Genomic DNA, 57,671 nt, shown 5'->3' with positions numbered 1-57,671 from the left:
GTGGGTCAGCCAAACGGTCAGGCAGGTTTCCTGCCCCTCTGTCACGGCGATCCGCGTCCGGCCGTCCAGTTCGTGAGAAATATTGGTGCTATAGGGAAAACCAGCATGTGTCGGACGCCTGAATTCGAGGTCGACGGCGGTCACCTCGCCGGGCGGCCCGGGAACCTCGTCCAGCGCGGCGACCGCGGTGAGCACGCCGTGCGCGACCGGCTGCCCGAACGGCGTCCGACGAGCGTATTCGGGGTCGACGTGCAGTGGATTGCGGTCTCCGCTGGCGTCCGCGAACAAGGCGAGATCGGCGGGGGTCAGCAACATTTACGGGCTCCGTTCACGAGGGCTACCGCACGAGGGGAATGAACGCGACCGGTTGACAGCTCGGCCGGGAAATGGCACTGGCGCAAGGATTCGTTAGTTGGTTGTCCTTCCCGTGAATGGTGCGGTAGCCTCCGAAAGTCCGCAATAGTGCGGAAGTCCGCTGTGTGGTCGAGTTTTCTCCCAGCACATGCGCGCCGGAGCGCAATAAACCAGGCAATTACTTCCTTGGGGTGATTTCATGGAGAATTACCGGAATTCCGCACTGGCCGTGGACTCGGCTGGCCGGCCCGATCGGGTCGAGGAGACGGTTTTAACGGCGTTGCGCGAGGTGCTCGGCGCGGCCGAGGCGGCTCCTGAGACCCGGTTCGCCGTGCTGGGCGGCGATTCGCTGCGCGCGGTGCGAGTGCTTTCCCGGCTGTGGCGGGAACTGGGCGTCGAGCTTCCGGTGCACAGCTTGCTGCCCGGTACCACGGTCGCGGAGTTCGTCGGCGTCGTCCGCGAGCACGTCGAGGCGAAGCCCGCATGAGCGCCGTGGAGAAGCCGGGAATCGCGGTGGCCGGCACGTTCACCCTCGACGCTGTGACCGGTCCGATGGCGGCGGTGCTGGCGGAGCGGGAAGGCGGGCGCCCGCTCGCCGTCGCGCCGTACGGTCAGGTGCTGGAGGCGCTGCACGATCCGGGAAGCCCTCTTCGCGGACACAACGGGGTCAACTTTCTCCTGCTGCGGCCCGAAGACTTCTTTCGGGGCAAGGGGTTCGCCGAGTCCCGGGAGCGAGCCGACACGATGCTCGCGGAACTCGTCACGATGCTGGAGCGGCTCCCGGACCTGGCGGTGGCCACCTGGTTTGTCGCGGTGCTTCCCGCTTCGCCCGCGGTGCGCGCCCAGCCGGAAGCCAGCCAGTGGGTCCAGGAAGCCGGTGCCCGGATCACCGCGGTCGCGGAGGCCGTGCCCGCGGTGCACCCGGTCACGGTCGACGACCTGGAAATCCGTTACGGCGTAACGGAAGTGCACGACGAGTACGCGGACCGGATCGGGCACCTGCCTTACACCGACGAGTACTGCGCCGCTCTCGGCACCCAGCTGGTGCGGCTCGCCGCGAGCGTGTGGGCCAAGCCGAAGAAGGTCGTGGTGCTCGACTGCGACAACACGTTGTGGGCAGGCGTCTGCGGCGAGGACGGGGCACGCGGAGTCCAGGTCACCCCCGCGCATCGGCGGCTGCAGGAGTTCATGCTCGAGCAGCGCGCCCAGGGCAAGCTGCTGTGCCTGTGCAGCCGGAACAACGAGGCCGACGTCAAGGAGGTCTTCGACCGCAACCCGGGCATGGTGCTGGCTTGGGAACACGTCTCGGCTCATCGGATCGGGTGGAATCCGAAGGCGCATTCGCTGCGCGAGCTGGCCGAGGACCTGGACCTGTCGCTGAGTTCGTTCGTGTTCGTCGACGACGACGTGGTCGAGTGCGCCTCGGTGCGGGCGCAGCTGCCGGAGGTCACGGTGCTGGAACTCGCGCACGACGCCGAGGGGATCGATCGCCAGCTCGCCGAAACCTGGGCCTTCGACCAGCTGGTGGTGACCGAGGAGGACCGGTTGCGCGCCGACTGGTACTCGACCCGCGGCGAGCGCGTTGCTCTGTGCGATTCCAGCGCCGACTACCAGGATTTCCTCGACCGCTGCGAGATCGAGGTCGGCTTCACCGAGCTGACCGAGGACATGCTCGACCGGGCGGCTCAGCTGACCGCGCGCACGACGCAGTTCAACCTGGCCGGGACGGTCTACGCGGTCGGCGAACTTCGCGGGCTGCTGTCCGCCGGCTCTCGTGGCTGGACGGTGCGGGTTTCGGACCGCTTCGGTGACTACGGCACGGTCGGACTGGTCGTGGCCGAATTCCGGGACGACGCCGTTGAGCTGCCGGTCTTCCTGCTCAGCTGCCGGGTCCTGAACCGCCGGGTCGAGCAGGAGGTGCTGCGGTTCGCCGCGGACAAGGCCGCCGAGGCGGGCGCTTCCGCGCTGCGGCTTCCGGTGCGGCCGACCGCGCGCAACGCGCCTGCCCGGTTGTTCGTCGAGCAGGCGGCGGGCGTCGTCCTCGGCGCGGACGACGAACCGGTGACCGTCACCGTCCCGGTGCGCGAATGGCTGCGACTGCCCGCCTGAGCCCGCCCACATCGAGCCGAGGGAGAAAATCGCATGTCAAGCGACCTGGGGAACGTGCGGGCGGTGGCGCTGCCGGTCACCGACGCACAGCGGGAACTGCTCGCGGTCGACCGGTTCGTCCCGGTGCCCCACCTCTACAACGTGGTGGTGGAGGCGGACCTCGATCCGGCCTGCGAACCGGCGGACCTCGCCGCGGCCTTCGAAGCGGTGCTGGCGGTGCAGCCCGCGTTGCGCTCGGGCCTGCCGGAACGGCCGAACGACGGTGCGCTGCTGGCCGCCCCGGACGCCGGCGGTTCCGGCGTGCTGCGGGCCTGGTCCGCGCCCGCGGCGGAGTTCGACCGCCGCCGGTCCGCCGCGCTCGACGAGGTCGGGACCACGGCCTTCGCGCTGGACCGGCCGCCGCTCGTGCGCGCGGTGCACCTGCGCGCGGACGACCGGTCGCGGGCCGCGCTCGTTCTCGCGGCGCACCATTCGGTATTCGACGGCTACTCCGTCGGGGTGCTGCTGACCGAGCTGAACCTCGCGCTGCGTGGTCGCCTGGACGTTGAAAGCCTGGTGCCGCGGCGGGAAGCGGCGTTCGCCGGGGAACTCGCGGCACAGGTCGCGGCAGCGGGCGCACCGGAAACGGACGTCGCCGCGGCCGAGCTGGCCGAGCGGCTCCGGGGCGCGTCGCGGACCGTGCTGTACCCGTTGCCGGGCCGTCCGGCCGAAACGCTTTTCACCGGTGCTCGCCGGGAAATCCCGCTCACGCCAACGGAATCCGCCGGAATCGACCAGATCTGCCGGGAGCTGGAGATCAGCCCGTTCACGCTGTTCTCCGCGCTGCACTCGGCGACGCTGGCCCGGCACTCCGGTGAGGACACCGTCGTCTTCGGGACGAGCGTGATGACCCGCCGCACCGGTGCGGCCTACGACCTGTGCGGATTTTTCGTGAACACCGTTCCGATGGCGGTGAATGTCCAATGGGGACAGTCGTTCACCGACTTCGTCACCGGTGCCGTCGCCCCCGAGGCAGAACGTGCGCGCGGGAACGCGGTGGTCCCGCTGAGCCAGGTCGCCGCGTACCTGAAGCCGGAGCGGCAAGGCAACCGGAACCCGGTGTTCACCACGCTGCTCACCATGCAGGAACCGGCGGAGGCGGGCGCGGGCGCGCCGGTCCGGTCGATGCGCCAGCACGGGAACGGCACCGCCAAGTTCGATCTGCTGCTCTGGGTGAAACCGACCAGGCAGGGGTGGTTGCTGGAAGTCGAGCACGACCTGCGGCTGCTGCCGGAACCGGTGGTGTCCGGCTACCTCGATTCGTTGCGTTCGGCCATCGCCGCGGTGGGCCGGGAGCACGGGACGGTGCGCGAGCTGTTCGCGGACGGTCCGGAAGTGCCGCCGCTGCCCGGAAACGTGGTGCCACAGTGCGATTTCGCCGGGCGGGTGCTCGAAGTCGCCGACGCCGCACCGGCCGCGATCGCGGTGGAGGAGCGGCGGACCCGGCTCACCTACGGCGAGCTGGCGGCCCGCGTCCGGGAAGTGACCGGCGGCCTCGCCGAGCGGGGCGTGGCGGCGGGCGACGTCGTCGGCGTCACCACCGGGGACCTCGTCGGCAGCGTGGTCGCGTTGCTGGCGATCCTCGCCCGCCGGGCTGTCTACCTGCCGCTGGAATCGGACCTGCCCGCGGAACGGCTGGCGGGCATGGTCGAGCAAGCCGGTTGCCGGACGGTCATCGGCGACGGTGAATTCCCCGGAGCACAGGTGTACCCGCTCGACGAGCTACGCGGCACTCCGGCGGAGCCCGCGGCGGCCGACGGCGGGGGCCAGGGCGTCTACACGATGTTCACCTCCGGCTCGACCGGGCGGCCCAAGGGCGTGCTGATGGCGAACGCACCGCTGGCGAATCTGGCGGCGTGGCAGCACACCGCGCTGGAGATGTCCGAGCGGACCAGGTTCCTGCAGTACGCGCCGCTCGGCTTCGACGTGTCGTTCCAGGAGATCTTCCCGACCCTGCTGGCTGGCGGGACCGTCGTGTCCCGGCGGCCGGTCGACCGGCAGGACCTGCCCGCGCTGGTGCGCCGGGCCGCGCTGACCGAGGTGACCCACCTCTACCTGCCCGCGGCCGCGCTCGGCGCGTTCGCCAGGGCCGCCCGCGCGTCCGGGGAGCGGCTGCCCGCGGCCCGTTTCCTGTGCGTGGCGGGAGAACAGCTGGTCGCGGACGAAACGGTGCAGCTGTTTTTCGCCGAACGGCCGCACCTCGTGCTGGTGAACATGTACGGCCCCACCGAAACCCACGTCACGACGGCGGCGGTCTTCCGGGCGGAGAACCAGCCGTGGCCGGTGCACGCTCCGATCGGCCGTCCGCTGCCCGGCGTGGCCGCCCGGATCGTCGACGCGGCCGGGCGGCTGGCTCCTCCCGGCGTGGCGGGCGAGCTGCGGCTCGGCGGAATCGCGCCGGCGCTGGGCTACGTCCGTGATCCGCGGCGGACGGCCGAACGGTTCGTCGACGGCGAATACCGCACCGGTGACCAGGTGCTCGCCGACGCCGGCGGGGAATTGGTCTACCTCGGCCGCGGCGACGGTCAGGTGAAGATCCGCGGCTACCGGGTCGAACTGGGCGAGGTGGAGGCTGCCGCGAGCGCCGTGGCCGGGGTGCGGCGCGCGGTCGCGGCGGTGGCGCCGGGACAGCGGCTGGAGCTGTTCTTCGTGCCGGAAGGCGACCCGGAACCGGAGGCGGTGCGCGCGGCTCTCGCCCGGCGGCTGCCCGGTTACATGGTGCCTGTCCGGGTACATCCGGTCAGCTCGATCCCCACCGGTTTCACCGGGAAGATCGACCGGGAAGCGTTGGTGCGCAAAGCCTCCGAGGCGACCGCCGCGCCGCCGCCCGAAGCAGGCGCGCCGGCGAATCCGCTGGAGACGCAGCTGCGGCAGTGGTGGGAGGAGGCGCTCGGCGCGCCGGTTTCCCTCGACGGTTCGCTGGTCGAGCACGGTGCGCACTCGCTCAACGTGGTGGTCGTGCTCAGCCGGATCGAGGCCGAGCACGGCGTGGAAGTGCCGGTGCTCGATTTCTTCCGGGAGCCGACCGTGCGCGCGCTGGCCGGGTTGGTCGAGGACAGCCTGCGAGGTGCCGCGTGACCGGCGCGGTCCTCGCCCCGAAGCTGCAGAAGCTCGCTTCCGGGCGCTCCGGCCGCCAAGTCATCGTGCTTCCGCCTGCCGGCGGCGGTTTCCTGCCTTACCTCGGGATGGCCGCCGCGCTTGCCGAGCACGGTGACGTGCACGCGGTGCTGGCGGCCGGTCTCGCCGCGGGCGAGGAGCCGGACACCGACGTGCCGGCGATGGTCGCGCGGTGCCTGTCCGCGATCCGCGGCCTGCCCGCCGCGCCCGCGGTGCTGGCGGGCTGGTCGCTCGGCGGGGTGCTGGCCTGGGAGGTCGCGGCGCACCTCGACGCGCACGAAGGACACCGGCCCGCCGTGGTGCTGCTCGACAGCTACGTCCGGCTTCGGCCGGACGCGAACCTCGCCGCGTTTACCGAATCCATTGTGGACGGATGGCCCGCCTCGCTTCCGGGGCCGGACCGGGACCGTCTTCTCCGTACCGCGTCCGCGCACGTGCGGGCCGCGGCCGACCACGAAGTCAGCGTGTCTTACGCCGGACCGGGGCTGCTGCTGGCTTGCGCGGACGGTCCGGTGGCCCAGCAAAGCGCTGCCTGGCAACGGCTTTCGGACCAGCTGCGGATCGAGGTGGTCGACGGCGGTCATTTCGGATTGCTGCGGCCGGAGCGCTTGCCCGCCGTCACCGGACCTGTCGGCGGTTTCCTGCACGACGTACTGGGGAAGGAGGGGAGCCCGTGAGCGACCAGGAGCTGCTCCTGCGGGAACTCGCGGCCGACGGGAAACCGTTCGCCTTGCTGCACCGGCCGGGCGCCACCGGGGCCGGGACACTCGAGCTGTTCCGGGGACCGGTGACCGAGGCGGAGAACCTCGCGGAGCTGGCGGCGGAACCGCCGGAACCAGCCGGGGCCGGTCCGGAGACGCTGGTGCTGGTGCCGTTCCGGCAGGTCGCCGAGCGGGGCTACGCCTGCCAAGACGACCACGCGCCGCTGCTGGTCATGCGGATCCGCGCCGCGGAGCGACTGAGCCGGACGGCGTTCCTCGCCGCGGTGCCCGACCGCGAGGTGAGCTTCGCCGAGGCTGGTTTCGACCTGGCCGACGACGAGTACGCCCGCATCGTGGCGAAGGTGCTCGACGAGGAGATCGGCTCTGGGGCCGGGGCCAACTTCGTGATCAAGCGCTCCTTTTCGGCGCGGGTCCGGAACTGCTCCGTGTCCACCGAGTTGACGCTGTTCCGGAGGTTGCTGCTCGGCGAGGACGGCGCGCACTGGACCTTCCTCGTGCACACCGGCGCGCGCACGTTCATCGGGGCGAGTCCGGAGCGGCACGTCGGCCTGTCGGCGGGCGTCGCCACGATGAATCCGATCAGCGGCACTCTCCGCTTCGGCCCGGACGGCCCCTCGGTCGAGCAAACGCTCGGCTTCCTCGGCGACCGCAAGGAGGTCGAGGAGTTGTACATGGTCGTCGACGAGGAACTCAAGATGATGGCCGGGATCTGCGACGAGGGTGTCGAAATCGACGGCCCGTACCTCCGCCAGATGCGGCACCTGGCACACACCGAGTACTTCGTCCGCGGCCGGACCGGCAGGCCGCCGCACGAGATCCTGCGGCAGACCTTGCTGGCCCCGACCGTCACCGGCAGCCCGGTGGAAAGCGCGTGCCAGGTGCTGAAACGGCACGAGCCGGCCGGCCGGGGCTACTACAGCGGGGTGGCCGCGCTGATCGGCCGCGACGGCGAGGGCAGGCCGGAGATGGACTCCGCGATCCTCATCCGCACGGCCGAACTGGCTACGGACGGTTCCCTCTCCTTCGGCGTCGGGGCGACGCTGGTCCGCCACTCCGATCCGGACAGCGAGGTGGCCGAGACCCACGCCAAGGCGGCCGGTCTCCTCGGCGCCCTGCGCGGCGATCGGCGCAAGACGGAGAGCGCACCGGCGCCAAACCTCAGCGACGATCCCGAAATCCGGCGCGGCCTTGCCGCCCGCAACACCGGCCTCGCCCAGTTCTGGCTGCGCGACCGGGCGGACATCGACTGGCAGGCACCCGAACTGACCGGGCTGCGGGCGCTGGTCGTGGACAACGAGGACACCTTCACCGCGATGCTCGCCCACCAGCTGCGGGCGCTCGGCCTCGTCGTTTCCGTTGCCCCTTGGCGGGATCTGCCGTCGCACCGGGACTTCGACGTGGTGGTGCCGGGCCCCGGTCCCGGCGACCCGAACGACACCGGCCAGGCGAAGATCGCCGAGCTGGGCAGGCTGATCGGGCAGTTGCTGGCGGACCGCCGCGCGTTCGTCGCGGTGTGCCTGTCCCACCAGGTGCTCAGCAGGCTGCTGGGGCTCGACGTGGTCCGCCGTCCCGAACCGAATCAGGGCGTGCGGCACCGGATCGACCTGTTCGGCGAGAACGTCGAGGTGGGCTTTTACAACACGTTCGCCGCGCGGTCGGACAGCGAGAGCCTGCTCAGCCCGTACGGCTCCGAGCCGGTGCGGTTGAGCCGGGACGAGACCACCGGAGAGGTGCACGCGTTGAGCGGCCCCGGTTTCACCTCAGTCCAGTTCCACCCGGAATCGCTGCTCACCGAACACGGCCCGCATCTGCTGCGAAACCTCGTTACCACGGCGCTGTGGCCGGGGGTGCGCACTGCCGGCCGCGTTCCTTCCGTTCCGACCGCAAAGGATTGATCGATGTCCGTCGTCTCTCCCAGCTTCGCCGTCACCCGGCCCGCGACGCCGGTGCCGGAAGTCGAACTCAGCGCACTGCGAGCGTTTCCGGCCGGCCAGCAGCCCAGCTGGCCGGACCCGGCGGCGCTGGCCGGGTCGACCGAATGGCTCCGGGCCGCGCCGGGACTGGTCACCGCGGCCGAAATCGACGAGTTCCGCGGTCTTCTCGCCGGGGTCGCCGAGGGCCGGTTGCGAGTGCTCCAAGCCGGGGACTGCGCGGAGGACCCGCGGCATTCGACGCACGAGCACGTCGTCCGCAAGGCGGAACTGCTCATGCGGCTCAGCGACGTGATGAGCGAACAGTCTCGCCGTCCGGTCGTGACGGTCGGCCGGATCGGCGGCCAGTTCGCCAAACCGCGGTCGTCGCCGGTCGAGGTCAAGGACGGTGTCGAGCTGCCGGTGTTCCGCGGCCACCTGGTCAACGACCCGGCCTTCGACGCGGAATCCCGGACCCCGGACCCGCGGCGGCTGCTGGCCGGCTACGAGGCCGCGGCGCGGGTGGCGGAAGCGCTGCGGCAGACCCGTCCGTCCGGGCTGAACCGGTCTCGGGTGTGGACGAGCCACGAAGCGCTGGTGCTGGATTACGAGCTGCCGCTGCTGCGCCGGGAAGACGGCCAGCTGGTGCTCGCGTCGGCGCACTGGCCGTGGATCGGCGATCGCACCCGCCGGCTCGACGGCGCCCACGTGCAGCTGCTCGCCAGGGTCGCCAACCCGGTCGCCTGCAAAGTCGGCCCCGGGCTGGGCCCCGAGGAGCTGGTCGAACTCTGCGAACGCCTTGACCCGCGCCGGGAGCCGGGACGGCTGACGCTGATCGCCCGGCTGGGCGCGAGCCAGGTCTCCGATCGGCTGCCGGACCTCGTGGCGGCGGTGCGGCGGGAAGGACATCCGGCGATCTGGTTGTGCGATCCCATGCACGGCAACACTTTCCGGGCCGCCGAAGGACGCAAGACCCGGCTGGTCGGCTCCCTGATCCGGGAGATGCTCGGCTTCCACAGCGCGGTCACGGCCGAGCACGGGGTCGCGGGCGGCCTGCACCTGGAGGCCACCCCGGACGACGTCGTCGAATGCGTCCTCCAGGAGGAGGAACTCGCCGGCCTTCCCGCCGGGACCGAACCGCTGTGCGATCCCCGGCTCAACCCCGACCAGGCGCGGCTGGTGGCCAGCGCCTGGCCGGGCTGAGCCGCCCCGAATCCGCCCGCCCGACGCGAAAGGAAGCGACATGCCCACTCTCTTCGTGGCCAACAACCGCACCGAGCAGATGGTCGGCGACCTCGCCGTGCTCACCGCCGAGCAGCGCCGGCTCGCCGGATACACCGCCCAGCGCATGCTTTTCTACGTCGGCGAGGGCGACACCGTCGTGGTGCCGCATCCGCCGAGCGAGTCCTTCGCGCGGTACCTCACCGAATTGATGGACATCGACCTCGGCAAGGTGCGGATCCTGACGCCCCCGCCGGGCCGGTTCGGACTCGACGTCCTTTCCGCGGATCGTTTCGAGGACAGCGGTTTCGCCCGGGTGCTGGCCGAGACGATCGAGGAAACCGGAGCCACCCGGCTGTTCCCGATCATCTTCGACGCGGTGATGGTCCGGCTGGCCCGGCGGCACGGGCTGGCCGCGGACACTCCCGGATTCGGCTTTGTCGGGCAGGGTGGAAGCGACCTGCTCAACAGCAAGTCGGTCTTCCGGGCGCTGGCGGGCGGCACCGGCTGCCCGATCCCCGAAGGCCGGGTGACCGCGGACGCCGCGGCCACCGAGGATTGGCTGTGGGAGCTGCTTTCCAGCGGACGGTGCGCGATCGTCAAACAGGATCAGCACGTCGGCGGCTACGGGAACGAAATCCTGAGCCCGTACGACGGGGTCGCGCCGATCGGAGCCGCCGAGGTGCTCACCGTCCCGGACCGGGCGGCGCTGCACGAGCTGGTCTCCCGGCGCTGGCCGTGGTACTCCGGCGAGGGCAGGCGCCGGGTCGTGGTGGAGCACTACGTGCCGGACTGCACCCCGGTGTACGTCGAAATGAGCATCACCGACGACGGGGTCTCGCTGTTCGGCCACGGCGAAATGCTGACCAAGCCGATCTTCAACGGCCTGGTGATCCCGGCGCAGTCCGCGGCGCACCCTGGCTGGCCGGGATACCTCGAGGCGGCGGAAAACCTGTGCCAGGCCATCCGCGGCATCGGCTACCGCGGGCTGATCAGCATCGACGGGATCGTCACGCCGGCGGGCGAGGTGCTGCTCAACGAGGTCAACGGCCGGGTCGGCGGATCGACCCACGTCACCCGGATCGCGCAGCACCTGATCGGCCCAGCGTTCCTGGACGAGCGGGTGGTGATGCAACGACACTTCTGGCCGGTGCCCTCGTTCGATCAAGCACTCGCCGCGCTGCGGCGCGCTGGCCTCGCGTTCGACCGCGGCCGCCGCACCGGCGTGGTGCTCACGTCGGACGACGTCACCGGCGGGACCGTCGAGTACTGCCTGATCGCGGCGAGCGTGGAACACGCCACCGAGCTGGAAAACCGGATCGGGGAACTCCGGTTCGGCTGAGGACTGCTCCGTACAGATCGGATCGAGGAACGGAGGCGCGGTTCATGGGCTATCGGGGCCTGGCCAAGAAGTCGGTGATCCTGTGGGCGCTGGTCGCGATCGTGGCCAGGCTGCCCATCGCGATGGCGCCGCTGGGGCTGGTTTTCCTTGCCAGAGACCGGCCGGGCGGCTATTCGCTTGGCGCGACCCTCGCCGCGGCCTACGTCGTCGGCGAGGTGCTCGGCGCCCTGTTCATCGGCACGCTGCCGGTCAGCAGGGGCAAGCCGGGGCTGGCGCTCGGATTGGGTGCGGGCGCGTTCGCCTTCGGGGTGCTCGCGTTCGTTTCCTCGGCCCCGGACCCGGTACTGGTGGTGCTGGCCGCGCTCGCCGGCGCCGGTCCGGCCGCGAGCCCGGGCGGGATGCGCGCGATGCTCACCCGGTTGGTCGACGAGGACGTCGTCGCGTCGGCGTTGAGCGCCGAGTCCACGTTGACCCAGGCGATCTGGGCCATCGCACCAGGGCTGGCGGTTTCGCTGGCGCTGTGGGCCGGTGCCGCGGTGCCGCTCGTGCTGGCCGCCGTGGCGATGGCGGTAGCGGCGGTGACCTTGCCGCTGTTGCCGGGGCCAGCCGGTGCCGCGACACCGGCGAAGGCGACGGCGAAGACTCGTGGGCACGGCCGTCAGCTGTTGTCGGCTTGGCCGATTTACCTGACCAGCGCCGCGTCGATGGCTCTGCTGTCGGCCGCGGAGCTGATTCTCACGCCCCTGCTGGAATTCCGGCATCTGCAGACCGGCTGGGCCGGCGTGCTGCTGACGGTGTTCTCCGGATCGAGCGCGCTGGGCGCGTTCCTTTACGGACTGCGGAAGTGGCCCGGTGCGGTGCGGACGCAGAGCCTGGTGCTGCTGGTCGGCATGTCGGCCTGCGTGGCGCTGATCGCGGTGGTGCCCGGCTTGGTCGGGATCGGCGTCGTCCTGGTCATCGGCGGCCTGTGCCAGGCTGCCGTGGCGGTGACCCGGAACCTCTCGCTCCGCGACGCGCTTCCCGAGGAGGCGCACACGGGTGGTTATTCGGTGATGTACGCGGTGCAGGGCGTCGGCTACACACTCACCGCGACGCTGACGGCGCTGGCGCTCGCTTCGTTCACCCCGGTCACCGCGTTGATCGGCGCGGCGGCGCTGACGCTGCTGTTCACGATCGGCAGCGCCCTCGCCGAACTGCGCCGGGCCCCTGCGCGGCCGGTGCCTGCCGTGCCGGGCGTCGAAGAATGCTGAGCTAACCCACAGTGGTGCCGAAAAGCACCCCGACGAAGTAAGTGACGAGCATGGTGAGGGCGCCGACGCCGACGTTGCGCGCGATCGCGCGCCCCACCTGCGCGTTGCCGAGCCTCGCGCTCACGAAACCGGTGAGCGTGAGGCCGACGACCACCGCCAGCGCGCACGCCCAGACTCGGACGCTGACCGACGTCCAGGCGATCGCCAGCAACGGAAGCAGCGCGCCGACGGAGAACGCCAGCAGCGACGCCCACGCCGCCTGCCACGGGCTGGTCAGGTTGTCCGGGTCGATGCCGAGCTCGGCCTCCGCGTGCGCCTGCAGCGGGTCCTTGTCGGTCAGCTCGCGCGCGACCTGCTTCGCCAGCTCCGGCGAGAGGCCTTTGTCCTCGTAGATCTGCGCGAGTTCGCGCTCCTCGGCCTCCGGCATCGTTTTCAGTTCGTGCTTCTCGAGCCGCAGCAGCGCGCGTTCGGTGTCGCGCTGGGTGCTCACGCTCACGTATTCCCCGCCCGCCATGGAAAAGGCGCCGGCGACGAGACCGGCAATTCCGGCGGTGAGGATCGTGGTGCTGTCCGCGGTGGCTCCCGCGACGCCCACGACGATGCCCGCGACGGACACGATCCCGTCGTTCGCGCCGAGAACCCCGGCGCGCAGCCAGTTCAGCTTGCCGCCGAGGTCCTCGTGCGGCTCGTGCGCGTGCACCGCGTCGCCCATCGTTTCGGTCACCGCTTCAGTGAATCACGGAAATTGTTTCCGCGCGACATTTTCCCATACTGCTGGAATGCGGTTAAGAAAGGCAATCCTCAATGAATTGTGCCTTGCCTGACCAGCTCCGGTGACTTTCGTGGACTTGAAACGACGAACGCCCGGGTCCGGCGCCACAGTGGACACCGGACCCGGGCGAACCGGGTCTAGCTCAGTTGTCGAGTTCGGCCAGCGCCGCCTTCGCGGCTTCGAGCTCGGCCTCCAGCTGCGCGACCTTCGCGGCCTGCGCCTCGCGGGCGGCGTTGATGACCTCGTCGATCGGACCGGACAGCTCTTCGTGCAGCTCCTTGGCCGCACGCGAAACCGCCGCGGCCGGGACGGCCAGGCCCTTCGCGACCCACTTGGCGCCGTTCTTCAGCTCGGCCTGCCACTCGCCGTCCGCCGTGCCGGTGACGGTGAGCGTCAGCTCCACGGTGCGGGTCTTCTTCGCCGTCGACGCCGCGGCCTTCGGACGGCCGCGCTTCGGCTTCGGCGAGTCGACGGCCGAGGTCTCCTCAGCGGACTCCGGCTTCGCGGCATCCGCCGGGGCGGAGTCCGAAGCCGCCGGGGCGGCAGCGGGTTCGGCGACTTCCGGGGCCTCCGGGGTGGCGGCGGCCTGCGGCGATGACGCCGCCGCCGTCTCGGCCGCAGTGTCCTCGTCGTGCGTCAAGGCTTCCACGGACATTCGTGTCGTCTCCTTGCCCGGATCTGGGTTGGGTACGCGGGCATCTTAGAACATGCGTTCGATGCCCGCACTTCTGGGGGATCAATGCAGGAAGGGACCCTCCCAGCCGGGAGAGTCCCTTCCTGACGGTGAAGAACTTACTCCTCCTTGCCGGAGTTCAGTCCGGAGGAGATGAGGTCCATGACCGACGAGTCGGCGAGCGTGGTGACGTCGCCGATCTGGCGGTTCTCCGCGACGTCGCGCAGCAGCCGGCGCATGATCTTGCCGGAGCGGGTCTTCGGCAGCTCGGCCACGACCATGATCTGCCGCGGCTTCGCGATCGGCCCGATTTCCTTCGCGACGTGGTTGCGCAGCTCCTGCACCGCGCCGTCTCCTCCGTCCACGGCGTTGCCGCGCAGGATCACGAACGCGACGATGCCCTGCCCGGTGGTCGGGTCGGTCGCGCCGACGACGGCGGCCTCGGCGACCGTCGGGTGCGACACGAGCGCGGACTCGACCTCGGTGGTGGAGATCCGGTGCCCGGACACGTTCATCACGTCGTCCACGCGGCCGAGCAGCCAGATGTCGCCGTCTCCGTCGTACTTCGCGCCGTCGCCGGCGAAGTAGTAGCCCTGCTCGGAGAAGCGGGACCAGTAGGTGTCGCGGAAGCGCTCGGCGTCGCCCCACACGCCGCGCAGCATCGACGGCCACGGCTTGTCCAGCACCAGGTATCCGCCGCCGCCGTGCGGGACCTCCGTGCCGGTGTCGTCCACGACCTTCGCCGAGATGCCCGGCAGCGCGCGCTGCGCGGAACCCGGCTTGGCGGCGGTGACGCCGGGCAGCGGCGAGATCATGATCGCGCCGGTTTCGGTCTGCCACCAGGTGTCCACGACCGGCGTCTTGTTCGCGCCGATCTTTTCGCGGTACCAGATCCAGGCCTCGGGGTTGATCGGCTCGCCGACGCTTCCCAGCACCCGCAGCGAAGACAGGTCGTACTTCGCCGGGATGTCCTCGCCCCACTTCATGAAGGTGCGGATCAGCGTCGGCGCGGTGTAGTAGATCGAGACCTTGTACTTCTGGATGATTTCCCAGTGCCGGCCCTCGTGCGGAGTGTTCGGCGTGCCTTCGTAGACGACCTGGGTCACGCGGTTCGCCAGCGGCCCGTACACGATGTAGGAGTGCCCGGTGATCCAGCCGATGTCGGCGGTGCACCAATAGACGTCTTCGCCCGGCTTGTGGTCGAACACGACGTTGTGCGTGTACGCGGTCTGGGTCAGGTAGCCGCCGGAGGTGTGCAGAATGCCCTTCGGCTTACCCGTGGTGCCTGAGGTGTACAGGATGAACAGCGGGTGCTCGGAATCGAACGCTTCCGGCTTGTGCTCAGCGGACTGTCCGTCGACCAGTTCGTGCCACCAGAGGTCGCGGCCCTCGGTCCACGGCGTCTCGCCTTCGAGGTCGCTGCCGGTGCGCTTGACGACGATGACCTTCTGCACGGTTTCCGCGCCCTGCAAGGCTTCGTCGACGTTCGCCTTCATCGGTGCGGCCTTGCCCCGGCGGTACTGACCGTCCGAAGTGATCACGACCTTCGCGGCCGCGTCGTCCACCCGCGCACGCAGCGCCGTCGGCGAGAAACCGCCGAACACCACGCTGTGCAGAGCGCCGATCCGCGCGCACGCGAGCATCGCGAAAATCGCCTCGGGCACCATCTGCAGCTGGATCGCCACGACGTCGCCGGCGACAACGCCCAGCGACGACAGCGCGTTCGCGGCCTTCGAGACCTCGTCCTTCAGCTGCGCGTAGGTGATGTCGCGCGTGTCGCCCGGCTCGCCGACCCAGTGGATCGCGACCTGGTCCCCGTGCCCGGACTCGACGTGCCGGTCCACGCAGTTGTACGCGACGTTCAGTTTCCCGCCCACGAACCACTTCGCGAACGGCGCATTGGTCCAGTCCAATACCTGGGACCACTGCGTGTCCCACGACAGCCGCTCCGCCTGCCCGGCCCAGAACTGCTCCCGGTCAGCGTCCGCCGTCGCATACAACTCGGCCTTCGCGTTCGCCTGACCAGCGAACTCTTCGCTGGGAGGAAACGTGCGGCTCTCCGTGAGCAGGTTGTCCAACGCTGGGGACTGCTCGGTCATGGTGCAAAGCCTCCTGTAGTGCGAACCCGCGGCTCAGGGAACGCTAGCGACGTTAGTCCGCCTACGACAAGGTTGCAGCCACGTTGCGCGCACAGCTCCAAGCGACGTGCGGCGAGGCTCAGCCGAGTCGGGCGAGCAGCCGGGCACGGGCGCCCGGCCACTCGGCGTCCGTCATCGAGTAGAGCACCGTGTCGCGGGTCGTGCCGTCCGGACGGATCCGGTGCGCCCGCAGCACCCCTTCGCGCAGCGCGCCGAGCCGTTCGATGGCGCGTTGCGAACGGAGGTTGCGGTTGTCGGTTTCCCACGCGACGCGCTGGGCTCCCCAGTCCTCGAAGGCGTTGCGCAGCAGGAGGAATTTGGACTCGGTGTTGAGCGCGGTGCGCTGGAAATCCGCGCCGATCCAGGTGTGCCCGATCGAGAGGATCCGGTGTTTCGCTACTACCTGGTAATAAGAAGTGGTGCCCGCGACGCGGCCGGACGCGACGTCGATCTGCGCCCACGGGCGGCGGTCCGGGTCGGCGAGCGCGTTCTTCACCATCGTCTCGGCTTCGCCGAGGTCGGCGGGCTGGCGGACGCTCAGCCAGGCCCAGATGCCCGGGTCGGCTCCGGCCTCGAGTAGGCCGGGCGCATGCTCGGGCGTGAGAGGTTCGAGCCGTACGTGGCGGCCGGACAGGACGGGGTGCTCGCTCCAGGTCACGCGATCACGCTACGTCGGCAAGTGGCAGTGCCGAAGTGCCATTTACCGGTCATTTCAGCAGTCCACTATTCGGCCGCTTATGCTCCCTGGAGCACCCGGAGAAAGAGAGCGCGCATGGCCGAGGAACGAGAAAACCTCACCTGGGAGTTGTTCGGTTCGGCGAGCCGGGAGTTGGCTCAGGAGGTCGCCGCGGACGGTTTCGTCCCCGACCTCATTCTCTCCATCGCGCGCGGCGGGCTGTTCGTCGCCGGCGCGCTCGGGTACGCGCTCGACGTGAAGAACCTGCACGTGATGAACGTCGAGTTCTACACCGGCGTCGACCAGCGGCTGGACCTGCCGGTCATGCTGCCGCCGGTGCCCAACGTGGTGGATCTCACACACAAGAAGGTGCTGGTCGCCGACGACGTCGCGGACACCGGGGCGACGCTCAAGCTGGTCCGCGACTTCTGCGCCGACCACGTCGCGGACGTGCGGTGCGCGGTGGTTTACGAGAAGCCCGCTTCGACGGTGAAGTGCGAGTACGTGTGGAAGCGGACTGACCGGTGGATCAACTTCCCGTGGTCGGTGCTGCCTCCGGTGGTCGAGCGGGCCGGGCAGGTGCTGGACGCATGAGCGATCCGCTGAAGCCGCTGCTGGAGCTGGACGGCGTCGCCGCGGCGGCCAAGGCGGCGCAGGACGCGATCTTCGCCGTGCACCGGCTGCCCGCGAACCTGCGTGGCGGAGCGGAGACCGCGGCCGAGGCTTCGGTCCGGGCCGCGCGGGCTTCGGCGGGGATCGACGGGGCTAATCCCGAGTTGCCGGAAGACGGTTCGGTGACGGACCCGCTGCTCGCCGGATCGTTGCGGGTGGCGGAAAAACTCGAGTCGCTGCTGCCGACCTGGCGGCGGGCTCCGTTGCAGACGCTGGCTCGGCTGCATCTGCTGGCCGCGTCCGATGTGGTCTCCGATCCGGATCAGCTCGGCCGTCCGCAGCGAGGCGGCGAGCGGCTGGAGTTGCTGGCTCAGCTCGTCACCGGGGCGACCTCCGTGCCCGGGCCGGTGCTGACCGCGGTCGTGCACGGCGAACTGCTGGCGTTGGCCCCGTTCGGTTCGGCGGACGGAGTGGTCGCCCGGGCGGCGGCGCGGCTGTCGATGGTCGCGACCGGGCTTGACCCGAAGGCGTTGACGGTGCCGGAGGTCGCGTTCTTCCGGCGCGTTCCGCGGTATGTCGAACTGGCGCAGGGGTTCGCTGCCGGGACGTCGGACGGCGTGCGCGAGTGGCTGCTCTTCTGTTGCGAGGCCTTTGAAACCGGCGCGAACGAGGCTCGGAGCATCTCCTCGGCCGCTGGCTGACCAGTGTGGCCTGACCACATCGCCGAACGGCGTTCTGTGGTGGATTGACCCATGGTCGCCCTGGTCGGAGCGACCTACTGTTTCCGGCCATGACCAGTGACAGTTCCCTCGCCGGCCGCACCGCGTTGGTGACCGGCGGCGGCAGCGGCATCGGGCTGGCCTGCGTGCGGGCGTTCGGCGCGGCCGGGGCGAAGGTGCACGTGGCGGACGTCGCCGGGGCGGAGGCGGCGGCTGCCGAGGTCGGCGGGCAGGCGCACGTGGTGGACCTGACCGACCCGGCGGCATTGGAGACCCTGCCCGCGGACGTCGACGTGCTCGTCAACAACGCGGGCGTACAGCATGTCGCGCCGTTGCCGGAATTTCCGCCGGAGCGGTTCGCCTTCATTCAGTCGTTGATGGTGACTGCGCCGTTTTTGCTGATCCGCCAGTGCTTGCCCGCGATGTACGCGCGCGGCTGGGGACGGATCGTGAACATGTCCAGCGTGCACGGCGTGCGGGCGAGTCCCTACAAAGCCGCTTACGTCACGGCGAAACACGCCCTTGAGGGACTGTCCAAAGTGGCCGCTCTCGAAGGCGCGGAACACGGTGTGACCAGCAATTGCGTGAATCCGGGTTACGTCCGTACGCCGCTTGTCACCGGACAGATCGAAGCGCAGGCGGCCGAGCACGGGGTGCCGCCGGAAGAAGTGCTCGAAGAGGTTCTGCTGCGCCGGGCCGCGATCAAGCGATTGATCGAGCCCGAGGACGTCGCCGATCTCGTGGTGTGGCTGTGCGGCGAGTCCGCCGGACACCTCACCGGCGCGTCGCTTCCCGTTGACGGCGGCTGGACCGCTGGCTGAATTCCCCTTTCCCCACAACGGAGTGGAGTCCGCTATGGACAAAAAGCTGCTGCGCGTCGTCGGAGCCGGGCTGATCGGAACCACCATCGAGTGGTACGACTTCTTCCTTTACACCTCGGCCGCCGCGCTGGTCTTCAACAAGCTGTTCTTCCCGACCGCCGATCCGCTCACCGGCACCTTGCTGGCGTTGCTCACCTACGCGGTCGGATTCCTCGCGCGGCCGATCGGCGGGCTCGTGTTCGGGCACTTCGGCGACCGGATCGGCCGCAAGAAACTGCTGGTCGTGAGCCTGCTGATGATGGGCGGCTCGACGTTCGCGATGGGGCTGCTGCCCACGTACAGCGCGGTCGGCGTGCTCGCGCCGGTCCTGCTGACGCTGCTGCGGCTGATCCAGGGCTTCGCCCTCGGCGGCGAATGGGGCGGCGCGGTCCTGCTGGTTTCCGAGCACGGCGACGACCGGCGGCGCGGGTTCTGGGCGTCCTGGCCGCAGACCGGCGTTCCGGCGGGGAACCTGCTGGCCACCGCGGTGCTCGCGATCCTGGCGTCCGCTCAGTCGGACGCGACTTTCCAGGCGTGGGGCTGGCGGGTTCCGTTCCTGCTCTCCGGGGTGCTGGTCGTGCTCGGCCTGTGGATCCGGCTGGCGGTTTCGGAATCGCCGGTGTTCATCGCGGCGAAGGCGGCCGCGGACGAGCGTGAGCAGGCACCGATTGTCGACGTCTTCCGCGGGCATTTCCGTGCGCTGGCAGTGACGTTCGGTGCGCGCATCGCGGAAAACGTGTCCTACTACGTGATCACCGCGTTCATTCTCGTATACGTGACGACTGGGCTCGGGCTGCCGAAAGCGACTGGCCTGACCGCGGTGCTCGTCGCCTCGGCGGTGCATTTCGTGACGATTCCCTTGTGGGGACTGCTGTCCGACAAGATCGGGCGCAAGCCGGTGTACCTGTTCGGCGTGATCGGGATGGCGGCCTGGTCGTTCGGGTTCTTCTGGCTGCTCGACCTGCGCACGACCTGGTCGGTGATCGGCGCGGCCGTGGTCGGGCTCGTCGTGCACGGTGCGATGTACGGGCCGCAGGCGGCGTTCTTCGCCGAACAATTCCCGACGCGGGTGCGCTACACCGGGCTTTCGGTCGGCGGCCAGCTGTCGTCCATCGCGGCCGGAGCGGTCGCGCCGTTGATCGCGGTGGCGCTGTTCGAGGCGTACCACTCCACGGTGCCGGTTTCGGTCTACGTGGTCGCGATGTGCCTGTTGTCGCTGGTCGCGCTGCTCGCCGCCCGCGAGACGCGCGGCGCGTCGCTGCACGAGACGGCGGCCGAACGGCAGGCTTCAATGACAGCATGACGGGTGTGGACCCCACTGCCGAGGCGTATCGCCGGCTGCTCGAACTGCTCGCCGCCGGAGCGAGCAGCGAGCAGCTGGCGCACGTCGCCGCCAGGGGGTTGTCCGCGGAGCAGGCCGCGGCGATCGGTTCGGCGACTGAGCTGGCTTTGCGGATCCGCGAGACGCTCAGCGAGCACCGGCGGCGGGAAGCCGAGCTGACGGCGTTGTTCGACACTGCGAGCGACCTCGCCCGGCTGCGCGATCCGGACGCGGTGCTGCGGTCGATCGTCCGGCGCGCGCGGACCCTGTTGGGCGTGGACGTTTCGTATCTCAGCCTTAACGACGAGGCCAACGGCGAGACGTACATCCGCGTTACGGACGGGTCGGTTTCCGCGCTGTTCCAACAGATTGTTCTCGGAATGGGCGAGGGGCTCGGCGGGCTCGTGGCGCAGACCGCGCGTCCCTACGCGACCGCGGACTACTTCGAGGACGAGCGGTTCCGGCACACGAACCCGATCGACGCTGGTGTCCGCGAAGAGGGGTTGAAGGCGATCCTTGGCGTGCCACTGGCGATCGGCGGCAAAGTGCTGGGCGTGCTGTACGCGTCCGACCGATCGTCGCGGGCGTTCTCGACGGCGGAGGTCGCGCTGTTGTCATCTTTGGCCGCGCACGCCGCGATCGCGCTGGACACGGCGCATTTGCTGGACGAAACACGGTCTGCGGCGGCGGAGTTGAACGCGGCCAACGCGACGATGCGGCGGGCTGACGACGCGCACGACCGATTGATGGACCTCGTGCTCGGTGGTGCGGATCTGCCCGCGGTGGCGGCGGAAGTGGCCGGAGTGTTGCGTGGCTCGATCGCCGTGCACGACGAAGAAGGCGGGCTGCTGGCCGGTACCTCGGTCGTTTTTGACGCTGCCGCGGTGGCTTCGTCGCACGCCAACGGCCGTGCGGTGTCTACAAAGGACTTCTGGGTCTGCGCCGTGCGCGCGGGTCGGGAATTGCTCGGGAGCCTGACGCTTTCCGGCCGGCCGGAGCTGGCCGGGGACGACCGTCGTCTCTTTGAACGCGCGGCAATCGTCACGGCGTTGTTGTTGCTGCTGCGCCGTTCTGTTGCGCAGGCCGAGGACCAAGTGCGCGGCGAGCTGCTGACCGACCTGCTCACCGCGCCGACCCGAAACCCGGGTTCGCTGATGGCTCGCGCCCGCCGTCTGGGGGTCGATTTGTCTTCACCGCACACGGTTTTGGTCGCGCACGCTTCTGGCATTTCTCGACGCGGACTCGCTGCGGCGTGCGCACGGTACGGCGATTTGGTCGGCGTCCACGCGGAGCAAGTCGTCGCGCTCGCACCGGATCAGCCTGCCGCAGCACGGATCGCGGCCGATCTGAAGTCTGTTGTGGACTGTCCGGTGACCGTCGGCGCGGCCGGCCCGGCGAGCGGGCCGGAAGCGTTGGCGCAGGCGTACACTGAAGCTGTTCGATGCGTTAATACTCTGCTGGCACTCGGCCGCGAAGGCGACGGCGCGGCGATGGGCGACCTCGGATTCCTCGGCGTCCTGCTCGGCAGGCATTCCGACCTGTCCGGCTACGTCCGGGCAACGCTCGGCCCGGTCCTCGATTACGACGCCCGCCGCGGCACCGACCTCGTCGGCACGCTGCGCGCGTACTACGCGGCAGGAGGGAATTTGGCGCGGGCTAAGGAAACCCTGCACGTCCATGTCAACACGGTCGCGCAACGGATGGAACGCCTGGCCGCGCTGCTGGGCGAGGACTGGCGTGAACCTGAGCGTTCGTTGGAGATCCAGCTAGCGTTGCGCGTGCATCAGCTCGGCGGCTGACGGACCCCGGCGAGGATGAGGTCGAGCATCCGGCCCAGTTGTTCCGGTCCGCCCGGCAGTGTCCGCATGCTGCACGCGCCGACCACAGTCACGACGACGTCCTGCGCACGAACATCCGCCCGAAGCGTGCCGTCCTCAACACCCGCGTCCAGGATCAGCTGCACGGCCTCGGTCAACTCCGCGCGGACCTGCGTCATGTCGACAGTGCCCGCCTCGATGATCGCGCGCAGTGTGTCGGCCATGTCGTGCTTCGTGCTCGCGTACTCGGCGAAGCGGTCCATCCACCGACGCAGCGCGCGAAGCGGCTTCTCGGCTTCAAGCAGCTTCGGCGCACTCGCGACGACCTGTGCCAGCTCGTCCCGGTACAGCGCTTCGACGAGCGCTTCACGGGTAGGGAAGTGGCGGTAGAGCGTACCGATTCCAACACCCGCTTCGCGCGCGACGCGCTCCAGCGTGACGGGCTCGTCGCCTTCGCCGAACGCCTTGCGGGCAGCAGCTAGTAGCCGCAGACGGTTGCGTTCAGCGTCCGCGCGCGGTTTCTTCGGGCTCGACAAAGCGGAGGGTCCTCCGGTTCTGCTACCGTGGTGATACGGAGGCGCCTCCGCATCAACTTCCACTATGCCACGGCAGGAGTCTTTCCTCATGACGGCAACCACCTCTCCAGGCGGCACCGCGAAGCTCGCCGGCCGCGAGGTCGCGCGGATCGGCTACGGCGTGATGCAGCTCGGCCGCCCCGGCACCGACCGCGCTGACCAGGTAAAACTGCTCCGCGAAGCGAACCAAGCGGGCGTGAACCACCTGGACACCGCCCAGTTCTACAGCGACGGCCGCTGCAACGACCTGATCCGCGAAGCGTTCTCGCCCTATCCGGACGACCTCGTGGTGGTGACCAAGGTCGGCGCCGAGGAATCACCGCAAGGGCTCCGGCTCGCGCAACAGCCGGAGCAGCTGCGAGCCCAGGTCGAAGCCAACCTCGCCTCGCTCGGCGTCGAACGGCTCGACGTGGTCAACCTGCGCCGCGCGGACGCCGGACCCGGCTTGATCGCGGAAGGCGACCAGCTCGTCGACATCGACGACCAGCTGGCTGAACTGATTTCCCTGCGCGAAGCCGGAAAGATCGGCTCGCTCGGGCTCAGCAATGTCTCCGCCGACCAGCTCCGGCACGCGCTCGAAGCCGGGATCGTCTGCGTGCAGAACTCCTACAACGTGCTCGCCCGCGCCACCGAGCCGGTGCTGGAGCTGTGCCGGGAACACGAGATCGCCTGGGTGCCGTACTTCCCGCTGGGTTCCGCGTTTGAGCTGGGCCAGGACGTCACCGGCAATCCGGTCGTAACCGGGATCGCGGCCGAACTCGGCGCTACCCCGGCGCAGGTCGCGCTGGCCTGGCTGCTGCAGCGCTACGCGGGCACGTTGCTGATCGCGGGCACGGCGACCCCGGCGCATCTCGCCGAGAACCTCGCCGCCGGCCAGGTGCAGCTGCCCGCCGAAGCGGTAGCTGCCCTGGACCGGCTCGGCTGAGCTCAGAAGTTCAGCGCCGCGACCCGCTCGGCGTCGGCGAGGATGTTGATCTCCGTGATCAACCCGTCGGAAACGGTGAACGACAGCACCGAAACCGGCTTCCCGTCGCGCAGGGCGACGATGCCCGGGCCGCCGTTGACGGTCGCGTACTGCGACACCAAACCGACCGGACGGAACTGCGACGCGCTTCCCGCGACCTCGGCCGCGCCGCGCACGACCTTCGAGCCGAGCCCGCCGGTGTCGACGCGCAGCAGAGCGTCCGGGTGCAGGAGCGCGACCAGCCCCTCGAAGTTGCCGCCACGAGCGGCGGTGAGCCAGGCGTCCGCGATCTTGCGCTGCTGGGCTCGATCCGCCGGACCGGCCGGCGTCACGCCCTGCACGCGCCGCCGCGCCCGGCTCGCCAGCTGTCGTACCGCGGCGGTGTTCTTGTCGAGCATCGTGGCGATCTCGTCGAACGGCACGGCGAACATGTCGTGCAGGACGAAGGCGAGCCGCTCCGCCGGGTCGAGCGCCTCCAGCACCACCAGCAGCGCGAGCCCGACCGAGTCCGCGAGGACTTCCTGCTCCGCCGGATCGACGCCGTCCCCGGTCTCCACGACCGGGTCCGGCACCCGGATGTCCAGCGGGTCCTCGCGACGGGTCGCGCGCGAGCGCAGCATGTTGAGGCACTGCCGCGACACGATCGTCGTCAGCCAGCTGCCGGTGTTGCGGATGTCCTCTCCGGACGACCGCGTGACCCGCAGCCAGGTCTCCTGGATGGCGTCGTCGGCCTCGGCGAACGAACCGAGCATCCGGTACGCCACCGCCCGCAACCTGGGCCGATGCTCCTCGAACTGAGCCGCCCAAAAATTCTCGTCCTGTTTTTCGTCCCGCACTGTCACATCTTCTCCTTGGGCCGGGTCCTACCAGCAAGACCCGCCGAACGCGGCGGACGTGACAGGAGGAGATCACCATGCAGGCTCGGATGACCCACCCGATCCAGGTGCAGCCGGACGCGATGAAGGCGCTGATGGCGCTGAGCAAGGCCACCAACGACAGCACGGTCCCGGCGACCACGCACCACCTGATCCACCTGCGGGTGAGCCAGATCAACGGCTGCAGCATGTGCGTCGACATGCACGCGCGGGAGATGAAGCAGGCAGGCGAGAAGGACGAGCGGATCTGGGGCGTCGGCGCGTGGCGCGAATCGACCTACTTCACCGACGCCGAGCGCGCGGCGCTGGACCTGGCCGAGCACGTGACCCGGCTGGCCGACCGGACGGACCCGGTCCCGGACGAGGTCTGGGACGCCGCCGCGGACATCTACGACGAGAAGGAGCTTTCGTCGCTGCTGCTGTCCATCGCCGGGATCAACGTGTGGAACCGGCTCAACGCCGCGATCCGCCAGCCGGTCGGCTCGTTCTGAACCGCACTGGGGGTGTTGCCGGGCGCGGCGGCGAGGGGATCCGTCGCCGCTTCCGGCAGCTTCACACGTTCGCGGGCAACTGGTCCCGGATCGCCGCGACGGCGGCCCGCGGATCGTCGGCCCAGAGGTCGAGCTGAGTGATTTCGACGGTGCCCTTGCGGCCGAGATCGACCAGCCGCGGTTCGCGCAGGACGACCGAGAGATTGGTCGATTGGTTGATTCCCACCGCCAGCACCCGGTCTTCGGGCACACTGACGCCGCCCCGCGCCTTCAGCGATCGGCTCGCCTGCCGGACGGAATCGATGCTGGCCAACGGGATCCGGTGGTCGAAGAAGGACAGATACCGCACCCGCAGCCCCTCCCGGCTGACGGAGTGCGGGTATTTGTAGAGGGTCGCGACGATCGCCAGAAACGCGAGGGCACCCAGGACTTCCAGCACCAGCAACGCGATCCGCACCGGTACCGACTTCACCATGATCTCGACCAGGACGATGTCGACTGGGTTCACCGCCAGCATGACCCAGAACATCGGCCGGATGGTGCGGCTGTAGTGGATCGCGACGCCGCCGGACGGCACGTCGCTCTGGCGGCGGAGCACGAGTGCCAAGGCCCTCGCCAGTATCAGCACTTGTCTTCTCACGGCGCCCCCTCCAGCGTCAGTCGGCGGTTCCCCAGCCGCGCGGCCCACTTCTCCTCTATTCTCCCGAATTTCCAGATCGCGAACGCGGCCAACCAGGTGACGATGAACAGTCCGACGATCGCGAAGCCCACGTAGTCCAGGTCCACCGAGGCGATCGCGGCGAGCGGTCCGGACGTGATGTCGAGCTTCTCGGCGAGCAGCGTCACCAGTTCGATGGTCCCGATGCCGAGCGCGACCGCCACGGAAAGCGCGGTGACCGTGAGGTTGTAATAAATCTTCCGGATCGGCCGGGAAAACGCCCAGCCGTAGGCGTAGTTCATGAGCACGCCGTCGGCGGCGTCGAAAAGGCTCATCCCGGCGGCGAACAGGATCGGCAGCACGAGAATCGCGTACCAGGGCAAGGCAAAAGCGGCCGCGCCCGCGGCGAGGACCAGCAATCCGATTTCCGTCGCGGTGTCGAAACCGAGTCCGAAAAGGACTCCCACTGGGTAGATGTGCCACGGCTTCCGCACCGCTTTGGTGGCCCCGCGCAACAGCCGGTTCATCAGGCCGCGGTTGTCGAGATGCCGTTCCAGCTCGGCCTCGTCCAGTTCGCCGCGGCGCATCCGGGCGAACACGCGCGCGATCCCGACGAGCACGACGAGGTTCATGATCGCGATCAGGTACAGGAAAATCCCGGACACCGACGTGCCGATCAGGCCGGTCGTCTCGTGCAGCGCGGAGCCGTCGTCCTCCAGCTGCCCGGCGACCGCGCGGACGCCCATCGACAGCAGCAGACACAGCGCGAAGACGATCGTCGAATGTCCGAGGGAGAACCAGAACCCGACCGACAACGGACGCTGCCCGTCGGCCATCAGCTTGCGCGTGGTGTTGTCGATGGCGGCGATGTGGTCGGCGTCGAACGCGTGCCGCATGCCGAGCGTGAACGCGGTGACGCCGAGGCCGATGCCGAACGTGCCGCCCGCGCCGAGCGCGTAATGCCGCGGCGCGACGACCAGCACCAGAAGTCCCCAGCCGACGAGGTTGAGCAGCAGGATCACGGCCGCCATGCCGCCGATCGACCATCTGTCGCCGCGAGTGAGCCGCTGCGTCATCGCCGTCCTCTCGCTCCCCGGAAAGCCGTGAAGGGCTCCTTGAGGGAATCAGATTCCCTCAAGGAGCCCTTCACGGACAATCAGGTAAAGCTCAGCCGGCGCGCAGGTGCAACGTGTCGAGCGCCTTGCGCACGTGCCCGCCCGCGGCGGTCAGCGCCTCGGCGGAGTGGGCGACGTCGCTGCCGGACAGCAGGTGCACGAGCGCCACTTTGAGGTCGCCGCTGGCCTCGGTGAGCGCGTCCGAGCAGTCGGCCATCGTCATGCCGGTGGCTTCCTGCAGGATCCGGATGTTGCGGCCGCGCAGCTTCGCGTTCGTCGCGCGCATGCTCACCATCAGGTTCGAGTACGTCTTGCCCAGCTTGATCATCGTCGCGCTGGAGAACGCGGTGAGGATCAGCTTCTGCGCCGTGCCCGCCTTCATCCGGGTCGAGCCGGCGATGGCCTCGGGACCGGTGGCGACGGCGATCAGCACGTCCACGCCCGCCGGTTGCGCGGCGCGCGGGTTGGCCGAGACGAGCCCGGTGTGCGCGCCGATCCGGCTGGCCTCGGCGAGCGCGCCGAGCACGTACGGAGTGCGCCCGGAGGCGGCGAGACCGAGCACGAAGTCGCCCGGCTGCACCGAGTGGGCGATTTCCGCCGCGCCGGCGTCCGCGTCGTCCTCGGCGTTCTCGACGGCCTGCCGCAAGGCCTTCTCACCGCCCGCGTGGTGCGCGATGAACAGGTCGCCGGGCACGTTGAACGTCGGCACCAGTTCGGCCGCGTCCAGCGTCGCCAGGCGGCCCGAGGTGCCCGCGCCGACGTAATGCACGCGCCCCCCGCCGCGCAGCGCCTCGACGGCGTAGTCGACCGCACGGGCCAGCTGCGGCAGCACCGCGGCCACCGCGTCCGGCACCCGGCGGTCCTCGGCGTTGATCGCGCCGAGGATCCCCATGGTGGACATCAAATCGATGTCCACCGTGCGCGGGTTTCGTTGTTCGGTGGGCGAATCGACGTGCACCGTCTGGCAGGGGACGGACATCAGATCCTCGCTTCTTGGTTCACTTGCCGGTTTCCCGCGGACGACGACGACCGTCGGGTCTGACCCCGAGCCGGTGCGAGCCGACCGCGTCCCTCGTGGCGTCCAACGCGCTGACCGACGCCTCCATGTGGCGCTGTGCGACGCCGATGAAGAGGCAGTCGATCACGGTCAGCTGGGCGATCCGGCTCGCGGTCGCCCCGGACCGGAAGGTGGTTTCGCGGGCCGCCGTGGTGAGCACGTGGTCGGCGACCTCGGTGATCGGCGAGCGCGGGAAGTTCGTGACCGCGACGGTCACCGCGCCGTGCTCGCGCGCGACCCGCAGCGCCTCGACGGTGTCCGTGGTCGCGCCGGTGTGCGAGACGCCGACCGCGACGTCGCCCGGCTTCAGCACGGCGGCCGAGGTCAGCATGATGTGCGTGTCCGACCAGGAGAAGCTCACGCGGCCGATCCGGTGCAGCTTCTGCTGCAGGTCAGCGGCGACGAAAGCGCTTGCGCCCACGCCGTACACGTCGACCCGGCCGGCTTCGGCGACGAGGTCGATCACGCTCTGCAGCGAGGCGACGTCGAGCTGGTCGGCGGTCTCCTCGACGGCGCGCGCGTCGGCGAAGCTGACCTTGCCGATGACGGACGCCAGGTCGTCGCCAGGGCCGATCTCGCCGCCGAGGTTGCGCGAGGTGCGCGCCTCGGTGCGGGCGGTGTCCGCGGCGAGCGCGATGCGCAGCTGCGGGTAGCCGCCGACGCCGACGGCCTTGCAGAAGCGCGTAACGGTGGTCTCGGAGGTGTTCGCGGCCAGCGCGACCTCGGTGATGCTGCGGCGCGCGACAGCGGCCGGGTCTTCCAGGACAACCTTCGCGACGCGCTGCTCGGCGCGGGCGAGTCCGGGCAGCAGGGAGCGGATGCGAACCAAGGGGCTCGCATCCGCGTCGCGCACCGCGGTCTGACCTGCGAAGTGCTCAGAGGGTGCGCTGCTGACTACGGAATCGGTATCATCCGCCGTCGGAAAGTTACTAACCGTTGGCATTTGCGACAAGGCTACCCACATCCTTCGGCAGAACCACAACCCGTCCGTGTCTGCGGACTTCGGTTTGCGATTAATCGTTGTCAAGAAAGTCGCCAACCGAGTCCACGGTGTTAACGACCTCAAGCTAACGACTTGGCAACTAAGTGTGTCTAGCGAAGGAGTCTTGTTCCACTGAGTGGGGACACCAAGGTGGCAATGCGCGGCGGGGTGCCTACCGAGCGCTCAATTTCCAACCGGAAGAGGCCAGCTCCGAGGGGTTTCGCTCACCATCGAGAACGACCTGGCCGCGTTGGGTGACTTTCACACTATCGAGGGAAACTCCCCGACCCGTGTAATTCGGATCGGTGCTGTAACGCCACCGGAGCGAGGTAGCGGCCGACGCAGGCACCTCCGCGGACACCCGCCACCAGGAACGGTGCCCGTGTCCGCCCAGCGCGGGCGTCTCGTCGTCGGGCGCACCCGGGCCACAGGCCTGCATCGGAACAGGTTGCCAATTAACCCCGTCGGTGCTCGATTCGAGCTGCAACGGGTCGCTCGGGCCCTCGGTGTCGACGAAAGCGGCGAAGGACACGCGCAGTGGCGCACCCGCTGGAAGCGGTCGTGTGCTTAGCGTAGCGACGCCGTTGTTTCCCAAGCTCGCGTACCAAGCGTCGGGGCCTTCGACCGGCCGTACGGCCATCGCCTTCGCGAGCGAGGTCGCCCAGACCTGACGGGCGGGGTTGATGGAACCCCAGGTGCGCGTGGGGTGCACGCGGTTGGTGAGCAGCAACGCGAACGACCGCGATTCCGGGTCGATGACCAGCGTCGTGCCGGTGAAACCGGTGTGGCCCGCGCTGATCGGCGACGCCAGCGCGCCCATGTACCAGGGCTGGTCCAGCTCGAAACCGAGCCCGTGCTCGTCGCCGGGGAAGCGCTGGTTGTAGTTCGTGAGCATCTTCTTGACGGTGTCCGGGCGCAGGATCCGGTGCCCGCGGTAACTGCCGCCGTTGAGGATGGTCTGGGAGAGCACAGCCATGTCGCCGGCCGTCGAGAACACGCCCGCGTGCCCGGCGACGCCGCCGAGCGACCAGGCGTTCTCGTCGTGCACCTGTCCGCGCACGAGTCCGCGCGGCGGGGTGGTCTCGTACTCGGTCGCGGCGATCCTCGAGAGCTTCGACGCGGGCGGGTTGTAGCCGGTGTCGACCATCCCCAGCGGCGCGGTGATGCGGTCGTGCACCACCTGGTCCAGCGGCTTGCCGGACAGCTTCTCGATCAGGAAGCCGAGGGTCAGCATGTTGAGGTCGGAGTACAGGTAGGTGCTGCCCGGCGCGTTCTTGAGCGGGCTGTCGAGCACCGCCTTGCGCCGCGACGGGATGTCCGGATAGCCCTGCCAGAGCGACGGCGACGGGTCGGCGTCGAAACCGGAGGTGTGCGTGAGCAGCTGCAGCACGGTGACGTCCTGCTTGCCGTTGACGCCGAACTCCGGCAGATAGCGCACGACCGGCGCGTTGACGTCCAGCTTGCCCTGCTCGGTCAGCTGCAGCGCGGCGATCGAGGTGAACAGCTTCGAGATCGACGCCATGTCGAAAATGGTGTCGTTGCGCATCGGAACCTGCTGCTCCGGCGGCAGTTCGGTGCCCTTGGCGTCGGCGTACCGGAGCGCGCCGCCGACGGCGTAGCGGTCCACGACCACGCCGTCGTGCGCGAGCAGGCCGACCGCGCCGGAGAAGTGCGGATGCCCGCTGGCGTCCGGCTGTGTCCAGCTCTTCAGGAACTGCTCGGCGTCGCGGATCGGCTGCGGATCGAGGTTGACCTCGCCCGGGCTGCCGTCGCGCAGCTTCGTGCTCGCCGGGGCGAACCCGTGCTGCGGACGGTCGAAGCGCCCGGCGAAGCCGCCGTGTCGGTTGTCGATCGTTGCTGCTCCCGCGGTCGTCGTGGCCGCGACCAGTACGGCCAACGTCGCGACGAGCACTTTCCTAGCACGCATGGCCGCTCTCCTCAGCGATAGATCAGGTGGGGGCGGCGTCTGCGGGCGAAGTCGGCGAGCTCGGCGCGCCACGCGCCGGTGATCTCGTCCACTCCGGCGCCGGCGTCGACCATGGTGCGCAGCCGCGCGGATCCGGACAGCTTGTCGATCATGTGGTCCGGCCGCCAGCCGAATTTGTCGGGCGCGACGCGCTTGGCCGTCACGAACATCGAGACGGTGGTGTTGATCGCGTCGAAGGCCCGCGGATCGGTCACGGTGACCTGTACGCCGCCGCAAGGCTGGTTCACGAATTTGCCGAAGGTGGGCACGAAGTAGATCTCGCGGAACGCTGCGCCCGGCAGGCGGAGCTTCTCGAGTTCCTCGCGCCAATGCCAGTCGAGGCCGGGCGCGCCGATGATTTCGAACGGCCGTGTCGTGCCGCGGCCTTCGGAGAACACGGTGCCTTCGAACATGCCGGTGCCCGGGTACACGAGCGCTGTGTCCGGTGTCGGCATGTTCGGGCTTGGCAGGATCCAACGGAGACCGGTGTCGGCGAAGAAGCTGTCGCGTCGCCAGCCGCGTATCTGAACGACTTCGAGCTTCGCCAGCTTCACGCCTTCGCCTGGAAGGAACTCAGCGGCGAAGAAGCGCGCCAGTTCTCCAACCGTCATGCCGTGTTGCTGCGCGATCGGCTTCAGCCCGACGCCGGACGAGAACTTCGGGTCGAGGACTGGGCCGGACAGTCTTCCGCCGATGGGGTTTGGCCGGTCTAGGACTACGAAGGCCGCGTTGACCTTCGCAGCGGCAACCATGGCTGTGTACAGGGACCAGATGTAGGTGTAGAAGCGCGCGCCGACGTCGGCGATGTCGAAGACGACAGTGTCCAGTCCGGCTTTCTGGAACAGCGAAGCGAGCTTCGTCGCGTCAGCGCCGTACGCGTCGTACACGGGGATGCCGGTGCGTGGGTCGGTGTAGTCGCCTTCGGAGCCACCGGCTTGCGCGCTGCCGCGAAAGCCGTGCTCTGGCCCGAAGGCCGCGACGGGACGTACGCCCGCCGCGACCATCGAGTCGACGATGTGGTCCCCGTTGGCGAGCACGCCCGTCGGGTTGGACAGCACGCCGAGCTTGCGTCCGGCGAGCGGACGCCAGCCCTGCGCGGCGAGCTGTTCGGCACCGGTGAGGACCCGGCGTTCCAGCTCGGTTTGCGCCGCTTCGGGTGCCGCTTGTGCCGCCGCTGAGCCGCTCGCCAGTACTGGGACGGCGAGCGCCGGAACGGCGAGGAAATTCCTGCGGTTGAGAGTCACCAGGTCAGCCCGTGTCCGAAGGGGTATTTGACGGTGTGCACGTCCGCCCCGGCCGGGACGTCGACCGGCAGCTTCCCGCTGGGCTTCGTCTCGCCGAGCACGACCTTGGCCAGCGCTTCGAGCGACGGCGTGATGTAGCCGTAGGTGGCGAGCCAGGTCGGCACCGGGTTCGCGTATCCGGCGTCGTACGGAATCTGCGCGGCGACCGCGACCACCGGCTTGCCCGTGTCCATCAGTGCCTGAAGAAGCTTGCTCTGCAAGGGGAATCCGCCGAGGTTGTTGGTCAGCACCACGACAGCGTCGTTCTGCTTCGCGGCTGCGGCGGCCTCGGCGATCTGCGCGTCGGTCGGCGTCTGCCCGGTGGCCAGCGCGGTTGCCTTCGTGCCGTGCGCATTGAAGCGGGCGGCAAGCGTTTGCGTCGTGGTCGCGCCCCAGCCGGTGACCAGCACGGCCGACGGCTTCTGCTTGAGCGGCAGCACTCCGGCGTCGTTGGCGATCGCGGTGACCGACCGGTCGGCGATGCCCTGCGCGGTCGCCAGGTGCTCCGGCGTACCGACCTTCTTCATGACCTGCGAAGGGTTGTTGAACGGCGCGTACAGGATTCCGCGCTTCAGCTTGAGCTTCAGCACCCGCAGCACGCTCTGGTCGATCCGCTGCATCGGCAGGTCGCCGGACTTCACCGCGGCGAGCACGGCGTTGATCGCGACGTCCAAGTGCACCGGCATGAGCAGCTGGTCCACGCCCGCTTTCAGAGCGAGGACGGGGATTTCGGCGTCGCTGTGCATCTCCCGCACGCCCTGCATCTCGAGCGAATCGGTGATCACGACGCCGTTGTAGCCGAGTTCGCCGCGCAGCTTGCCGGTGATGATCGGCTTCGACAGCGTCGCCGGCTCGCCGGACGGGTCGAGGCTCGGGAACTGGATGTGCGCGCTCATGATCGAGTCGATGCCCGCGGCGATCGCGGCCTTGAACGGCGGCACGTCGATCGCCCGCCATTCCGCTTCGGTGCGATTGATCTTCGGCAACCCGGTGTGACTGTCGGTCGCCGCGTCGCCGTGACCGGGGAAGTGCTTCGCGGTGGACGAGACGGTCTGGCTCGCCGGCCCGGATTCCTGATAGCCCTTGACCTCCGCGGTCACGAAACTGCTGGCCAGGTCAGGTCGTCCGGAGAAGGACCGGACGCCGATCACTGGGTTGGCCGGGTTGGAGTTGACGTCCGCGTCCGGTGCGTAGTCCTGGTTGATGCCGACCGCGCGCAGCTCGTGGCCGAGGATCGTGGCGGCCTTGGTCGCGCTGCCGGTGTCGCGGCCGGCGGCGATGGCCATCGAGTTGGGGAACTCGGTGGCCGGCGCGCCCATCCGCGTGACCGTGCCGCCCTCTTGGTCGGTGCCGATCTGCAGCGGGATGTGCGCGCCGCTGGAGATCGCGGCGCGCTGCAGGCCGTTGGACAGCTTCGCGACCTGCGTGGGGCTCTCGAAGTTGTCGCGGCTGGTGTTGTGGAAGTAGATGACGCCGCCGAGGTGGTATTTCTGCACGGCCTGCGCGGCGGTGTCGACGCCGAAGTCGGTCTGGTTCTTGGGGTTGACCTCGTCGGCGGACTTGCCGTTCACCCACGTGACGAACAGCTGCCCCACTTTTTCTTCCAGGCTCATGCCGCGCAACGCCTGTGCGGCCGCGGCGTCGAGCTGCGCCGCCTGCTGCTGGGGTGTCTGCTGCTGTTGTTTCGGCGCCGCGAACGCCGAGGAACTCAACCCCCCGACGGCGAGCACCCCCGCAAGGGGAACGGCGAACACCTGCATCCTCCGCGTGCGCGCGAGTCGGTTCGTCACGAATTGCCTCCCAGTGTCGCGTGCCGCCGCGGGTGCGGACGCGAGTCGTGAAGCGTCCACCGGGCAGCACCGGTATCGGGAAGCTACTCACCGCGATACGGGGTTGTCCATCGGCCGAGCGCAGGAACGGCAGGGTTCACCTGGGAGGACGGCGCCTGGTGCGGGTCTGGCCGCGCGCGGATTTCTTCGAGCCTGGCTCGGTCCGCTGCGCTCGCTCCGGAAGTAACGGCACCTGCCTGGACATAAACACTGGCGGCGCCCGTCAGCCGAAGCCAACGGGCGCCGCCAGTCAGCGCGAACATCTCGGGCGACCAAGCGTGCAACTCTGGTCGTACCTTCATGGACTCGGCGTCCGGCGTCCCGGTACGCAGTCCCTAGACGACGAGCCTCCCGCGGCGTGCTGCGCGTGGGTACCCGGAGTCCGCGCACGGAGGTTGCCCGGGGTGACAGAGGCTTCTCTTCTACCTCTGTCCTGGCCGAATCAACGTCCGCACCTACTTTCTACGCCGTGAGCGCGGTCACTTCAAGTGCGCGTACGGGTGCACCGGTACAGAGGCTCGATCCGGTGACAACACCACCCTCAGCAACGGACCTAGCTGCGGAAACCGGAGTATTGGTACCGCCACGCGGGTGCTCAGTTGTCGGTGCCGCGAGACCGGCGGCGACGGCTGAGGCTGTACCAGGTCGCGCCCGCCGCCACCGCGCCCACGCCGAGCGCGACCATCCCCGCGGACTTGGCCGGGATCCGGGTGCGCAGCGACATCGGCCGCTCGAACGCGAGGACCGGCCACTCGTGCTCGTCCGCGGTGCGGCGCAGCAGCTTGTCCGGATTCACCGCGTGCGGGTGACCCACCACCTCCAGCAGGGGGATATCGGTGCTGGAATCGGTGTAGGCGAAGCAGTCGGCGAGGTCGTAGCCGTAGGTGGCGGCTTGCTGCTTCGCGGCGACGGCTTTGTTCTCGCCGTAGCAATAGAAATCGACCTCGCCGGAGTAGCGGCCGCCGACGATCTCCATGCGGGTGGCGACGCAGCGGGTCGCGCCGAGCATCTCGGCGACCGGAGCGGCGACCTCCTCGCCGGTCGCGGAAAGCACGATCACGTCGTGTCCGTCGGCGAGGTGCCGCGCGATGAGGTCGGTCGCCTCCACGTAGACGAGCGGATCGACTACGTCGTGCAATGTTTCGCGCACGATGGCGGAAACCTGTGCGACATCCCAGCCCGCGCACAGCGCGGAAACCTCGGCGCGCATCCGCTCGGTCTTGTCCGCGTCCGCGCCGGCGAGCGAGAAAACCAGTTGCGCGTAAGCACTTCGCAGCGCCGCGCGACGGTTGATCAGTCCTTCGCGCAGCAACGGCTTGCTGAACGCGAGCGCGCTGGACGACGCGATGATCGTCTTGTCGAGATCGAAGAAGGCGGCGACGCGCCGGGGTGCTTCTTCGCTGCGGGGTTCGGCCACGTGATCAGGATAGGCGTAGCGCGCCGTGTTGTTGGCAGCACACCGGTCGTGGCGGCGGCCGGAAAATCGATGACATCGGCTCGCTTACGGCCTCGGGTGCCGTTATCGAATCGTATGTGTCACTCACACAGCCAACTCATAGCTAACGGAGTTACAGTGAACGGACCCGGTCGTGAACCGGGCTGGTTCAGTCCGACCCCCCGGGGCTGAACCCCTGGCGGCCCTCGTCCCTCCCCCCTGGCGAGGGCCGCCTTCTATTCTCCCCGTTTCCGGATGAGCGAACAATTTTCAGGTCTGCCCCGGAAACCGTTGCGCGGACTGCTTTTTCGCCCCTGACCTGGGCTGTTCCGGTCGTTCCCGGCGCGGCCTACGGGCAAGATCAATTAACCGCACGCTTACCTTTTCTGCGTTTTCTCCTGCGGCTGTGCCGGTTACTTGTCCCGGTGCGGCAAATTTACTTCTTTTCACTTGATTTTCCGGAGGTTCTCCGCAGCAATCGTTTTCTCGTCCGAATGTGCGGGCCCGCGCATTGTCCGGTACGGCCGGACACTCCGGCGGTTCTGGATCGATTTCGCCCCTCCGGTTGTCCACAACCCCCGGGTTATCCACAGGACGGAAAAACAGGCATTGCCGACCGCTCCGGCGGAGGGCGACGGTGGAAGTCCGGCCCACGAGACCCAGGGGAGGGGCACATGGCCACCGCACAACCGCTCGTCGTCTCCGGCGAGGGAACCGTCTTCGAAGAGATCCGCCGCGTCGCCGCCGTAGTCGGCTGCGAGTTCGACCACGCGCCAGACCTAGCCGCCGCACGCGGACGATGGGCGCGCGCCCCGCTCGTGGTATTGGACGAGGACATCGCCGCTGACAGCCCGCCAATGCCAGCACGCGACAGCGTCGTCCTCGTCTGCAAAGGCACACCCAGCATGGAAACCTGGCGCCGCGCGGCCGCACTCGGCGCTCGCCGTGTCTTCAGCCTGCCCGACGACGAAGCGGGTCTGACCGGCGCGTTCGCCGATGTCACCGACGCGCCAGCGGAATCCCCAGGCCCGGTAATAGCTTTCGTAGGCGGCCGAGGCGGTTCCGGCACCTCCGTACTTGCTGCCGCGGTCGCCGTAGAAGCCGCCCGCACCAGCACCGCGCTATTAGTCGATTGCGACCCGTTAGGCGGCGGATTGGACCTCCCGCTAGGCCTGGAACACACGAAAGGCCTGCGGTGGCCGGAAGTCCGACTGTCCGGCCGAGTCTCCGTCCCTTCGCTGATCGCTTCGCTCCCGACTCGCGGCAAGCTCCCCGTGCTGTCCTGCGGCCGCTCCGGCGACGGCCCGACCCCGCGAGCCTTGTCGGCAGTCGTCTCCGCAGGCAGCCGCGCAGGCCGCACCGTGGTCTGCGATTTGCCCCGCCACTTCGACGAAGGCACCGTCGCCGTAGCCTCCGTCGCCGACTTGGTCGTCCTGGTCGTCCCGGTCGAATTCCGTGCCTGCATGGCGGCGAAACAGGTCCTGAACCGCCTCCGCCCGCACACCGAGCGTTTCGCGATCGTCGCAAGTGGACACCCCATCGACGGCGTCTCAGCCGCGCAAACCGCGGGCATGCTGGGCCCGCCCGTGCTCGCTTCCGTACCCCCGGAACGCCGAGTAGCCACCACCTTGGAATCCGGCGAATTCGACCTGCCCCCGAAGGGCGCACTGGCCACCGCCGCCCGTTCCGTGCTGGCGAACCTGCGTCCCCTTCCCCTCGAACAGGCCGCGTAGATGACGACCGACCTAGTAGAACGAGTCCGCCACCGCCTGGCAGGCGAAAGCCGAGGCACCGACCCCATCGCCCTAGCCGAAGCCGTCCGCGCAGAAGCCGGCGGCGCCTTGAGCCACGACGCAGTGCTAGCCGCCGTCCGCCAAGCCCGAGACGAGTTCGTAGGCGCAGGCCCCCTTGCCTCTTTATTGGAAGACGACACCATCACCGATGTCCTAGTAACCGCCCCCGACGAGGTATGGACCGACGGCCCACTTGGCCTCACGCACACCACAATCCGCTTCCCCGACGAGGACGCCGTCCGCCGCCTAGCGCAACGCCTGGCCCTAGCCGCGGGCCGCCGCCTGGACGACGCCCAGCCCTACGTAGACGGCTGGCTCCCCGCCCGCCAGGGCCGAATCCGCGTCCACGCCGTACTTCCGCCCATCGCCGCCAACGGCACCTGCCTGTCGCTGCGCGTCCTACGCCCGGTGACTCACGACCTGGCCGCACTCCAAGAACACGGCTCCATCGACGCCACCGCTTTGAGCATCCTCCAAGCAATCCTCAAGCACCGCCTAGCCTTCCTCATCACCGGCGGCACCGGCGCCGGAAAGACAACTCTCCTGAGCGCCCTGCTCAGCGCAGTAGCCCCGACCGAACGCATCGTCTGCGTAGAAGACGCCGGCGAACTACGCCCGACTCATCCCCAGTTCGTCAGCCTCGTCGCGCGCCCCGCCAACGTGGAAGGCGCAGGCGCAGTGGAACTCCCAGAATTAGTCCGCCAAGCCCTGCGAATGCGCCCAGACCGCCTGATCGTCGGAGAAGTCCGCGGAGCAGAAGTGTGCTCCCTGCTGAACGCCATGAACACCGGCCACGACGGCGGCGCCTGCACCCTGCACGCGAACTCTCCCGCGGAAGCCCCCGCCCGCCTGGAAGCCTTAGCTGCTCTGGGCGGTCTCCCCAGGGATGCCTTGCACAGCCAACTATCCGCAGCAGTCCGCGTAATCCTCCACATGCGCCGCACAACCACTGGCCGCCGCCTGACGGAAGTCGCGGTACTGCAGCGGTACCACGGAGAAGTAAAAACCCACCCCATCTGGCGCGACGGTCACTGGACGAGCCGCCGCCCCCTCTTCACTGCGTTGACTACACCGGAGCCAACTCATGACTAGCTCCCCGCGCGGCCGCTCGCCGCCAGCGCGATGCTTCCGCATTTGTGACTTCTGGGCTGCCAGTTCCCGCGTTCATACCGGGCAACCACTTACCAGCCGACCTTCTCCAACTGATTCCGCGTCTGCCCCAACGCGCCCCGAGCCTGTCTCAATCGACCCCCGCATGTCCTGAGCAACCACTCACCGTTCGACTTTTGCCCCCAGCATCGAGGTGCCCCCGTTGATCTCCGCATGGCCGTTCCTCTGCGCAGGCACCGGAATCCTGTGCTGGCCCACCGTCCCCAACCGCCTCCTCCCGTCACCCCGCCACCCTTTCCGTCTCCCCATCCCGCCCCGCCGCGCGCTCTGGCTAACCCCAGCCGCCGTCGCCCTACCACTGGGCGGAATAGGCGCAGCGATAGCCACCGCCCTGCTCACCCTCGCCGTCCGCCAGGAATGGCGCAGCAGAAAGGAAACCGCCGAAACCCTGACCCGCGCCGAACGCACCTCGACCGTCCTCCGCACGATGGTCTCCGAACTACGAGCCGGTGCCCACCCAGTAACCGCCGCCGAAGCAGCCGCCGACGCAGTCCCCGAACTAGCCTCGGAACTCCACAACCTCTCCACCGCCGCCCGCCTCGACGGAACCCTGGACTCACCCGCGCTCCCCGCGCTCGCCCAATCCTGGAACCTCGCCCGCCGCCACGGCCTGCCCATCGCCGACGCCCTAGACGCCACGCGCCGAGACGTCGACGCCGAAGTCGTCTTCACCCGCCGCCTGCACGCGAGAATGGCCGGACCGCGGATGAGCGCGATAGTCCTGACCGTGCTCCCCGTCGGCTGCCTGGCCATGGGCCAGCTAATCGGTGCCAACCCCCTCGCCGTCCTCGCCGAAACCCTTATCGGACAAGCATTCCTGGTCGCAGGCGCAGCTCTGCTATGGGCGGGCACCGCCTGGTCAAGAACCCTGACCAACCGCAAGGCCACCCCATGACCGCCCTGCCCCTCGCCCTAGTCGCCGCCGCGTTACTGCTTTGGCCAAACACCGCCCCGCCCCGGCACCTAGCCCAACCCAGCCGCCCCCGCCGCGCCCCGAGACCAGCGGTCTGGCATCCCGCAGCCGCAATCGTCATAGCCCTGTCCGCCACCGTCCTAACCGGAATCCCAGTAGGACTAGCCGCCGGAGCGGGCACCTGGTGGCTCCTCCGTCGATCCCGCCATCCCAAAAACCCAGACGACACTTCAGAACGACTCCGCTCAGCGTCAGTCCTGGACATGCTCGCCGCCTGCCTGCGCGCCGGAATGCCAGTCCCCACCGCCCTGGAAGCGGTAGCGCCCGGCGCACCGCCAGACACCGAAAACGCCCTGCACGCAACAGCAAACCTGCTAGCCCTCGGTGCCGACCCGATCCCCTCCTGGGCACCGACCAGAGCGAGACCAGGCTTCGCCGAACTGGCAGTAGCCGCGACCCGTACCGCGCGGTCCGGAGCAGCACTCGCCTCGACCGCGGCCGACCTGGCCCGCCGCATCCGCGACGGACTGGGCGTCGAAGCCGAAGAACGCGCCGAACGAGCCGGGGTCGCACTGGCCCTGCCAGTCGGTTTGTGCTTCCTGCCTGCGTTCTTCGCCCTCGGCGTGCTGCCGGTAGTGCTCGGCCTTGCCGGGCGAATCGGCGGCCTGCTGTGAACCCGTCAACGAGAGAAAGGACAACCGACCATGTGGTTCCTGCCCGGAGACGAGGGCACCACCACCGCCGAATACGCCATCGGCACGGTAGCCGCGGCGGCGTTCGCCGTCGCGCTCTACGTGCTCCTCAGCGGAGACTCGGTCTCCGCGGCGTTGGCCGGATTGGTGCAAAAAGCCCTCACGGTGGCCACCTGATGGCCGGCCGTCGCCGGGACGGCGGATTCGTCACGGTAGAAGCCGCCCTGTCCTTGGGCGCGCTGACCGCCGTGCTGGCGATCTTGCTAGCGGGCACCAGCGCGATCGCCGGACACCTCCGATGCCTGGACGCCGCCCGCGAAGCCGCCCGCCTCACCGCGGCCGGACAGCCAGGAGCCGCCGACGCAGTGGTCCAAACCATTGCCCCGAATGGCGCGCACCTCACTATCCACCGCACCGGCGACGGCCTCACCGCCGAAGTAACCACTGACGCACTGGCAGCTCTTCACCTGAGCGCGACCGCCTACGCCATCGTCGAACCAGGCCCACCCTCATGACCCAAGAACGCCGTGGCGACGCCGGCGTCGCCACCATCTGGACCGCCCTGGCCGCAGCCACCCTGATCACCCTGACAGTCCTGGTCTGGTGGCTGGCGGCGGCCATCATCGCCCGCCACCGCACCGAAGCCGCCGCCGACCTGGGCGCACTGGCCGCAGCCGCCCACGCCGCCGCCGGGCCGACCACCGCCTGCGCCCGAGCCCAGGAAGTCGCCGACCACGAGCGCGCCGTGCTGACAAGCTGCCGCTGGCACAACCGCGACGCTTACATCGAGGTCCGCGCCACGACCGCCCCGATCCCCGGCCTGCCCGCCCCCACCGCAAAAGCCCGCGCCGGCCCAGTAGACGAACCTCCCTGACCGGACAACCACCCCGAGCCGTTGGGGGCAGCTGGCGGTCGCTTCGCGGAGTGGGCCGACACCTGAGACTGGTATCCCCGCGACGCGCGGCGGCCGGTCTCTGGGCTCACGCGAGCGCTGCCGGACTGGCAGCGAAATGCGCGGCCAGTCCGGCACCTGGCCCGCCAACGCCATGGCTGGCCGCGCGACCGGTTGCCAGTCCGCCAACCAGCCGCTCGTTCGCCGACCAGCCGCCAGTCCGCCGCCCAGCCCGCCACCGGTCCGCCGACTGGCAGCGGCCAGTCGCCAGCCCGCCGCCCAGCCAGCCACCAGCCCGCCGGCCGGCCAGCCCACCATCGGCTCGCCGACTGGCAGCCAGCCTGCCGCGAGCTTGCCGACTGGCAGCCAGCCTGGCGACCAGGCAGCCGCCAACTCGCCGACCGGCCGCCAGCTATCAGCTCGCCGCCCAGCCCGCTGCCAGCCTGCCTCCCAGCCACCAGTCCGCTGCCAGCCGACCATCCCGCCGCCGGCCTGCCGCCCAGTCGCGCGAACCACCCCCGTACCGGCCTCGCCCGCCCCAACCGAAGGGAGTTGCAACCTGCCACCCGCCCCCGCACGCCCCGCGCGCCCCCCGCCTGCACCGTCACCGTGGGCCTCCGCCGGAGGCCTTCCGGTCACCCGCCGGAACCGCTCATCGGCGGCGCGCCGGACCGGTGACCAGTCCTCGGGTCACCCCGTCCGTCCGGACTTTTCCGGCGCCGGCGACGAGTGGCGAACGCTACGAGCAGCGGTCGCTGGCGGACGCCGAACGGTTGAATCCCCAGGTCAGCGCACTGCTCGACGGGATGCGTCAGCACGCCTGCGGAAAGGCGAGAAAGTGTCGAATCCCGTGGTGGGCCCGTTCTCGCGGGACCGGCGGCGGGGTCAGCGGCCGGTGATCGGCGCGTTGTTATCGGCCGGACAGTGGGCTACTGGGCGTTCATCGCTCGGTAACGGCCGGTTGTCGCGCGGAGTCTTCCCCGCAATGTGCAACTTGCCGTTTAGTGAGACATGCGCCACCACGGCCCCGACCCGGACGGCGCGAAAACCGGACCTCGAAGGCAGGAAAGCAATGTTGGACGCGAATTGGCCGGACAGCTGGCGGAACGCCTTCCGCATCGAACTGCGTGCGGAGGCGATCGGCCTCGCCTGGCGCGGCTGGCCGGTCCTTCCGGGGGCGACCCCGGAACCGATCACCGCGGAGGGGGACGACCTGACCTGGCGCCGGCCGGTGCCGGTGCGCGACGAGTGGCGTGAGCTGGTCGGCTCGCACGCCCACGAGGTCGCCAGCTGGTTCTCCGACCGCACCCACAGCCTGCTCGTGGCGACCGGCACCGTGCTCGACGCGGTCGAGGTCGACCAGGAACTGGGCAAGCGCGCCGCGCGGCTGCTGCGGTCCATCGGGCACCCGGCTCCGATCGTCGCGATGCCGAACGGCCGGTGGCTGTTCCTCACCTCGCCCTCCGAGCACCTCCCGGCCGAACTCGCCGACCAGATCTCCGTGCAGTGGCACGGCAAGGACAGCTACATCCCGCTGCCGCCGTCGCCGTTCCAGCACGGTGTCGTGCACTGGCGCGTGAAGCCCGAGGTGTGCGGCTGGCAGCTGCCGCCCGCCGCCGAGGTGCAGGACGTGCTGGTCCGCGCCCTCGCCGACGAGCACGCCCCGATGCTGGTCGAGAGCACCGCCGCCTGATCCGGTTCCACCCCGGCAGGCAGCACGCGACAACCGAAGACAGTCTTCACGTTCCACCGTGGCCGCACTGTTCCCCGTGCTGACGCAACGCCCCGAGCACGGCTCCCAGCACGGCCACCGCCCCTGCCTTGTCCAGCGGATCGTTGCCGTTCCCGCACTTCGGCGACTGGACGCAGGACGGGCAGCCCGTCGGGCACTCGCAGGAGACGATCGCCTCCCGCGTAGCGGCCAGCCACGGGACAATCGCGGCATAACCGCGGTCGGCAAACCCCGCACCCCCGGGATGCCCATCGTGCACGAACACCGTCGCCTCCCCGGTGTCCTCGTGCCACGCGGTAGACACCCCGCCGATGTCCCAGCGGTCGCACGTAGCGAACAGCGGTAGCAGGCCGATCGCCGCGTGCTCGGCGGCATGCAGGGCACCGGGGACGCGCGCCGGAAGCAAACCGGCGCCCCCCGGTGCTCTGCCAGCACCCCCGGTCCCCACCGGTCCCACCGCACCACCGATCTCGACCCCGGCGCCGGGCCCCCGCCCACCCGCCGGTTGCCCCGAAACTTCGCCGGTTACCCCGACAACCGACGAGGCGCCCCCGGTCCCCACCGGTTCTCCATCCGCCCGACGGGCCGCTGCCCCCGCAGCGGCCCCGCCGTTCTCCGCGGCGGTTGGCTCTGCGCTTCCGGTCCCCGCTGGTTCGCCAATCGCACGGCTGGCCGTCGACGCCCCAGCGGCCCCGCCGTTCTCCGCGGCGGTTGGCTCTGCGCTTCCGGTCCCCGCTGGTTCGCCAACCGCACGGCTGGCCGTCGACGCCTCAGCGGTCCCGATGATCTCCGCAGCGGTTGGCGACTTGCTTCCGGTCCCCACCGGCTCATCAGTCGCCCGGCTGGCCGCTCTCCCCGCATCGGCCCCGTCGTTCTCCGCGGCGGTCGGCGACACGCTTCCGATCCCCGCTCGTTCGCCAACCGCACCGCTGATCGATGACGCCGTGGCGGCCCCGCCGGTTTCCGCGGAGTCAGGCGAACTCCCGGTCCCCGCCGGCTCTCCCGCTTCCTCGCCGCTCGTTGGCCCCGCGCCGATTCGGCCGGGATTCCCGGTGGCCGGTGACGTGTACTCGGTTCCCGCCGACTCGTCGCCCGCCCCATCGGTCGCCGACCCGGCAGCGACTCTGCCGAGATCGCCACCGGTCCGCGAGCCCACTGAACCTCGGCCAACCCCAGCCGGAGATTCCAGCAGCTCACCCGAAACCGTGTACCAAACCGCCCTCGTGTGGAGGCTCTGCTCCGGCAGGTCGAGCGGCGTATGGTCCAGCACCTCGCCGGACGGCCGCCGTCGCAGATATCCCACTACCTGCGACGTCACCGCGACCTCGCCCAGGCACACCGTCACCCCGTCGTGGCGGCATTGTTCTTCCGTCGACAGCACCGAAATGTCCACGATCTCGCGCGGCGAAGTCGTCCAGTCCGGATCCTCCGCGTGCACCAGCGCGAGACCCGTCTCCAGATCCAGCTCATCGACGACGTACGACGAACCCTGGTGCAGATACACCGCACCCGGATGGACCGAGTAGCAAGCCGAGCCGGGGTCGACGGTGCCCAGCATTCGGCCCGAGTCCGCTTCCACTACCGCGATCTGGTCGCCGCCCGAGCCGCGGATGCCGACTTCGCCGTGCGGGCGGTCGCGCGAAGTCCAGTACCAGCCGCTCGACCGGCGGCGCAGCAGCTTCTCCGCCGCCAGATCCGCCAGCACCGCCCGGGCCGCGTCGCCGCCGAAGGTTTCCAGTTCTGGTTCGGTGAGCGGCAACTCCGCGACGGCGCACGCGAGCTGCGGGCCTAGTACGTACGGGTTCGTCGGGTCCAGCACCGCCGTCTCCACCGGGCGTTCCAGCAACGCGGCCGGATGGTGCACCAAGTAAGTGTCGAGCGGATCATCCCGCGCGACGAACACCACCAAGGCTTCATCGCCCGAACGCCCGGCGCGGCCGGATTGCTGCCAGAAAGACGCGAGAGTGCCGGGATAACCCGCCAGGACCACGGCGTCCAGGCCGGCGATGTCGACGCCCAGCTCCAACGCATTCGTGGTCGCGACACCTAGCAGGCGACCAGAGAGCAGAGCTTGCTCCAGCGCCCGACGCTCCTCAGGGAGATAGCCGGACCGGTACGCGGCAACGGTATCCGCCAACCGAGGGTCCACTTCGGACAGCAGGCGGCGGGTGCCAAGCGCGGTCAGCTCGGCTCCGCGACGGGAGCGGACGAAAGCCAGCGATCGCGCGCCTTCGACCACCAGTTCGGTGAGAATCCGCGCGGTCTCGACCCCGGCCGGACGGCGGACGGGCGCGCCGTTCTCCCCAGTCAGTTCGTCCAGCAGCGGCGGCTCCCACAGCGCGACCGTGCGCGCCCCGCGCGGCGACGCGTCATCGGTGACCGCGGAACACTCCACCCCGGTGAGGCGCGTGGCGAACGAGGCAGGCGAAGCGGTGGTCGCCGAAGCCAGCACGAACACCGGTGAAGCGCCGTAGTGCTCTGCCACCCGGCGCAGGCGGCGCAGCAACAGCGCGACGTGCGAGCCGAAGACGCCGCGATAGCTGTGGCATTCGTCGACCACCACATACCGCAGCCGGCGGAAGAACTGCGTCCATCGGGAGTGCGCCGAAAGGATGCCGCGGTGCAGCATGTCGGGGTTGCTGAACACCCAGTTCGCGTGCGCGCGGACCCAGTCGCGCTCTGTCATCGGGGTGTCCCCGTCGAACGCCGCCGCGCGCACGCCCGCGACGTCCAAAGAGGACACCGCGCGCAGCTGATCAGCGCCGAGCGCCTTCGTCGGCGAGAGGTACAGCGCGGTCGCCCGCCCGTCCGCGGCCAGCGCGCTGAGCACCGGCAGCTGATACGCCAGCGACTTCCCGGACGCGGTGCCGGTGGACACCACGACGTGCGCGCCCGAATGCGCCAGCGAAGCCGCCTCGGCCTGGTGCCGCCACGGTTTTTCCACTCCGGCCGCGCCGAACGCGGCCACGACCGACGGCTCCGCCCACTCCGGCCACGGCTCGTGCCGGGCCGCGCGTTCCGGCAGCCGGGACACGTGCGTCACCGGATTCTCGTGCGCCGGGATCCCCGCTGTGACCCGGTCCAGCAGCCTCCGTCCTCGCTCTCCCACCACGTGCCGAAGCTTCGCACAGGGCACCGACAAAACCTGGCCGAGATCGATCCAGTGACCAATCACACAAGGTTACCGAACGTGCTGTGACCGGGACGCATTGCGGACGCGCAGATCACTACCAATACACTCCCTCGATCCACACCCACTGTGGCGAGCGTCATGTGAGACGTGCATTGCTTGCACGGCTAGCGTGTCCTTCGGCACAGATCCCCGCCAGTGCAGGCGCGCCGGGTACGACGGGCCCGCGCTGGCCAGACGGCGTTCCCAGGAGGACGAATGTCCCGGCAGTTCCTCGCGGAGGGCGGCATCACGCTCACCGGGGGTGGCTACACCATCGTCGGTGTGGTCGCCGTGGTCGCCCTTGTCGCACTGGCTATCGGTTACGTGCTGCTCAAGGAGGTGCTGGCCGCGGGCCAGGGCACCGCCAAGATGCAGGACATCGCGAAGGCAGTGCAGGAAGGTGCGGCCGCATACCTGAAGCGGCAGCGCAACACCCTCGCCATCTTCGGCGTGATCGTGTTCCTGCTCCTGTTCGCGCTTCCCGCGGACGACTGGAGCGAACGGATCGGCCGGTCGATCTTCTTCCTCGTCGGGGCGGTGTTCTCGTTCACCATCGGCTACCTCGGCATGTGGCTGGCCACGCAGGCGAACCTGCGCGTGGCCGCCGCGTCGCGCGAGGAAGGCGGCCGCGAGAAGGCGATGCGCGTGGCGTTCCGCACCGGCGGCGTGGTCGGCATGATCACCGTCGGGCTCGGCCTTTTCGGCGCGGCGATCGTGGTGCTCGTCTACACCGGCCAGGCACCGAAGGTGTTGGAGGGCTTCGGTTTCGGCGCGGCGCTGATCGCCATGTTCATGCGAGTCGGCGGCGGCATCTTCACGAAGGCCGCCGACGTCGGCGCTGACCTGGTCGGCAAGGTCGAGCAGGGTATCCCCGAGGACGACCCGCGCAACGCCGCGACGATCGCGGACAACGTCGGCGACAACGTGGGCGACTGCGCCGGCATGGCCGCGGACCTCTTCGAGTCCTACGCGGTGATGCTCGTGGCCGCGCTGATCCTCGGCAGCTCCGCGTTCGGCGCGCACGGCCTGATCTTCCCGCTGATCGTGCCCGCCATCGGCGTGATCACCGCGGTGATCGGCGTCTACATCACGAAGGCGCGCGCGGGCGAGGGCGGTCTGGTCACGATCAACCGCTCGTTCTACATCTCCGCGGTCATTTCCGCGGTGCTGTCGGCGGTCGCCGCGTTCATCTACCTGCCGAGCAGCTTCGCCGATTTCGGCGAGGGCTTCGCGCACAACACCGGCAACCCGGCGGTGATCGCGACGGTCGCGGTGATCATCGGCATCGTGCTCGCCGCGCTGATCCTGCGCATCACCGGCTACTACACCGGCACCGAGCACAAGCCGGTGAAGGATGTCGGCAAGACGTCGGAAACCGGTGCGGCGACGGTGATCCTGTCCGGTATCTCGGTCGGTTTCGAGTCCGCCGTGTACACCGCGCTGGTGATCGCCGCCGCGGTGTTCGGCGCGTTCCTGCTCGGCGGCGGCGTCGCGCTGTTCGCGGTGGCGCTGGCCGGCACCGGCCTGCTGACCACCGTCGGCGTCATCGTCGCGATGGACACCTTCGGCCCGGTCTCGGACAACGCGCAGGGCATCGCCGAGATGTCCGGCGACGTGGACGAGAAGGCCGCGCAGATCCTCACCGAGCTGGACGCGGTCGGCAACACCACCAAGGCCATCACCAAGGGCATCGCGATCGCCACCGCGGTGCTCGCGGCGACCGCGCTGTTCGGGTCCTATTCGGACGCGATCTCGAAGGCCGTCGGCAGCACGGGTTCGTTCGTCGCGAACATCGTCAGCCCGGAGACCCTGGTCGGCGTGATCGTCGGCGCGGCCGTGGTGTTCCTCTTCTCCGGTCTCGCGGTCAACGCGGTCTCGCGCGCCGCGGGCGCGGTGGTGTACGAGGTGCGCCGCCAGTTCCGGGAGATCCCGGGGATCATGGAGGGCACCACGCGGCCCGAGTACGGCCGGGTCGTCGACATCGTCACCCGCGATTCGCTGCGGGAGCTGGCGACGCCGGGTCTGCTGGCCGTTTTCGCGCCGATCGCGGTCGGTTTCGGCCTCGGCACCGGTGCGCTCGCCGGGTACCTGGCCGGCGCGATCGCGACCGGCACGCTGATGGCGATCTTCCTCGCCAACTCCGGTGGTGCCTGGGACAACGCCAAGAAGCTCGTCGAGGACGGCAACCACGGCGGCAAGGGTTCCGACGCGCACGAGGCGACGATCATCGGCGACACCGTCGGCGACCCGTTCAAGGACACCGCCGGTCCCGCGATCAACCCGCTGATCAAGGTCATGAACCTGGTCTCGGTGCTGATCGCGCCCGCGGTGGTCACGCTGACGCTCGGCGGCGGCGCGGACACCACGTGGCGGATCGTGATCGCGGTGGTCGCGGTCGCGGTGATCGTGGCGGCGATCGTCGTGTCCAAGCGGCGCGGCAGTGTCATGGCGGAGACTCCGGCGGAGGCGAAAGCCTGACGCGTTGCTCCATTCGGGCCCGGTACGCCTTGTGCGTGCCGGGCCCTTTCGCGTCCGGAAGACGGGGCGAGTTGCGGACTACCGGCGGGTCGGTACCGTGCGGAGGACACGGATTTCGAGGGACGGGAGTGGTGCGAGTGCGGCCGCGGTGGACCGGTTTAGCCGCGCTGGCAACAGGAATCGGCATCGGGTTGACGGGTTGCGGGCAACCGCCGCCGCCGGCTGAGCAGGTCTCCTCCGGCGGGCACGCGGAGGCGGCGAGCCAGGTCGATCCGGCCGCGAAGTGGGCCGACGGATACTGCGGCGCGGTCACGCATCTGGTTCGTGCCTTGGCGAATCTGCCCTCGATCGACCCGAGTTCGTCGGCGCAGGCCACGCGCACGTCCAGCGATCTCCTGGCGTCAGTCGCCACCGGCATCGACCAGACCGTGTCCGGACTGCACCGGGTCGGCCCCGCGCCGCTGCCGGGCGGCGAACCGGCGCGCACCGCTTTGCTCGGCCAATTCACCTCGGTGCGGCAGCAGGCCGACGAGGTGCGCGGCAAACTCGACGCGGCCGCCGATCCCGACGCGGTGAAGGCGGCGCTGGACGACGCGAAGTCGGCTATCGACCAGATTTCCCGCCTCGACGTCCTCAAGGGCTTGGACGCGACACCAGCCCTGTCCGCGGCGGGCAAGCGCGCGGCGGGCTGTCAGCAATTGGTGGTGCCGCCCGCGCCGCGCTGAGCAGGATCGAGTGCCCGCCGAAGGGCGACGGCCCGCTCCGCGTCGTGGTGTTCGACGACGGCCAGGTAATGCTGAAGCAGGACCTGCCGAGACCGTTCGAGCTCATCCAAGCCGACCGACACCGCCCGGCCGTCTTGCAACGTCTCCAGCACCGGCGCGGGCAGTTGGTCGACTTCGCGCCCGTGCCAAGGATTCAAGCCGTGCCGCAGGCATTCCAGCGCGATGATCTGGGTGCGAAGGTCGTCGAGCATCAGGACGGCCTGCCACGTCCGGCCTCGGGCGATGGCCGAGCGGGCATGCAGCGCGTACAGCCACGCCATGCCGATCACCTGTTCTCTGCCCGGTTTCGGGGCGCTGGTCGGTTCGTTGGCCTGGCCGAAAACGAGCTGGAAGCCGTCCTCGGTGGCGCGGAAGAGCTCGTGCGGCCAGAACGACACATCGACCTGGAGTGAAGAGTCGAGAAGGAAGACGCGGTAGCGAACGCCCTCGCGTGAGATGACGTCGAGGGTGTCGGCGACTCCGAACTTCTCGTCGAGCGATCGCGTCCAGCGTGCGACTACCGCGGCTTCGTTCGCGTTCTCCGCGAGCTGAAGGACGAGATCGATGTCCGACCATCGGTCCTCGGTTCCGCGTGCGGTCGAACCGACCAGGGCGGCTCCGGCGATGTCGACGTCTTGACGGGCGGCGGCGATCAGCTCGTCGCGGATCTGGACGCGTTCGGCGACCTTGAACAAGCTCCCTCCCAGGCCGGTATTGCCATACCGGTATTAGTATACCGGCACTGGCGCTTCAGGCTGCAATCAATGACGCAGGCATCCCCTCGACGGCGCCGATCGCGCAGCCGCAGCCGTGCTGGTCGCGGTCTCTGCGCTGATCAGCGCGGCTGTAGCGTCGACGGACTTCTGCACCCCGCCGGTTTCCTGCCTGCGGGGAAGCCTGGCGACCTGATCCGTACCGAACCCTCGCCTCTGGGCCGCTCGCGCCGACGGTAGCTTGGCGCGGCCCGGGACCGCGTCCGCTGGTCTCCCTCGCGGTCGGCACGCACGGGCAGGGCGACCAGTGCGCGCCGTCGAAATGCTCAACACTCCCGTGCACTACCGCCCGCCCTTCGACCTCATGGCGGGCTACGAAGTCGTTGCCATGACCAGCCTGCTCAGCCGCGGCTACGCGGCCATCGACGCCGCCCGCGCCGCTCAGCGGCTGCCGGGCACTCCGGCCCCGAGCGGCCCGGTCGCGTTCTGGGGCTACTCCCAGGGCGGCGGCGCAGCGGGCGGCGCGGCCGAAGCGGCGCGTGCCTACGCTCCCGAACTCGACCTCCGCGGGTCCTATGTGGGCGCTGCTCCCACTGATCTCGCCGCACTCTCCGACAAGCTTTCCGACACCCTGCTGTCCGGCGTTCTCGGCTACTACCTCAACGGACTCATCGCTGCCTATCCAGACACCGCGCCGATCATCCAAGCCGGGCTGAACGACGCCGGAAAAGCCATGCTGCAGAAGGTTTCCGGGCAGTGCGTCGTGGAAACCGCACTCGACTACGGTTACCGCCGCTCCGGCGACTTCACCGCCCGCGGCGAGTCGATTATCGCGATGCTCAACGCGAATCCCGAAACTCGCGCCATCCTCGCGTCCCATCGGCTCGGTGCCATCTCGCCGTCCGCGCCGGTGCTCATGTCCACTGGCGACAACGACGACATCGTTCCCGCCCAAGCCGTCCGCGCCACCGCCGCAGATTGGTGCCGTCGCGGTGCGACTGTGCAAGTCGACGACATCCGGCTCCCTTCAGTCCTTCCCGGCACCGCGCTCGGCCACATCGCCAACTACGCCGTCGCCACGCCCACCGCGCTCGACTGGCTCGCCGGGCGGTTCGCCGGAAAGCCCGCGCCCAGCACCTGCTGACCGATCGGGGAAAACCTGAGCTCGACCCTCGCGTTCAATCGAACTTGTGTTCTATCATCGGCGGCGTGGATCGGACGATCTCGCTGTTTTCGGCGGAGGCGACCGGCCCGGGCCTGCCAGACCTGGCCGGGCTGTTGTGCTGCCAAGGACAGATCACCGGGTTCGGCCGCACGGCGGCGCGGCTGTCGGTGCTGGTCGAGGAGTCGTGGCGGGCTCGGGTGCTGGCGAGGGAATGCCGCGGCCGGGGCGCGGACGCGCAGGTCGCGGTGGCCGAATGCGGCAGATCGCAGGTGCGCACGTCGTTCCGGGTCGATCTGCTCGGGTTCGCCGAGCAATGGCTGCGGCCGGGGCACACCGGTCCGGTGGAGGACGATTCGGGCAAGGCGGTGCCCGGCGGCTTCCGGCTGAGCGGCGCGATGCTGCGGATGTGGGCGCTGGCGGCGGGCCGTCCCGAACCCGGCGGCTACCTGCTTGGCGTCGATCCGCTGGCCCCGGGGATGCACGAGGAATTGCTGACCGCGCTCGCGGCGCTGGGCGTCCAGGCGCGGCTGCTCGGGCCGAAGGCGGAGCAGCCCGCGGTGCGGGTGAGCGGGCGGCGGAAGCTGGCTGGCCTGCTGGAGCTGATCGGCGAACCGCCCGCTGGGGCGGAGTCGGTCTGGCCGGAGCTGCCACCGGCCGGGGAGCGCCGCGAACGGACGCCAGACGGGCCGCGTCGAGGGGCTCCGGCGGAGAGTCCCGCACAGTATTTACTGGAGGCTGTCGGGTAGCTGCGCACAAGAAAAGGCCCCCGTCGCTCAGCGAAGCGACGAGGGACCTTTCCGGTGGGGAAGTCTTACGGTTTCGGCAGGGTGCAGCCCTGCTGGTTGAGGTCGATCTCGTTGGCCGGGGTCAGGCAGGCCGGGATGCCGTAGGTCTCCTGGCCGTACTTGTAGTTCGGCCGCACGGTCGTGTTGCCGGCTTCGTCGACCTCGCACGGGTTGTTCAGCGTGCAGCTCTCGCCGTTGTCGTTGGACGTGTTGTTCACGCCGATGACCTTGCCGGTGTTGCGGTCGACGACCGGCGAACCCGACGTGCCGCCGATGGTCGCGCAGCCCGGCACGTAGCGGATCGAGTCCTTCCAGACCCAGTTGTTCTCGTGCAGTTCGTGCACGAACCCGTCGATCGAGCAGGAGTAGATCTGCTTCCAGTACCCGGACACCACGTCGATCGGCGTGCCCGCCTGCGGGTGGCTGTTGACCAGCTCGAGCGGCGGCACGTTGTACTTCTGCTGGATGTCGGCGTAGGTGTCGGACAGCTGGTACAGCGAGATGTCGGTGTCGGTCATCGTCGCGTAGACGACCTTGGTCGCGGTCACGGTGCCCACCGAGCTCTGCCCGTCCGGCGAGAGGAGGTCGAACGACCGGTTCGAGGCCTGTCCGACGATCACCTGGCCCGGATCGGGCATGCCTTCCTCGAGGCAGTGGCCGTTCGACAGCACCATCGCGGGCGCGTCCATCGGCGTGGCGGCCGGTTTCACGACCGAACCGGAGCAGTTGGACAGCGCCACGGCGCCGGTGAACGTGGTGGTCGCCGCACTTGCTTCGGGGGCGGTGACCAGCGCGAATGTCGCCGTGACGGCGATCGCGACGCCAACCAGTCGGCGGATCATGGTGGGTTCCTTTCGGCTGGGGGGAGGAATAAGTGAACCGTCGACTTACTTGGACCCGCCACCGTCTAACGGAGGGTATCGGTGGTATGACCAGTTACCCTGCACGGCACGTGTCCGACATCACGTGCTAGGTGTGGAGGAGAAACATCGCCGAGGTCAGCGGCGATCCGACGGGCAAGGGCCCGGCGGCTCGACAGGGCACCTCGACGCTGCGCGGACACCGGGGACGTGCACACTGACAGGTCGAGACGCGGGCGCAGTACCCCTCTGGTGCAGGGGTGAGAGCGCCGCTGCGGCGGCGCGGAGATGAGTGGAGAGCAGGGCAGCGTGGCAGGAACACGGACCAAGAAGAGCGGTACCGGGGGCAGCGGTGCCGATCGACGGCGGCTGGTGATCGTCGAGTCGCCAACCAAGGCCCGCAAGATCGCCCCCTATCTCGGCGGCAACTACGTCGTCGAGTCCTCCGTCGGGCACATCCGGGACCTGCCCCGCGGCGCCGCCGACGTCCCCGCGCAGTACAAGGGCGAGTCGTGGGCGCGGCTCGGGGTCGACATCGACAACGACTTCAAGCCGCTGTACATCGTCACCCCGGACAAGAAGTCCAAGGTCACCGAGCTGAAGGGGCTGCTGAAGGACGTCGACGAGCTCTACCTCGCGACGGACCCCGACCGCGAGGGCGAGGCCATCGCGTGGCACCTGCTGGAGACCTTGAAGCCCAAGGTCCCGGTGCGCCGGATGGTCTTCCACGAGGTCACCGAGCAGGCCATCCAGGCGGCCGCCGCGGCCACCCGCGAGCTGGACGCCGACCTCGTCGACGCGCAGGAGACCCGCCGCATCCTCGACCGGCTTTACGGCTACGAGGTCTCGCCGGTGCTGTGGAAGAAGGTCATGCCGAAGCTCTCGGCGGGCCGCGTGCAGTCCGTGGCGACGCGGATCGTCGTGGAGCGCGAACGCGAGCGGATGCGCTTCACCTCGGCGTCGTACTGGGACATCTCGGCGACCATGGACGCCGGTGCGGACGCTTCGCCGCGTACGTTCCCCTCGCGCCTCGTCGCGGTCGACGGCTCGCGCCTCGCGACGGGTCGCGACTTCGACTCCAACGGTCAGCTCAAGGGCAACGCCGCGGACATCCGCGTGCTCGGCGAGTCCGACGCGCGGGCGCTGGCTCAGGCGTTGAACGGGCGTGACTTCAAGGTCGCGAGCGTCGAGGAGAAGCCGTACACGCGCAAGCCGTACGCGCCGTTCATGACGTCGACGCTGCAGCAGGAGGCGGGCCGCAAGCTGCGCTTCACCTCCGAGCGCACGATGCGAGTCGCGCAGAAGCTGTACGAGAACGGTTACATCACCTATATGCGTACCGACTCCACGACGCTGTCGGAGTCGGCGATCACGGCCGCGCGCAGCCAGGCAACGCAGCTGTACGGCAAGGAGTACGTCTCGCCGTCGCCGCGCCAGTACACGCGCAAGGTCAAGAACGCGCAGGAAGCGCACGAGGCGATCCGTCCGTCGGGCGAGGTCTTCCGTACGCCGGGGCAGGTCGCGAAAGAGCTGGACACCGACGAGTTCCGGCTCTACGAGATGATCTGGCAGCGCACCATCGCGTCGCAGATGGCGGACGCGAAGGGCACCACGATGTCGGTGCGCATCGTCGGCACCGCGGCGACCGGCGAGGAGTGCACCTTCGCCTCTTCGGGCCGCACGATCACCTTCGCGGGCTTCCTGAAGGCGTACGTCGAGGCGGTCGACAGCGAGGCCGGCGGCGAGGCTGACGACAAGCAGAGCCGGCTTCCGGTGCTGGTCAAGGACCAGGGCCTGACCGCGCCCGAGCTGTCCGCGGACGGCCACTCCACGTCGCCGCCCGCGCGCTACTCCGAGCCGAGCCTGGTCAGCAAGCTGGAAGAGCTTGGCATCGGCCGCCCGTCGACGTACGCGTCGATCATCAAGACCATCCAGGACCGCGGCTACGTCTGGAAGAAGGGCTCCGCCCTGGTCCCGTCGTGGGTCGCGTTCGCGGTGATCGGCTTGCTGGAGCGGCACTTCGAACGGCTGGTGGACTACAACTTCACCGCCGGTCTCGAGGACGAGCTGGACCGCATCGCCAGCGGCGACGAGCACCGCGTCGAATGGCTGTCGAAGTTCTACTTCGGCGGCGACTTCGGCGTCGAGGGCTCGGTCGGCCGGCTGGGCGGGCTGAAGAAGCTGGTCGACGGAAGCGTCGAGGGCATCGACGCGCGCGAGATCAACTCGATCCCGATGTTCAGCGACGCCGAAGGCCACCAGGTCGTGGTGCGCGTCGGCCGGTACGGCCCGTATCTGGAGCGCGAGGTCAACGGCGAGTCGCAGCGCGCGAACCTGCCCGAAGACCTGCCGCCGGACGAGCTGACCGCGGAGATCGCGGAGAAGCTCTTCGCGACGCCGCAGGAAGGCCGGGTGCTGGGCACCGACCCGGTCAGCGGACACGAGATCGTGGCGAAGGAAGGCCGCTTCGGCCCGTACGTCACGGAGCTGCTGCCTGAGCCGGAGCTGCCCGAGGACGCCACCGCGGCGCAGAAGAAGGCCGCGAAGGCGAAGCTGCCGAAGCCGCGTACGGGTTCGCTGTTCAAGTCGATGTCGGTCGAGACGATCACGCTCGACGACGCGCTGAAGCTGCTGTCGCTGCCGCGCGTCGTGGGCAAGGACCCGGAGTCGGGCGACGAGATCACCGCGCAGAACGGGCGCTACGGGCCGTACCTGAAGAAGGGCACGGACTCGCGGTCGATCCAGACCGAGGACCAGCTGTTCTCGATCACGCTGGAAGAGGCGCTGAAGATCTATTCGGAGCCGAAGCAGCGCGGCCGGTCGGCCACCGCGCGTCCGCCGCTGAAGGAACTCGGCGACGACCCGGTGTCGGGCAAGCCGATGGTGGTCAAGGACGGCCGTTTCGGCCCGTACGTGACCGACGGCGAGTACAACGCGACGCTGCGGAAGTCCGACAGCATCGAGGAACTCACCGCGGAGCGCGGGGCCGAACTGCTGGCGGAGAAGCGCGCGAAGGGTCCGGCTCCGAAGAAGCGGACCACGACGCGCAAGGCGCCGGCGAAGTCCACCGCGGCCAAGTCGACCACGACCAAGTCGGCGGCGGCGAAGTCGACCACTGCGAAGAAGACTCCGGCCAAGCGGAGCAGTACGGCGACGAAGTCGAAGTAACGAGGATCTGAAGGGCCACCCGGAAAACTCCGGGTGGCCCTTTCTCGTGTCAGGGGGACGGATGGGGGAGACACGGTTGGGGGAGACACAGCGCGCTCGCGCCGCGGTTTCGGTGGTTTTCGCGGTGTGTGGTGCGGCATTCGCTTCGTGGGCGGCTCGAGTGCCTGCGGTGCAAGCGAAACTCGGACTCAGCGCCGGAGAACTCGGGATCGGGCTGTTCGGGCTTGCTGCCGGTTCGGTCGTCGCGTTGCTGGCCGCGGGGCCGTTGATCACGAAGATCGGCAGCCGGCGCGGGGTTCTTTGCGGGGCTGCCGTGTTGTGCGGAGGACTCCCGCTCGTCGCCTTCGCGCCGGACGTGCCGCTGTTCGTCGCCGCGCTGGTGGTGCTCGGGGTGGGCAACAGCCTGCTGGATGTGTCGATGAACGCGCACGCCGCGCGCGTCGAAGAGGCTTACGGGCGACCGATTTTCGCCGGGTTCCACGCTTTCTGGAACATCGGCGGGCTGGCTGGCTCGGGCGTCGCGGCGCTGATGGAGCTGTGGCGCGTGCCGATCGAAGCGCACTTCACCGCTGCTGGCGTGGTGCTGCTGGTGCTGGCGATTTTCGCGGCTTCGCAGTTCTTGCCGGGTGCTGATCGCGGACAGGGCGAGGCGGCGTTTGCCTTGCCCAGCAAGGCATTGATCCCGTTGGGCGTGATCGCGTTCTGCGGTTTCGTCGCGGAAGGCACGGTGAACGACTGGAGCGCGGTGTACCTCCGGGAGGTCACCACGGCGAGCGCGGCCGTCGCGTCGTTGGGCTACTTCGCGTTCTCGATCACGATGATCGCGGTGCGCACGGTGGCCGACCGGGTCGTCGAGCGCGTTGGTGCGGTGCTGTTCATGCGGGTCGCGACCGCGGTGACGGTCGCCGGGTTCGTGCTGGTGGTCGCGGTTCCGGTGCCGGTGGTCTCGGTGATCGGGTTCGCCGTGGTCGGGCTCGGGGTGTCCGGGATGGTGCCGCTCGCGTGGAGCGCGGCCGGGCGCAAGCAGCCGGACGCGCCGGGCCGGGCGATCGCGGCCGTCGCGGCGTGCGGGTATTTCGGGTTCCTCGCCGGTCCGGTGCTGGTCAGCGGCCTGAGCGGCGGGATCGGCCTGCACTGGGCGCTCGCGGTGGTCGGCGCTCTCGTGGTGACGGTCGGTTTCCTGGCCCCGACGATGCGTGCCGGCGACCCGGTTCCGCGGCGCTGACCGACCGCTCGGCGCACGGATGGGTTGACTCGAACAAAAGTTCGAGAAATTGTCGGTACCAGGGTGTTCAATGACGGGGTGAGCAGTTCAGCACCCGTCGTCTTCGACGTCATCGACGAGGTCATCGGACCGCTGCGGGCCGAGATGCCGCAGCGGCCTTCGGTGATGGAGTTCTACGACCCGCATTTCGAGGTGCCGCCCGTGCTGGCCGAGGAGGAGCCCGCCGGAGCGGCTTCGGGACTGAGCCTCGCCGAGGAGGTCCGGCAGTCGTTCGGGCCGATGCTCGGCGCCGGGCTGGCCGAGGAGGTGGAGCAGTACACGCGGTTCGTCGCCGGGATGGCCGCGCTCGGGCTCGCCGCCGACGGCGAGGTGACCGCCGAGGCGGTCGAGCTGTACCGAGTGCTGCGCGGAGGGTTCATCCGGGGAGTGGTCACCGGGGTGTTCCCGGCGAGCGAGGAGCCGTGGGAGGTGCGGTTCTTCGGAGACGAGGACTTCACCACGGTGATGAGCAAACTGGGCCGCCGGGCGCGGCTGCGGTCCGGAATGCTCAGCGCACTGCCCGGATGGGTGTTCGACGGCCTCCCGGACCGGCCGCCTGGTCCGGGCCCTGCGGTGCGTATTGAGACGGATGACAGCGGCCTGATCCCGCGGGCGGCGTGGGGGGATCTGGATGTGATCCGGGCAGCGGTGGCTCGGCCTCGGCAGGGGACGGTGCTGGTGGATTTGGCTGTGCGGGACTCGGTGTTGGCGGAGTATCCGCATGGGGCGTTCGGGCTGGTGGACAACGACCAGGGGCGGTATCAGTTTCGGGCCGCGCCGAAGGGTGGGGGTGGATGGGTGGTGACGTGGTCACCGGCTACTCGGGGGACTGCGGAGGCTTGGATCGTGGAGGCGGTGCGGAGTTGTATTTGACGGGGGTGGGGTTGCCAGGGTTGGGGGTGCCGGGGGTGGGGGTGAAGTGGCTGGGTTAGCTGGAGCTGGGTTTGGTGTGGCTGGGTTGGCCGGGGTTGGGTTTGGTGTGGCTGGGTTAGCGGGGGTTGGGTTTGGTGTGGCTGGGTTGGCCGGGGTTGGGTTTGGTGTGGCTGGGTTAGCGGGGGTTGGGTTTGGTGTGGCTGGGTTGGCCGGGGCTGGGTTTGGCGTGGCCGGGTTAGCCGGAGCCGGGTTGGCCGGGGCTGGGTTTGCGGGTCTGCGCGGCAAACTGTGTTTTATGGCGTCGGCTCCGCCGCCGCGGCGGGATCGCCTTTAAGTCGGCGTGCGGAGGGGCAGT

General features: G+C 69.4%; 48 protein-coding genes (1 of these 48 running past the window's edge). 30 read left to right on the top strand and 18 right to left on the bottom strand.

Annotated elements, in window-relative coordinates:
- A protein-coding gene (locus tag ABD156_RS02650; RefSeq protein WP_344265739.1) for an SDR family NAD(P)-dependent oxidoreductase crosses the window boundary here: on the bottom strand, positions 1-315 show its beginning. It extends 1,137 nt beyond the left edge of the window; the window shows 315 of its 1,452 coding nt (coding positions 1-315); it begins with the start codon at positions 313-315; the stop codon falls past the left edge of the window.
- Positions 316-553: 238 nt separating this feature from the next.
- On the opposite strand from ABD156_RS02650, the gene ABD156_RS02645 reads away from it, so the two are divergent.
- Genes ABD156_RS02645 through ABD156_RS02610 form a run of 8 tightly spaced genes read left to right on the top strand, consistent with a single transcriptional unit; the run spans position 554 to position 12,064 of the window.
- Positions 554-841 carry an acyl carrier protein gene (locus tag ABD156_RS02645; protein ID WP_344265737.1) on the top strand — a complete coding sequence of 96 codons (288 nt, stop codon included), beginning with the start codon at positions 554-556 and terminating at the stop codon, positions 839-841.
- Positions 838-2,463 carry an HAD-IIIC family phosphatase gene (locus ABD156_RS02640; protein ID WP_344265734.1) on the top strand — a complete coding sequence of 542 codons (1,626 nt, stop codon included), beginning with the start codon at positions 838-840 and terminating at the stop codon, positions 2,461-2,463. Before ABD156_RS02645 ends, ABD156_RS02640 begins: the two co-directional genes overlap by 4 nt.
- A gap of 33 nt (positions 2,464-2,496) precedes the next feature.
- Positions 2,497-5,580: an AMP-binding protein gene (locus ABD156_RS02635; protein ID WP_344265731.1), complete on the top strand. Its 3,084-nt coding sequence runs from the start codon at positions 2,497-2,499 to the stop codon at positions 5,578-5,580.
- On the top strand, positions 5,577-6,296 hold the full coding sequence (locus ABD156_RS02630) for an alpha/beta fold hydrolase (protein WP_344265728.1): 720 nt from the start codon (positions 5,577-5,579) through the stop codon (positions 6,294-6,296). The genes ABD156_RS02635 and ABD156_RS02630 overlap by 4 nt, the downstream gene beginning before the upstream one ends.
- The gene (locus ABD156_RS02625) at positions 6,293-8,236 is read left to right on the top strand and encodes an anthranilate synthase family protein (RefSeq protein WP_344265725.1); all 1,944 of its coding nucleotides are present in this window, start codon (positions 6,293-6,295) and stop codon (positions 8,234-8,236) included. Before ABD156_RS02630 ends, ABD156_RS02625 begins: the two co-directional genes overlap by 4 nt.
- Before the next feature lie 3 nt (positions 8,237-8,239).
- Positions 8,240-9,454: a 3-deoxy-7-phosphoheptulonate synthase gene (locus tag ABD156_RS02620; protein ID WP_344265722.1), complete on the top strand. Its 1,215-nt coding sequence runs from the start codon at positions 8,240-8,242 to the stop codon at positions 9,452-9,454.
- A gap of 40 nt (positions 9,455-9,494) precedes the next feature.
- Entirely contained in the window at positions 9,495-10,814 is a 1,320-nt protein-coding gene (locus tag ABD156_RS02615; RefSeq protein ID WP_344265719.1) for a preATP grasp domain-containing protein, read from the top strand.
- A gap of 44 nt (positions 10,815-10,858) precedes the next feature.
- Positions 10,859-12,064, top strand: coding sequence for an MFS transporter (locus tag ABD156_RS02610; RefSeq protein WP_344265716.1), 1,206 nt, complete (start codon positions 10,859-10,861; stop codon positions 12,062-12,064).
- Position 12,065: 1 nt separating this feature from the next.
- On the opposite strand, the gene ABD156_RS02605 is transcribed toward ABD156_RS02610, so the two are convergent.
- From ABD156_RS02605 to ABD156_RS02590, 4 genes are all read right to left on the bottom strand, one after another.
- Entirely contained in the window at positions 12,066-12,788 is a 723-nt protein-coding gene (locus tag ABD156_RS02605) for a VIT1/CCC1 transporter family protein (protein WP_344265713.1), read from the bottom strand.
- 190 nt (positions 12,789-12,978) lie between these two features.
- Positions 12,979-13,491, bottom strand: a complete 513-nt coding sequence (locus ABD156_RS02600; RefSeq protein ID WP_344265710.1) for a DUF6319 family protein — start codon at positions 13,489-13,491, stop codon at positions 12,979-12,981.
- Positions 13,492-13,628: 137 nt separating this feature from the next.
- Positions 13,629-15,608 carry an acetate--CoA ligase gene (gene acs, locus ABD156_RS02595; RefSeq protein ID WP_344265707.1) on the bottom strand — a complete coding sequence of 660 codons (1,980 nt, stop codon included), beginning with the start codon at positions 15,606-15,608 and terminating at the stop codon, positions 13,629-13,631.
- A 118-nt stretch (positions 15,609-15,726) separates the two neighbouring features.
- On the bottom strand, positions 15,727-16,305 hold the full coding sequence (locus ABD156_RS02590; protein ID WP_344265704.1) for a GNAT family N-acetyltransferase: 579 nt from the start codon (positions 16,303-16,305) through the stop codon (positions 15,727-15,729).
- A 114-nt stretch (positions 16,306-16,419) separates the two neighbouring features.
- On the opposite strand from ABD156_RS02590, the gene ABD156_RS02585 reads away from it, so the two are divergent.
- The 5 genes from ABD156_RS02585 to ABD156_RS02565 all read left to right on the top strand — a co-directional run bounded on the left by ABD156_RS02585 (position 16,420) and on the right by ABD156_RS02565 (position 21,634).
- Positions 16,420-16,917, top strand: a complete 498-nt coding sequence (locus ABD156_RS02585; RefSeq protein ID WP_116204936.1) for a phosphoribosyltransferase — start codon at positions 16,420-16,422, stop codon at positions 16,915-16,917.
- Positions 16,914-17,636 carry a Fic family protein gene (locus ABD156_RS02580; RefSeq protein WP_344265698.1) on the top strand — a complete coding sequence of 241 codons (723 nt, stop codon included), beginning with the start codon at positions 16,914-16,916 and terminating at the stop codon, positions 17,634-17,636. Before ABD156_RS02585 ends, ABD156_RS02580 begins: the two co-directional genes overlap by 4 nt.
- Before the next feature lie 89 nt (positions 17,637-17,725).
- Positions 17,726-18,475 (top strand): 3-hydroxybutyrate dehydrogenase, encoded by a 750-nt coding sequence (locus tag ABD156_RS02575; protein WP_344265695.1) that lies wholly within the window; start codon positions 17,726-17,728, stop codon positions 18,473-18,475.
- Positions 18,476-18,509: 34 nt separating this feature from the next.
- The gene (locus ABD156_RS02570) at positions 18,510-19,817 is read left to right on the top strand and encodes an MFS transporter (protein WP_344265692.1); all 1,308 of its coding nucleotides are present in this window, start codon (positions 18,510-18,512) and stop codon (positions 19,815-19,817) included.
- The gene (locus ABD156_RS02565; RefSeq protein ID WP_344265689.1) at positions 19,814-21,634 is read left to right on the top strand and encodes a helix-turn-helix domain-containing protein; all 1,821 of its coding nucleotides are present in this window, start codon (positions 19,814-19,816) and stop codon (positions 21,632-21,634) included. Before ABD156_RS02570 ends, ABD156_RS02565 begins: the two co-directional genes overlap by 4 nt.
- Here ABD156_RS02565 and ABD156_RS02560 read toward each other — a convergent pair.
- Entirely contained in the window at positions 21,619-22,188 is a 570-nt protein-coding gene (locus ABD156_RS02560) for a TetR/AcrR family transcriptional regulator (protein WP_344265686.1), read from the bottom strand. The genes ABD156_RS02565 and ABD156_RS02560 overlap by 16 nt on opposite strands.
- Positions 22,189-22,276: 88 nt before the next feature.
- Between ABD156_RS02560 and ABD156_RS02555 the strand changes: the two genes are divergently transcribed.
- On the top strand, positions 22,277-23,152 hold the full coding sequence (locus tag ABD156_RS02555) for an aldo/keto reductase (RefSeq protein WP_344265683.1): 876 nt from the start codon (positions 22,277-22,279) through the stop codon (positions 23,150-23,152).
- A gap of 2 nt (positions 23,153-23,154) precedes the next feature.
- Here the strand turns inward: ABD156_RS02555 and ABD156_RS02550 are convergent, their stop codons facing one another.
- Complete coding sequence (locus ABD156_RS02550) at positions 23,155-24,033, bottom strand: sigma-70 family RNA polymerase sigma factor (protein ID WP_344265680.1); 879 nt, start codon at positions 24,031-24,033, stop codon at positions 23,155-23,157.
- 71 nt (positions 24,034-24,104) lie between these two features.
- On the opposite strand from ABD156_RS02550, the gene ABD156_RS02545 reads away from it, so the two are divergent.
- Positions 24,105-24,557 carry a carboxymuconolactone decarboxylase family protein gene (locus ABD156_RS02545; protein WP_344265677.1) on the top strand — a complete coding sequence of 151 codons (453 nt, stop codon included), beginning with the start codon at positions 24,105-24,107 and terminating at the stop codon, positions 24,555-24,557.
- Between the two features lie 61 nt (positions 24,558-24,618).
- Here ABD156_RS02545 and ABD156_RS02540 read toward each other — a convergent pair whose 3' ends face one another.
- The 8 genes from ABD156_RS02540 to ABD156_RS02505 all read right to left on the bottom strand — a co-directional run bounded on the left by ABD156_RS02540 (position 24,619) and on the right by ABD156_RS02505 (position 34,864).
- A complete protein-coding gene (locus ABD156_RS02540) occupies positions 24,619-25,197 on the bottom strand; it encodes a hypothetical protein (RefSeq protein WP_344265674.1) in 579 nt (192 codons plus the stop codon).
- A complete protein-coding gene (gene nicT / locus ABD156_RS02535) occupies positions 25,194-26,291 on the bottom strand; it encodes a Nickel transporter NicT (protein ID WP_344265671.1) in 1,098 nt (365 codons plus the stop codon). Before nicT ends, ABD156_RS02540 begins: the two co-directional genes overlap by 4 nt.
- A gap of 91 nt (positions 26,292-26,382) precedes the next feature.
- Positions 26,383-27,312 (bottom strand): N-acetylmuramic acid 6-phosphate etherase, encoded by a 930-nt coding sequence (locus ABD156_RS02530; RefSeq protein WP_344266695.1) that lies wholly within the window; start codon positions 27,310-27,312, stop codon positions 26,383-26,385.
- Between the two features lie 16 nt (positions 27,313-27,328).
- Positions 27,329-28,240 (bottom strand): MurR/RpiR family transcriptional regulator, encoded by a 912-nt coding sequence (locus tag ABD156_RS02525; RefSeq protein WP_425546098.1) that lies wholly within the window; start codon positions 28,238-28,240, stop codon positions 27,329-27,331.
- Positions 28,241-28,541: 301 nt separating this feature from the next.
- A complete protein-coding gene (locus tag ABD156_RS02520) occupies positions 28,542-30,296 on the bottom strand; it encodes a serine hydrolase domain-containing protein (protein WP_344265665.1) in 1,755 nt (584 codons plus the stop codon).
- An 11-nt stretch (positions 30,297-30,307) separates the two neighbouring features.
- Positions 30,308-31,579, bottom strand: a complete 1,272-nt coding sequence (locus ABD156_RS02515; RefSeq protein WP_344265662.1) for an exo-beta-N-acetylmuramidase NamZ family protein — start codon at positions 31,577-31,579, stop codon at positions 30,308-30,310.
- Entirely contained in the window at positions 31,576-33,378 is a 1,803-nt protein-coding gene (locus tag ABD156_RS02510) for a glycoside hydrolase family 3 protein (protein ID WP_344266692.1), read from the bottom strand. Before ABD156_RS02510 ends, ABD156_RS02515 begins: the two co-directional genes overlap by 4 nt.
- Before the next feature lie 664 nt (positions 33,379-34,042).
- Positions 34,043-34,864: an HAD family hydrolase gene (locus ABD156_RS02505; RefSeq protein ID WP_344265659.1), complete on the bottom strand. Its 822-nt coding sequence runs from the start codon at positions 34,862-34,864 to the stop codon at positions 34,043-34,045.
- A 692-nt stretch (positions 34,865-35,556) separates the two neighbouring features.
- On the opposite strand from ABD156_RS02505, the gene ssd reads away from it, so the two are divergent.
- The 8 genes from ssd (at position 35,557) to ABD156_RS02465 (ending at position 42,035) form a co-directional block, all read left to right on the top strand.
- A complete protein-coding gene (ssd, locus tag ABD156_RS02500) occupies positions 35,557-36,615 on the top strand; it encodes a septum site-determining protein Ssd (RefSeq protein WP_344265656.1) in 1,059 nt (352 codons plus the stop codon).
- Positions 36,616-37,767 (top strand): TadA family conjugal transfer-associated ATPase, encoded by a 1,152-nt coding sequence (locus tag ABD156_RS02495; protein ID WP_344265653.1) that lies wholly within the window; start codon positions 36,616-36,618, stop codon positions 37,765-37,767.
- 220 nt (positions 37,768-37,987) lie between these two features.
- On the top strand, positions 37,988-38,740 hold the full coding sequence (locus ABD156_RS02490) for a type II secretion system F family protein (RefSeq protein ID WP_344265651.1): 753 nt from the start codon (positions 37,988-37,990) through the stop codon (positions 38,738-38,740).
- Between the two features lie 281 nt (positions 38,741-39,021).
- Positions 39,022-39,432: a type II secretion system F family protein gene (locus ABD156_RS47780; RefSeq protein ID WP_377926767.1), complete on the top strand. Its 411-nt coding sequence runs from the start codon at positions 39,022-39,024 to the stop codon at positions 39,430-39,432.
- 30 nt (positions 39,433-39,462) lie between these two features.
- A complete protein-coding gene (locus ABD156_RS02480; RefSeq protein ID WP_344265646.1) occupies positions 39,463-39,627 on the top strand; it encodes a DUF4244 domain-containing protein in 165 nt (54 codons plus the stop codon).
- On the top strand, positions 39,627-39,965 hold the full coding sequence (locus ABD156_RS02475) for a TadE family type IV pilus minor pilin (protein WP_344265644.1): 339 nt from the start codon (positions 39,627-39,629) through the stop codon (positions 39,963-39,965). Before ABD156_RS02480 ends, ABD156_RS02475 begins: the two co-directional genes overlap by 1 nt.
- On the top strand, positions 39,962-40,324 hold the full coding sequence (locus ABD156_RS02470) for an Rv3654c family TadE-like protein (RefSeq protein ID WP_344265642.1): 363 nt from the start codon (positions 39,962-39,964) through the stop codon (positions 40,322-40,324). Before ABD156_RS02475 ends, ABD156_RS02470 begins: the two co-directional genes overlap by 4 nt.
- Before the next feature lie 1,090 nt (positions 40,325-41,414).
- Positions 41,415-42,035 (top strand): bifunctional DNA primase/polymerase, encoded by a 621-nt coding sequence (locus ABD156_RS02465; protein WP_344265639.1) that lies wholly within the window; start codon positions 41,415-41,417, stop codon positions 42,033-42,035.
- A 46-nt stretch (positions 42,036-42,081) separates the two neighbouring features.
- Here ABD156_RS02465 and ABD156_RS02460 read toward each other — a convergent pair whose 3' ends face one another.
- Entirely contained in the window at positions 42,082-45,186 is a 3,105-nt protein-coding gene (locus ABD156_RS02460) for a DEAD/DEAH box helicase (RefSeq protein ID WP_344265636.1), read from the bottom strand.
- A gap of 276 nt (positions 45,187-45,462) precedes the next feature.
- Here ABD156_RS02460 and ABD156_RS02455 point away from each other — a divergent pair, with 276 nt between their 5' ends.
- Together ABD156_RS02455 and ABD156_RS02450 are read left to right on the top strand one after the other, a co-directional pair.
- Positions 45,463-47,724 carry a sodium-translocating pyrophosphatase gene (locus ABD156_RS02455; protein WP_344265633.1) on the top strand — a complete coding sequence of 754 codons (2,262 nt, stop codon included), beginning with the start codon at positions 45,463-45,465 and terminating at the stop codon, positions 47,722-47,724.
- 131 nt (positions 47,725-47,855) lie between these two features.
- Entirely contained in the window at positions 47,856-48,449 is a 594-nt protein-coding gene (locus ABD156_RS02450) for a hypothetical protein (RefSeq protein ID WP_344265630.1), read from the top strand.
- Here the strand turns inward: ABD156_RS02450 and ABD156_RS02445 are convergent.
- On the bottom strand, positions 48,416-49,183 hold the full coding sequence (locus ABD156_RS02445) for a nucleotidyltransferase domain-containing protein (protein ID WP_344265627.1): 768 nt from the start codon (positions 49,181-49,183) through the stop codon (positions 48,416-48,418). The genes ABD156_RS02450 and ABD156_RS02445 overlap by 34 nt on opposite strands.
- 325 nt (positions 49,184-49,508) lie before the next feature.
- Here ABD156_RS02445 and ABD156_RS02440 point away from each other — a divergent pair, with 325 nt between their 5' ends.
- Together ABD156_RS02440 and ABD156_RS02435 are read left to right on the top strand one after the other, a co-directional pair.
- Positions 49,509-50,345: a lipase family protein gene (locus ABD156_RS02440; RefSeq protein ID WP_344265624.1), complete on the top strand. Its 837-nt coding sequence runs from the start codon at positions 49,509-49,511 to the stop codon at positions 50,343-50,345.
- A 65-nt stretch (positions 50,346-50,410) separates the two neighbouring features.
- Positions 50,411-51,112, top strand: coding sequence for a hypothetical protein (locus ABD156_RS02435; protein WP_344265621.1), 702 nt, complete (start codon positions 50,411-50,413; stop codon positions 51,110-51,112).
- Between the two features lie 65 nt (positions 51,113-51,177).
- Here the strand turns inward: ABD156_RS02435 and ABD156_RS02430 are convergent, their stop codons facing one another.
- Positions 51,178-51,993, bottom strand: coding sequence for a S1 family peptidase (locus ABD156_RS02430; protein WP_344265618.1), 816 nt, complete (start codon positions 51,991-51,993; stop codon positions 51,178-51,180).
- Between the two features lie 306 nt (positions 51,994-52,299).
- Between ABD156_RS02430 and topA the strand changes: the two genes are divergently transcribed.
- From topA to ABD156_RS02415, 3 genes are all read left to right on the top strand, one after another.
- Entirely contained in the window at positions 52,300-55,179 is a 2,880-nt protein-coding gene (topA, locus tag ABD156_RS02425) for a type I DNA topoisomerase (RefSeq protein ID WP_344265615.1), read from the top strand.
- Positions 55,180-55,240: 61 nt separating this feature from the next.
- A complete protein-coding gene (locus tag ABD156_RS02420) occupies positions 55,241-56,404 on the top strand; it encodes an MFS transporter (RefSeq protein WP_344265612.1) in 1,164 nt (387 codons plus the stop codon).
- A gap of 63 nt (positions 56,405-56,467) precedes the next feature.
- Entirely contained in the window at positions 56,468-57,316 is an 849-nt protein-coding gene (locus ABD156_RS02415; RefSeq protein ID WP_344265608.1) for an ESX secretion-associated protein EspG, read from the top strand.
- Positions 57,317-57,671: the final 355 nt, after the last annotated feature.

Source organism: Amycolatopsis albidoflavus (assembly GCF_039525725.1).
Classification (GTDB): Bacteria; Actinomycetota; Actinomycetes; order Mycobacteriales; family Pseudonocardiaceae; genus Amycolatopsis; species Amycolatopsis albidoflava.
This window is presented reverse-complemented; position numbering and strand designations above follow the sequence as displayed.

Coding starts and splice junctions, on each gene's coding strand:
- ABD156_RS02580 (WP_344265698.1), top strand. CDS start 16,914: ATGAGCGATCCGCTGAAGCCGCTGCTGGAGCTGGACGGCGTCGCCGCG.
- ABD156_RS02620 (WP_344265722.1), top strand. CDS start 8,240: ATGTCCGTCGTCTCTCCCAGCTTCGCCGTCACCCGGCCCGCGACGCCG.
- ABD156_RS02570 (WP_344265692.1), top strand. CDS start 18,510: ATGGACAAAAAGCTGCTGCGCGTCGTCGGAGCCGGGCTGATCGGAACC.
- ssd (WP_344265656.1), top strand. CDS start 35,557: ATGGCCACCGCACAACCGCTCGTCGTCTCCGGCGAGGGAACCGTCTTC.
- ABD156_RS02495 (WP_344265653.1), top strand. CDS start 36,616: ATGACGACCGACCTAGTAGAACGAGTCCGCCACCGCCTGGCAGGCGAA.
- topA (WP_344265615.1), top strand. CDS start 52,300: ATGAGTGGAGAGCAGGGCAGCGTGGCAGGAACACGGACCAAGAAGAGC.
- acs (WP_344265707.1), bottom strand. CDS start 15,608: ATGACCGAGCAGTCCCCAGCGTTGGACAACCTGCTCACGGAGAGCCGC.
- nicT (WP_344265671.1), bottom strand. CDS start 26,291: ATGACGCAGCGGCTCACTCGCGGCGACAGATGGTCGATCGGCGGCATG.
- ABD156_RS02470 (WP_344265642.1), top strand. CDS start 39,962: ATGACCCAAGAACGCCGTGGCGACGCCGGCGTCGCCACCATCTGGACC.
- ABD156_RS02575 (WP_344265695.1), top strand. CDS start 17,726: ATGACCAGTGACAGTTCCCTCGCCGGCCGCACCGCGTTGGTGACCGGC.
- ABD156_RS02610 (WP_344265716.1), top strand. CDS start 10,859: ATGGGCTATCGGGGCCTGGCCAAGAAGTCGGTGATCCTGTGGGCGCTG.
- ABD156_RS02465 (WP_344265639.1), top strand. CDS start 41,415: ATGTTGGACGCGAATTGGCCGGACAGCTGGCGGAACGCCTTCCGCATC.
- ABD156_RS02640 (WP_344265734.1), top strand. CDS start 838: ATGAGCGCCGTGGAGAAGCCGGGAATCGCGGTGGCCGGCACGTTCACC.
- ABD156_RS02545 (WP_344265677.1), top strand. CDS start 24,105: ATGCAGGCTCGGATGACCCACCCGATCCAGGTGCAGCCGGACGCGATG.
- ABD156_RS02520 (WP_344265665.1), bottom strand. CDS start 30,296: ATGCGTGCTAGGAAAGTGCTCGTCGCGACGTTGGCCGTACTGGTCGCG.
- ABD156_RS02455 (WP_344265633.1), top strand. CDS start 45,463: ATGTCCCGGCAGTTCCTCGCGGAGGGCGGCATCACGCTCACCGGGGGT.
- ABD156_RS02480 (WP_344265646.1), top strand. CDS start 39,463: ATGTGGTTCCTGCCCGGAGACGAGGGCACCACCACCGCCGAATACGCC.
- ABD156_RS02600 (WP_344265710.1), bottom strand. CDS start 13,491: ATGTCCGTGGAAGCCTTGACGCACGACGAGGACACTGCGGCCGAGACG.
- ABD156_RS02645 (WP_344265737.1), top strand. CDS start 554: ATGGAGAATTACCGGAATTCCGCACTGGCCGTGGACTCGGCTGGCCGG.
- ABD156_RS02635 (WP_344265731.1), top strand. CDS start 2,497: ATGTCAAGCGACCTGGGGAACGTGCGGGCGGTGGCGCTGCCGGTCACC.
- ABD156_RS02475 (WP_344265644.1), top strand. CDS start 39,627: ATGGCCGGCCGTCGCCGGGACGGCGGATTCGTCACGGTAGAAGCCGCC.
- ABD156_RS02565 (WP_344265689.1), top strand. CDS start 19,814: ATGACGGGTGTGGACCCCACTGCCGAGGCGTATCGCCGGCTGCTCGAA.
- ABD156_RS02615 (WP_344265719.1), top strand. CDS start 9,495: ATGCCCACTCTCTTCGTGGCCAACAACCGCACCGAGCAGATGGTCGGC.
- ABD156_RS02420 (WP_344265612.1), top strand. CDS start 55,241: ATGGGGGAGACACGGTTGGGGGAGACACAGCGCGCTCGCGCCGCGGTT.
- ABD156_RS02430 (WP_344265618.1), bottom strand. CDS start 51,993: ATGATCCGCCGACTGGTTGGCGTCGCGATCGCCGTCACGGCGACATTC.
- ABD156_RS02555 (WP_344265683.1), top strand. CDS start 22,277: ATGACGGCAACCACCTCTCCAGGCGGCACCGCGAAGCTCGCCGGCCGC.
- ABD156_RS02510 (WP_344266692.1), bottom strand. CDS start 33,378: ATGCAGGTGTTCGCCGTTCCCCTTGCGGGGGTGCTCGCCGTCGGGGGG.
- ABD156_RS02585 (WP_116204936.1), top strand. CDS start 16,420: ATGGCCGAGGAACGAGAAAACCTCACCTGGGAGTTGTTCGGTTCGGCG.
- ABD156_RS47780 (WP_377926767.1), top strand. CDS start 39,022: ATGCTCGCCGCCTGCCTGCGCGCCGGAATGCCAGTCCCCACCGCCCTG.